Here is a 57,425-nt window from a genome sequence, read left to right on the forward strand (position 1 = left end):
GATCAGCTCGAGCTCGGAGCGGGAAATGCGCGGATGATCGCGCGGCTCGTCGGTCGTCGTCGTCACCCAGGCGACGAGCCATAGCAGCCCGAGCAGCATGATGCCGACGAAGGCCCAGCGCCAGCCGAACCGCACGGCAAGATAGCCGACCACGGGCCCTGCGAGCGCGCCGCCCAACGGCGTTCCGGAACTGATAACACCGATCGCACTGGCGACTTCGCGCTTCGGGAACCAGTTGTTGACCATTTTGCTGTTCGACGAGCTGAACGGCCCTTCACCCATGCCGAACAGCACGCGTAGCACGATCAGCGAAGCGATGCCGGTCGCCAGTGCCGTCGCACCGCAGAAAATCGACCAGATCGCCATGGCGGCGCCGAATACGCGCTTGGCCCCGAAGCGGTCCGATAGCACTCCGCCGACAAAGTTGAAAACGGCGTAGCCAACGAAGAAGCTGCTGAACACGACGCCGAGCTGCGCATGCGTGAAGTGCAGGTCTTGCTGGATCAACGGCGCCGCGATCGAGAGCGCTGCGCGATCCAGGTAGTTGACGAGGCCTGCCAGAAAAAACAAGGCGACGATGTACCATCGCTGGCTCTTGAACATGATTGCGTCTCCTTAGCGCGTCAGCGCTGACTTTCATCGATGCAAAGCTGTCGCGCCTCTTCGCGGGCGTATTCGACAAACGTGAAAATGCAAATGCAGCGAACCGGCACGAAGCGCCCGTTCGAATAGCGGCCACTCAATCGAACTGCAGATGAACCTTCATCGATTGGGACCGGTCGTACGCCACCTCGAATGCATGATTGGCCTGCGATAGCGCGAACGAATGTGTCATCAGCGGCCTCAAATCGAGCTTGCCTTGCGCGATCTCGTGCGCCGCAATCGCGTATTCGTCGGCAAAGCGGAACGAGCCCGTGTAGCGAATCTCTTTGGACATGACGAGGTTCGCCGCGACCGGCGACTGCCCGGCGGGCAGATTGCCCACCTGAACGACGGTGCCGCCCGCGCGCACGGCGCGCAGCGCCGTATCGAGCCCGGCGGGACTGCCGGACGCCTCGATGACGACGTCGAACGTGCCGCGCGCCTCGGCCCAGCGCGATACCACTTCCGCATCGCCTGCATCGACGGTTTCATCGGCGCCCATTGCGCGCGCGATATCGAGGGCCCGCTTCGAAAGATCCATCGCCACGAGCCGATGCGCGCCGGCACGGCTCGCCGTAGCCAGCAACAGACAACCGATAGGACCGCATCCGACGACGAGCACCTGCGCGCCGACGAGCGAGCCGGCGCGGCGAATCGCATGCAGCGCCACCGCGAGCGGTTCGGCCATCGATGCCTGCGCGAAATCGAGCGTCTCGGGTACCGCCACGCATTGATGCGCGGCAACGACGATGTACTGCCTGAACATGCCCTGGCTATGCGGGAACGTCGAGGCGCTGCCCATGAAGCGCATATCGAGGCAGTGGTTCGGCATGCCTGCCACGCAATATCGGCAGCGCCCGCAGGTCAGACCCGGATTGACCGCGACGCGCCGACCCACCGCGACACCGGCAGCCGCGCTCGATTCCGGCACCCCCGGGCCAAGCGCGTCGATTTCGCCCGACACCTCGTGCCCGAGGATGAACGGCTCTCGAACGGCGAAGTCGCCGCTCTTTCCTTTGAAGTAGTAGGACAGGTCCGAGCCGCAGATGCCGCCCGCGCGTACCCGCACGCGAACCTGCCCCGGCCCCGGTTCGGGACGTTCGATGTCATCGACGCGAATGAGCTTCGGCTCGTGAAGCACGGCTGCCAGCATTGAGGACTCCTTACCAGTTCCAGAGAGTGCCGTCTTCGAGTCGCGCGACGGGAAGATAGGCCGGGTCGTAGGGATAGCGCGCGGCCAATGCCTCGTCGATATCGACGCCATGCCCGGGCGCCTCGCCCGGGTGCATCATGCCGCGTTCGAACCGCCACGCATGTGGGAAGACTTCGAGCGCGGCTTGCGGAAAACCCATGTATTCCTGTACGCCGAAGTTCGGCACCCACAGGTCGAAATGCAACGCGGCGCCCATGCAGACTGGCGACAGATCGGACGGGCCGTGACAGCCGGTACGCACCTGATAAAGCGAGGCAAAGTCCGCCACGCGGCGCAGATGCGTGATGCCGCCCGCATGCGTCAACGTCGCACGGATATAGTCGATCAACTGCTCTTCGATGAGCTGCTTGCAGTCCCAGATGCTGTTGAATACCTCGCCTACGGCAATGGGCGTGACGGTGTGCTGGCGAATCAACCGAAAGCCGGCCTGGTTTTCGGCTGGAGTCGGATCCTCGAGCCAGAAAAGCCGGTAGGGTTCGACGGCCTTACCGAGGCGCGCCGCTTCAATGGGGGTCAGGCGATGATGAACGTCGTGCAGCAAATGCGTTTCGAATCCGAAGCGCGCGCGCACGGCCTCGAAAAGCTTCGGCACAAAATCCAGATATTTCTCCGAAGACCAGCTGTGCTCTTGTACGACACCTTTGGTGGCCGGCTCGTAGACGCCCCCGCCTTTCGCCACGCCGTAGACCGAGCGCATATTCGGCACACCGCATTGCACACGAACCGCCTTGTAGCCCGCCTCGATATGCTCGGCGTATCGGTCGAGCGCCTCGGAAATATCGCTGCCGGTCGCGTGCCCGTACACCGTGACGGCTTCACGCGAAGCGCCGCCAAGCAACCGGTAAAGCGGCAGCCCCGACACCTTGCCGAGTATGTCCCACAGCGCCACATCGACGGCTGCGATCGCCGTCATCGTCACCGGGCCGCGCCGCCAATACGCACCCTTGTAGAGGAACTGCCAGATGTCTTCGATACGACCGGGATCGCGGCCGATGAGCGCCGGGCAGACGTGTTCCTTCAGATACGACGCCACCGCCAACTCCCGGCCGTTGAGCGTCGCATCGCCGATGCCATGAACGCCCTCGTCCGTGACGATCTTCAATGTGACGAAGTTCCGGCCGGGACAGGTGACGATGACATCCGCGCGAACGATTTTCATGGGAGGAGTCCTTGCATCTGCTTCGAGGTCGACTCATGCTACCATACAAGTATGTTTGATTGACTCCAAGGGATAACCCGGACATTCGCCCTATGACCCCTGCTCCTCGTCTGACTCGTCACGCGCTGCCCAAGCTGACAGCGCACTTGCTATCGCCGGGCTGGCGCGAGCCCGATATCGGTATCGTGCATTTGGGCATCGGCAACTTTCATCGTGCCCATCAGGCGCTCTATACGGAGCAGGCCGTTGCGGCAGCAGGTGGAGACTGGGGCATTTGCGGCGTCACATTGAAAGCGGATACGGGCAAACGCGATGCGCTCGCCGCGCAGCACGGGCTCTATAGCATCGTCGAGCGCGGTCGCGATGGAGAACGCGTCACGGTTGCGCGCATCGTTCGCGAAGTGCTCGCGCTGCCCGACGATCGCGCGCCGCTATTCGAGCGGCTCGCCGATCCCCGTGTGCGCATCGTGTCGCTGACGGTGACCGAAAAAGGTTACTGCCGGGACCCTGAAACGGGCGATGTCGATCCGGGGCACCCTGACATTGCCCATGACTTGGCGCACCCGGACGCGCCGTCGACGGTTCCCGGCATACTCGTGGCCGCGCTGCGCCGCCGCATGGCCGATCCGTTCACGGTGCTGTGTTGCGACAACCTCGCGCACAACGGCGCAGCGACGCGCCAAGTCGTCGCCTCCTACGCCCGCGCACTGGATCCGTCGATGGCGGACTGGATCGTCGAAAACGTAGCGTTTCCCTCGACGATGGTCGACCGGATCGTACCGGCAACGACCGAGGCGGATCGCGAATCGGCATCGGCGGCGCTCGGCTATACGGATCTGATGCCGGTGCCTTGCGAGCCGTTTCGGCAATGGGTGGTCGAAGACCGTTTCCCGGGGGGGCGCCCCGCATGGGAGAAAGCGGGCGTACAAATGGTGGAGGACGTGACGCCGTTCGAGCTCGCGAAGCTGCGCATGCTCAACGGCACGCATTCGACGATCGCCTATCTCTCGATGCTCGCGGGCATCGAAACGGTCGATGCCGCGATCGGCGAGAAACCGATACGCCAATTGATCCACGCCATGATGACCGAGGAAATCGCGCCGACGCTGAGCGGTGCGCCGTCGCTCGATCTGCACGCTTATCGCGACGCATTGCTTCAACGTTATGCGAACCCGGCTCTCAAGCACCGCTGCGCACAGATCGCGATGGACGGCAGCCAGAAGATCCCGCCCCGCCTGCTTGGGCCCATCGCCGAGCGCCTGGCCGCCGGCCAACCGTTCCCGCGGCTCGCGCTTGCCGTTGCGGCATGGATGCGGTTCCTGCGGGGCCGAGCCGACGATGGCGCGCCGTATGAGATCAGCGATCCGCTCGCCGCCCGGCTGACGCACGCCGCACTGGCCGCGGCAGATACCCCCGAGGCGCTCGCCGACGGCTTGCTCGGCATCCGAGAGGTGTTTCCCGAAGCGCTCGCAGGCAACCGCGTCTTGCGGGATGCGCTAGTTCGAGCGCTGTCGGTCCTTCGCGAAGGCGCACGCCACGCGATTCAGGCCTCGGCGTGAACGCCGGTGTCCACGCCTCTGGACGCAGACATCGGTTCGGCTCGACAACGTGGCCGTCGAGCACGCGCAACAAGCCGTCAATCGATTTGCGCAGCGGCTTCCTCGATGACGCTGGCATCCGACGGGCGCACGACGCGCGCGACCTCCGCACCGTCACGCAGGAAAATCAGCGTGGGCCAGAGCTTCACCTTGAATGAACGGCCGAGCGGCCGGCCCGGGCCGTCCTCGATCTTCAAATGGCGCACCTGCGCGCGCGGTCGGAGCGACTGGGCAATCAGCGGCTGCGCCCGCTCGCAGTAGCCGCACCAGTCCGTGCCGAATTCCAGGACGGTCGGACCGACGAAAGCGTCGACTTCGTCGCGCGTCGGCGGCGTTTTCGAATAGGCAGTATCGCGACTCATGACCATTCCCCGTTACCGATGAAGGCTCAATGATGCGCGCGTGCCGCGCGCGTGTGCGCGGCCTTTTTCGCCGCAGCTTTGCGGCCAGCCGCGCCCTTGGTGGCGGCGGCCTTCTTGGCCGCAGCCGAACGCACGGCCGCACCCTTGGTATGGGACGCCTTCTTGGCCGCGGCGGATCGGCTCGCCGCCGGGCGCTTCGCCGCTGCGGACTTGGCCTGCGCCGAAAGTGCACCGCGCGATGCGCTCTTTTTACCCTCGTGTTTGAGCACGGCCGTCGTCGTGCGGGAACGCTTGGCAGTAGTCTCCTTGCTGGCCGACTTGCGCGCCGCGGCCGGGATTTGCCCCGCCTCGCGGTCCTTCTCGGCCTTCTTGCGCGTAGACTCGCTGGTCGCCCCCTTCTTCGGCGGCTTCAAGTCCACGCCCGCCCTGCGGGCCTTCGACAGTCCAATCGCCACCGCTTGCTTCGTCGACTTCACGCCATGCTTGCCGGCGCGCACATGATCGATCTCTTCCTTCACGAATTCGCCGGCCTGCGTGCTCGGCGCTTTGCCCGCACGCTTGTCGGCACGGGCACGCGAGAGGGTTTTCTTCTCAGGCATGGCAGTTCTCCCATGGATAGGTTGGGTTGCTTACTGCCGCGCAAGACCTGTGCCTCACTTCCCGGAAGTCGTCGCTGCGGCCCCCCGCGCTCGACCCGCAAGCGCACGATGGTACCCGCGATGCCGTCGGCCAGGTGGCCGTGACGCCGATCGCCTCACGGCACCGCCGTTGCGCGCCGAAGATCGATCCATGCCACTTGCGGATAGGCCCGCGCCGCATAGTCTCGCAGCATCGCGGGCACGATACGCGCAGGAACGAAAAGGCTTTGCCGCAACGACAACGAAAGCGCCACTGCAGTCTCGTCCGTCGCGGCGGGCGCCGCCTCCCCGGTCAGCACGACGGCGCGCACCGAGGTCGGCCGCCCCGGACGCAACCACGGCGACACCATGCCGGGCGCCATCCCGAACTCGATCAAAGGATCGCAGCCGGGCGGATTGATATGCAGCCGTTTGACGCTGGCACGAGCGAGCCCCAACCGTTCGGCCACCTCGCGCATGAGATCCCGGCTCAGCAATGGATCGCCGATGGCTGTGCACAGCAGCGTCGCCTCGCCCAAGCGCACCGTCACGGTCTTTTGCACTTGGGCCGGCGCGACGATGCGCTGCTTTTGCGCCGCACTGAATGACGGAGAATGGGACCGAACGAGAGGCTCGACGCCGTAGCGAAGACAAAGCTCGAACATGAGCGCCACGCTTAGTCCGGGCAGCGCCGTGTCATCGAATCCCGACACGAACGCCGTACCGTCGCGCGGGCTCACGCCCGTGGGTTCGGGCGTGCCTGGTCGAAAGCCCGGGGACGCTGAAAAGCACAATGGAAGATCCAGACCGCTCGTCATGAAGCCCTCGTGCAATAGCAGGTTCGAACGCTTGCTCGGGGTCCGGCCTGACAATGTCGACCGCGTAACGATGCGGCCCGAACCGCGGCCTGGACGCCCGGAAACGATACCGGCGGCACCGTGGGCCAAACGCGTCGAAAATCGCGAAAACGTACATGTCGCGAGAGGAGGACTACGGCTTCATGTAGCGGCCGGCGCCCAACGCGCGCCGATGCTGCAAGGGTCTATTCACTCCCCCTAGAATGGAGGCTTCTTATCGAAGCATTCCACCTGTTCGTCGAAAGGGCCGAAAGGATACTGACATGCGACTGCTGCGCCTCGTCCCGATGCTGCTGACAGCCCTCATCGCTTCGCCGGTGTTGGCGAAAATGGTCGTCAAACCCGTCGAATGGACGCTCGACGGTACGACGTTCGATAGCCGGCTCGTCTATGACGACGAATCGACGGCCAGGCGCCCGGGCCTCGTCATGGTGCCCAATTGGTTCGGGCTCAACGATATCGCCATCGAAAAGGCCAAGAAGATCGCCGGCAAGGACTACGTCATTCTGCTCACCGACATGTACGGCAAGGGAACACGCCCGAAAGGGGACGAAGAGGCCAAGACAGCAGTCACGCCGCTCTACAAGGACCGGGCCATGATGCGCAAACGCGTCTACAAAGCATTCGAACAGCTCGAGGCCGCCGCGGCCGGGGCTCCGATCGATCGCGCACGCCTCGCCGCCATCGGCTTTTGCTTCGGCGGCGCGGTCGTGCTCGATCTCGCGCGCAGCGGCGCCCCCGCGAAGGCCGTGGTCGCGTTTCATGGCGATCTGAGCACCGACAACCCGGCCCTCGCCCGAAACATCAAGGCACGCGTGCTCGCCATGAACGGAGCCGATGATGCGTTCACCATGCCGGACGCCCCCAAATTCGTCGAAGCGATGAAGCAAAGCCCGGCCGATTGGCAGTTTGTCGAGATCGGCCATGCCGTTCACTGCTTTACCGAAACCGAGGCAACGAGCCCTACGGGAATGTGCCGCTATGACGCGAAAGTCGCGGCACGGTCCTATGCGATGATGCGCGAATGGCTCGCGCAGAGCTTCGCCTCGAACTGAGCGCGCGGACTCAGCCTGCGAAGCACTCGAGCGCTTCGTCGTACCGCTCGATAGATCGAGGCGGGGCTCGCATTCCCTACCCGGTCACCGCCTCGCTTACCCACCTCGCCGCCCCATTCGCAAATTCGCGATAGCAGGAGCGGATTCTGCGGAAACGGACGATTTCCCGCGTCCGAACCACGCCGTTTATGCGATTTGCACGAATTTGTGACCTCACGCCTGAACGCGATGCCAGAAAATCCCTACACCATGCGCAACCTATCCTTACTCGACAATCCGCCTGCGCCTATCGAACAACCGAGCGCATACGCGTAGCATGGTTCTCGAGCGGCAAAATCGATTTCTGTCGATGGCGCCGCCCGCGCGGGGCCACTCCGCGCGCCGCACTACCACTCGAACGGAAATGGGAGCCACGACATGAACACGTCCTACGCCAGCAGCAGCTACGACGCTTGGGAATTGCCGCCCGAGGAGCGCGAACTGCGCCAGTGGATCACCGACTGGTATCAATCGGCAGTGAAAAGCGGCTATGTGGAACCCCCCTATGAGCTCGACAACGAGATGGCCGAACGTCTGGAAGGATTCTTTCGCTTTGGCCTGACCCCTGCGGAAGGCGCAAACGTGGTCTTTGGCACGCTACATTGACAGGAGAATCGGCCGGGGGCGAGCGTTCACCGCGGCGAGCCCCGGCCCCCGCCCCGCTTTTTGCGATAAGCGGGGTCTACGTGTTTTCACCTACGCATGCCCGCTTGCCGCAATCCGCTATAAAGATTGGCGCCTCGCCTGCCGATAGCCAGATACGCCCTTTCGGCGAACGGCGAACGGCCGCTAATGACGCGTGCCGACCGGTTTCGATTCGTATCGGGAGCTAGGCCCCGCCCGCCACGCTCACGCGTGGCCGGCATGACGCGTCATGAAAGACAAACTACATTCCCGGATGCCAATGGGCCGGCGCTTCAATATCGGCGTCGCCTGCGCACTCGTGCCCGTTCTCTTGCTGTCCTATTTGCTGCTCAAGCATGAATGGATGGCATTTGAAGACGCGGACGCGGCGGTGCATCGTTTTCAGTCGTTCGACGCCACGCTGATCGCAATGGAGAAGATCTCCGCCGAGCGCGGTCCGATGAACGGCGTGCTCGGCGAAGATCTGCCCATCCCAGCTACACGCGCGGTTTTGCTCAAGCGTGCGCGCATCGAAAGCGACGAGCGGCTCAATCGCCTGCTCGATACGCTGAGCCCGGACCAGTGCGCCACCTGCTCGGACGATTACGCGATCGTACGTCGGCTGAGAGGCGAGCTGTCGGCAGCACGCGTTCAGGTGGATCGCCTTGCGGCCATGCCGCGGGCGGCGCGCGACGACCGCGCGCTGGAGAACGCCCTTCATCGCATGTTCTCGATCGTCGACGGCTTCGGTCCCGTGACGGTCTCACAGACCTCGGCGGTTGCGCGCGGCGATCCCAACACCTTCAATTGCCTCATCATCGCGCGGCTGGCCGCCGACCTACGCGAACATGCGGGCCGGCTCGGCTCGCGCTTCACGAGCGCGCTGGCCATGCGGCGTCAGTTGACGATCGAGGAAAAGCTCGCGATCGCGCAAACGCACGGCCGCATCGATCAGGTACGCGCGCTCATCGATGCGCGCATGGTCGAGCATCCGTTGCTGAGCGCGGAAGCATTCGCCGCCGTCAACACCCGGTATTTCGGCGACGGCTTGCGCTATGTCGCCTCCGTTCAGGCGCTTGCCGATCGCCCGATCGGTGCGGGCATCTCCACGGGCCGCTTCGCCGAGGAGTATGTACCCACGATGAGACCGATCGTCGGGTTTCGCGACGCAGTCCTCGAGAAGGCGGCATCGGAAGTACAGCGCAACCGCCACGCCGCGCTGGTGGCCGCGGTTACCACGGCCGGCGGCGAAGCGCTGTTGCTGATTGCGCTCGGCTTGCTCATCGTCGGCTTCAGGCGTGACGTGGTCAGCCCTTTTGCAGAGGCCACCGCGGCCATCCAGGCCATCGCGGCGGGAAATTTCGATCATCCGGTACCGTGTTCGTTCAGCCGGGACGATATCCGCGTGATGTTCGATGCGCTGCGCGTCCTGAAAGAGAACGGTATCGAACGTGCCCGGCTCGAAACGGACCGCGCACGGCTGATCGACGAGTTGGCGACGATGGCCGAGACCGACCCGCTCACGCGGCTTTTGAACCGGCGCGCCTTCGAAGGGCGTGCCGGCGCGTTATGCCGGCAGCCCTACGATCCTTCGTCGCGCATCGCGCTGATCATGTTCGATATCGACTACTTCAAGCGCGTCAACGACACCTACGGTCATGTCGTCGGCGACGAAGCGCTGCGCAGGGTCGCCCAACTCTGCCAGAGTCACTTCGCGCGTTCGGATATCGTCGCGCGCATCGGCGGCGAGGAGTTTGCCGCGATGACGCGCGTGCCGAGCGCCGAGGCCGCCCGCCAGATTGCCGAACGCATGCGGCAGGCTATCGCCCGGGCCGCCGTGGATACCGATTCAGGTACGTCCTGTCAACTGACCGCGAGCTTCGGCATTGCCGTCGCCACGGGAGCGGCCACTGAGCTCGAGGGGCTCCTCAAGCACGCCGATCAGATGCTCTACGAGGCGAAGGTGGCCGGGCGCAACCGGGTCATGGTGCAGCGTGGCGCAGAGGCCGGCGACACTGCCAAGGCAGCGGCGGGTTGACGATCGAATGCCGGCCTTGCGGCCCTACGCGCGTGGCAACTCGATCCGCAAAAGCGGCTCGCCGATGACGGTACCGTTCGGCCCCATTTCGTAGATCGACACGTACTTGACCGTGCCCCCGCCCTCCTCCGGCGGGGGCAGCTTCACACGCCGCAGATGATGCTCCGCCGCCCGGGTATTCGACGGCGGTTCCCACAGCTTGCCGTACGTCGAATGTGGATTGAAGCGGCTCCCGCTGTTGGCCGGCATGCCAATGCCGCCTTCGTTCACGTCCGGAATTTCCGCGAACCCCACGTAATAGAGATTGAACAGCACATCGAGATTGCCTGCCGCGAATTGCGCATCGATGAACGCATCGTCGATGATGCGCCCAGGCGGAGTGGTGACGAACATGACGGCAAAGTCCTTGAGCCCGACGATAAATGGGTTGGCGGCGGCGACCCACTGCCGGCGTTCAGCCTTGGTTGCGCCATAGAAGATTTCCACCATGCCCTCTTCATTGATACGGTGCTGCACGCCCCGTGCGACGAACTCAGTAATGCCCGCGCGCCGAACGATGTCCTTGCATCGGGCCAGCACCTCATCGCGGCGATCCATATCGATAGGAATCTGGTGAGCCGTTTGATGGGCTCCATTGCCATGGCCGACGACGAACTGCGAACGATTCTCGAGCCGGGCACTACACTCCTTCACGTAGGCGTCCGACTCGTCATCGAAATCGAGGCTGACGTTCAGGACTCCATAGCGAACATCGAGACTCTCGTTGAGGCCGGACGATTCGGCCAGCTCAGCTAAAGTGGCATAACGACCACGCGCGATGGCCTGACCGCACTCTTTTCCAACCTCGTTTGCATAGGCTTCGGCAAAACCTTGCATCGCTTCGGGCGATACATGCGATTGCGCGAACAAGCTACGTACGACTTCCGAGGCGCGCGGGGCGCTGCCGATATCTTGAAGGAACTTCCGCTGGCTGCGAGTGGCTTGGGTTAGGCCATCGTACGAAAAGGCGATCGCCCCGGGGGGCCTCCGCACAGGAAGGGGAACGCCTCCAGTAGCAGTCCCCCTGGGCGCCGGAGCCAGCTCGGCGAATCGGCCGGGCGACCGGGGCGATGGCCGAAGCGGCAGCGTCGCGTCCTGCTGGGACCCACCGGGGCTATCGTCGTTTGGGCGGTGCGGCCCGCCTGGCGGACGTACACCGTCGGAAGCCGAAACCATGAAAACCTCCAGGCATCGTCAGCGGTATTGTGCGAGCCCGTACGATGCCCGATGCCGTCGGCGCGGATCGGTACGAAGACGAACCGCGATCCACACAGACGAACTTCATCGTCCGCGTCCCGCAGGCGCCTCGACCCATTCACGCGAATCGCATCGCCACAGCCCGGAAAACGGCCCCTCCGCGCGGGCCAGCCTGCCCGGCGCACCGCGTTCGACAATGCTGCCGGCGTCCATGACGAGGACTTCGTCGACGAGCTCGGTCAGCGCCGACAGCCGGTGCGTGATCAACAGCACGCTGCGTCCTTGCATCACGGCCATGACGGTATGCAGCAGTGCCTGCTCCGTGATGCTGTCGAGCCCTTCCGTCGGTTCGTCGAGAACGAGAATCGGCGCGTCGAGCAACAGCGCGCGCGCAATCGCCAGACGACGTGCCTGCCCACCGGACAACCGTGCGCCTGCCTCGCCAATCTGCGTGTCGTAGCCTTGCGGCAGGTCCGTGATGAAATCGTGCAGCTGCGCGCTGCGGCATGCCGCCTCCAACGCCGCTTGATCGGCGTCGGGCCGCGCGATCAGCAGGTTGTCGCGAATGGTTGCGTTGAATAGATAAGTGTCTTGCGAGACGACGGCAATGCGTGCGCGCACGGATTCGCCCGCGCACTCGCGCAACTCGCGATCGCCAAGCCGGATGCTACCGGCCTGATAGTCCCAAAAGCGTAGCAGCACGTTGACCAGGCTCGATTTTCCCGCGCCGCTTGCGCCGACCACCGCGAGGCGACCGCACTCGGGCAACTCGAACGACACATTGCGCAACGCCCAATCGTCGCCTTCCCGATATCGCATGAAGACGCCGTCGAACGCGAGCGCCGCGCCGCGCGGCAGGTGCGGCTCGGCGGGGTCGGCCACGGCAGGCGCCGCATCGACGAGCGCAAAAATGCGCCGGGCGGCCGCGAGACTCTGGCCGAGCATCTGCATGGCGAGCGGCAACGGCATCGCCGCTTCGAAGGCGGCCAATACAAGCAGCGCCAACATCGCGAGATCGGCGGGCGGCAAGGCGCCGCGACTCACCGACGGAACGACGAGCACGAGCGTCGCCCACATCGCCAACGATGCGGCTACGATGAGCGTCGCTTGCGAAAGTGCATCGAGCCGGTTCACGGCGGCCTGCCTGGTGACGAGTTCCGCCGATAGCGCGTCGATGCGCTGCGCATAGCATGCCTCACCGCCGTAGACACGCAGTTCGGCCAAACCCTGCATGGTGTCGACGACCGCCTCGCGCATTTGCGCGCGCAGCGTCACGCATGCACGCGAAGGCTCGTTCGCGCGGGCGAGCAGACAGGCCGGCAGCACCACGCCGGCAAGCAGCAGGCAAACGAACAGCACGAGTGCCGCCGGCAGGCTGAAAACAGCCGTGGCGGCGATCAGGATCGATGCACCGACGGCGCCTACGATAATCGGCAGCAGAACCCGCAGATAAACGTGATCGAGACTATCGATATCGGACTGAATGCGGCTCAGGAGATCGGCGCTGCGCAGATCGACCAGGCGCGCCGGCGCAAGAGGCTCGATACGCGAGTAGAACCAGACGCGCAGCTGGGCCAGCAGCCGCAAAGTCGCATCGTGGGTGACGAGCCGTTCGATGTAACGGCCAAGCGTACGAACGATCGCGCAGGCGCGGATCGCCGCCGCGGGGGTGAAGTAGTCGAAAGCCGTCCGCGCGATACCCGCGAGCGCCATCGAGGCGATGAACCAACCCGAGAGCGCCATGAGGGTGACATTGGCAAGCAGTGTCGCGAGCGAGACGGCTGCACCGAGCGCCATCCGCTTCCAGTACGGACGAAACAGCAGAACGAGGCGGATGAAATCGGCGCGAGCCTCGTGTGCAAGACGCACGCGGGAATGCTTCAGCCGATCGGGTCCCGGCGAGGCGCTCACGATAAAGCTCCGCAAACCGCATCTGCATGCGCATCGTGCGTGTCGTAGGCTCGCACCAGGCGGCGATAAAGGCCGTCGCGGGACATCAATTCACGATGCGATCCGCTCTCGAGCGCGCGTCCGCGATCGATGACGACGATATGCGTCGCCAGTTGCGCAGTGGCCGGCCGGTGAGCTGCGAGCAGCACCGTCCGGCCACGCGCGAGCCGACCGATTGCCCCATGAATGCGTCGCTGCGTACGCGCATCGAGATGGGCGGTCGGCTCGTCGAGCAGTACGACGGGCGCATCCTTGAGAAAGGCCCGGGCGAGTGCAAGGCGTTGAATTTGACCGCCGGACAGGCCCACGCCACGCTCGCCGACAGGCGTGTCGTACCCGGCGGGTAATGCTTCGATGAATTCGTGCGCGTCCGCGAGTTCGGCGGCCTCGCGCACGCGCGCGAGCGAGGCGCCAGGCGAAGCGAGCCGCAGGTTGTCGAGCACCGTGCCCGCGAAGAGGTGTGCGCGCTGCGGCACCCATGCCACGTTCGCGAGCCAGCTCGCTTCGTCGATGGCCGACAGGTCCATTTCGTCGATCGAAATCGAACCGCTTTGCGGCAACGCGAAACCGAGCAGCAAATTGAGGACCGTGCTTTTACCCGCTCCGCTCGGGCCGACCAACGCCGTGACTTCGCCGGGCTGGGCAACGAAGCTGAGCGCATCGAGCGCGATGCGGCCTTCGGCATGCGCGAACGACACGCGCTCGAAACGAATGCGGTGAGGCTGCGCAGCTTGCAGCGTCGCACGCGCAGGGGGACGCTCAGGTAACGGTGCGCTCAGGATGTCGACGATGCGCTCCGCGGCCGCAATGGCCTCCATGCGCGCATGATAGTGCGTGCCGAGCGTACGCAACGGCAGATAAAACTCGGGGGCGAGCAACAATACGAAGAACACGGGCTGGAATTGCACCTTCGCATAGAGCAGATTGAAGCCGATCAGCACGGCGACGATCGCAATGCTGACCGTCGACAGAAATTCGAGCGCCACCGAGGACAAAAACGCGACTCGCAAGACCTGCATCGTACTGAGCCGATACGACTCGGACACGCGAGCGACGATTTCCGCTTCACGTCGACTGGCGTTGAAACGCTTGAGCGTCGCAAGGCCCGCGAGCGTGTCGAGCAGGCGTGCACTCAAGCGCGCGAGCAGGCGCCACTGGCGCTGGTTCGCGGCCACCGCATCCTTGCCGAGCATCACCATGAAAAGCGGGATGAGCGGAGCGGTCAAGACGAGCACGAGACCCGATACCCAGTCGAGCGGAAATATCACGACGACGAGCGCGAGCGGCAAAAGCGCGCTCAATGCGCGCTGCGGAAGCCAGCGTGCATAGTAGCCCTCGAGCGCTTCCACCCCTGTCACCAGATGGCTCGATAACGCACCGCTCGACTCGTTCGCGAGCCATGAGGGACCGAGCGCCTGAATCTTGCGAATGAGCTCCCCGCGCAACGCGGTGCGCACGGTCGCCGCGCCAGCGAACGCATATCGCTGCGCCGCTTGTACGGCGACGAAGCGCAAGCCGATCGCCGGCAGTATCGCCGCCAGCGCCGGCCATACTGTCGCGAGCGCGGCGCCGCGGAGGATGACGGCGTCGACGATCCACGCCAACAACGCCGCCTGAGCGATCACGGCGAATCCCGCCGTCAGTCCCATTGCGACGGCCATCCTGAGCGGCGCACGAATGCCATCCGCGCGCCGCGCAAGCCATGCATCCAACGTCTTTTTCAACTGAGAATCGGGGCTCATGCTCTTGAAGCTCGAACATATAAAAACGTCGCGGCACGATGTCGCACCCATGCGAAGAACGATGCAATCGAACCGGTATGCACCTTAACAGAACCGCGCTCGCGCGAGACGATGCTCGGTGCGCCGAGGCGCGCTGAGGCCCATGATTGCGTGGATCTTGCGACGGTATGCCGCAAGAAATCGAGCGGCGCTTAATTAAAATCAACGACAGTCGAACGTGTTGCGTTCGCGCGTTCGTGCCCAGTCTTTGCCGACACACGATTCGCACCATTCGCACGATTCGGCAACGCCTATTACCGGAGCTTCACATGATCAGCAATACCGTGGTCGAGCTCTCGCGGCTCCAGTTCGCCGCGACCGCGCTCTATCACTTTCTGTTCGTCCCGCTCACCTTGGGGCTGTCGTTTCTTCTGGCGGTCATGGAGACCGTCTATGTCATCACCGGAAAACCGATCTATCGCGATATCACGCAGTTCTGGGGCAAGCTCTTTCTGATCAATTTCGCGCTCGGCGTGGCGACCGGTCTCACGATGGAGTTCGAGTTCGGCACCAACTGGTCGTTCTACTCGGGCTTCGTTGGCGATATCTTCGGCGCGCCGCTCGCCATCGAAGGACTGATGGCGTTCTTCATGGAATCGACGTTCGTCGGCCTCATGGCCTTCGGCTGGGAGCGGCTTTCGAAAGGCAAGCATCTCGCCGTCACCTATCTCGTCGCACTCGGCTCGAATCTCTCGGCGCTCTGGATCCTGGTGGCCAACGGTTTCATGCAAAACCCCCAAGGGGCCGCCTTCAATCCCGTGACGATGCGCATGGAACTGCAAAGCTTCAGCGCATTGATTTTCAGCGAAGATGCGCAAACCAAGTTCGTCCATACGAGCATTGCCGGCTATGTAACCGCCGCCATCTTCGTGACGGGTATCAGCGCCTACTACATGCTGCGCGGCCGGCACATGGAACTCGCCAAGCGCTCGTTTCGGATGGCCAGTCTGTTCGGTGTGCTTTCGGTAGCCGGCGTCATCACGCTCGGCGATGCGCTGGGCTTCGTGGGCGGCCATGCGCAGCCATCGAAGCTGGCGGCGATGGAAGCGCTCTGGCAGACCGAGCCCGCACCGGCGCCTTTCAACGTCGCGGCATGGCCGCTCAACAGCGAGCGCCGCAACGCCTGGAGTCTGCAGATCCCTTACGTGCTCACGCCGCTTCTCACGCACACGTTCGATACGACGGTGCCGGGCGTGGACCGCATCGAAGCCGATGCGGTGAAACGGATCAGAAACGGCATTCCGGCTGTCGCCGCACTGAAGGTGTTGAGCGCCGATCCGACGAACGCCGCGGCGCTCGCGCAGTTCGAGGCACACAAGGCCGATCTCGGCTATGGGTTTCTCGTGAAGCGCTATGCGGCTGGCCAGGACGTCGAGCGAGCGACCGAAGCCGATATCGTGAAGGCCTCGAAAGACACGGTGCCAAACGTATTCCTGATGTTCTGGACGTTTCGCGTCATGGTGGCCTGCGGTCTTGCGATGCTGGCCTACTTCGTGATCGCCGTCATCTTGTCGTTGCGCGGGGATGTGCATCGCCGGCGCCGGTTTCTCAAGCTCGCGCCATGGATGATCCCGGTTCCGTTCATCGCGTGCGAAACCGGCTGGATCACCGCCGAGGTCGGACGCCAGCCGTGGTCGGTCTATGGGGTGTTACCCACCTGGATGTCGGCGTCCAGTCACAGCGTCGGATACATGATCTTTTCGCTCGCCGGCTTCTTGCTGCTCTATTCGATATTCATCGTCATCGAGGCGTTCCTGATGGTGAGAGCGATCCGCCAAGGGCCTGACGCGCCACACGGCAGCGACACCGCACCCGCCATCACGGAGCCGGCGACGGCTCGAACCGGCGCGACCGCTGCGCCGGCACTGTAAAAAAGGACTGCGAGATGGAACTCTATCTTGTCTTCAAGGTGCTCTGGTGGCTCGTGCTCGGCGTACTGCTGATGGGGCTCGGCATCATGGTGGGCATGGACATGGGCGTCGGCGCGCTGTTGCGCTATGTCGGGCGCACCGACACTGAACGGCGCATCGCGCTCAATATCATTGCGCCGCACTGGGATGGCAACCAGGTCTGGTTCATTCTCGGCGGCGGAGCGGTTTTCGCCGCATTCCCGCTGCTCTATGCGACTGCGTTCTCGGGCCTTTACATCGTCATGCTGTTGCTGCTCTGGACGATGATCCTGCGGCCGCTCGGCTTCGAGTACCGCAGCAAACTGCCTTCCGCGGCCTGGCGCAACATGTGGGACTGGGCGCTCGTCGTGAGTGGCACGGTGCCGATGATCGTCTACGGCGCTGGTGTCGGCAATATGCTGCGGGGCGTGCCCTTTCATTTCGACTGGGATCTCACGTCGCATTACACCGGCAGCTTCGTCTCGCTGCTGAATCCGTTCGCGGTGATGTGCGGCATTCTTTCGCTCTCGCTTGCCGTCTATATGGGCGGCGCGATGCTCACAGGACGCTCGGAGCCCGGGCCGCTGCAAGTACGTGCGCGCCGCGCGGCCACGGTCGGCATTGCGATCGCATTCACGCTGTTCACGATCGGCGGATGGTGGACGATTCATCTGAACGGCTATCGGCTCGTACAGGCGCCGGCGCCCGGCTTGGCGCAAACCCCGCTGCAACAAACCGCGGTCCTCGTCAGCGCGGGCTGGTTCGATAACTACCGCGCCGTCCCGGCGCTTTGGTTCGTACCGGCACTCGCATACTTCGGCATGACGCTGGGCTTTTTCGCGCTGCGCGCGCACCGCGCGACACTCGCCTGGTGGTGCGGCGCGCTCGCATGGATCGGCGTCATCGGCACGGTCGGCGTCAGCATGTTTCCGTTCCTCATGCCGTCATCGAGCCACCCGTCGCAAAGCCTCACGGTATGGAACTCGGTGTCGAGCCGACATACGCTGATCTGGATGGCGGGCTGGGCCGCTATTTTCGTCCCGGCCATTCTCGCCTATACCAGTTGGGCTTTTTACATCATGCGCGGCAAGGTCAAGGCAGAACGTGTCGAAGCCGATCCGCACGCTTATTAATGGGGTAATCATGAAGACGTTTTTGCAATTCGCCGTGATGCTGGCCGCTGTCGTCGCGGCGATCGTAATCGGTGTCATCGTGGGCAATTATGGCGCGTGGTACTTCTCGTGGATCGTCGGCACGATCATGATCGTGCTCTTCGCCGCCGCGGGCGGTGTATTGCTCGATACGCAGGAGTACGAACGATCGGCAGCCCACCGCTGATCTAGGCTTCGTAAAGTTCGAGCGGCAACCCGTCTGGGTCGCTGAAGAACACGAAGCGCTTGCCGGTCAGCTCGTCGAGCCTGACCGGCTCCACCGCTACACCCGCCGCGGTGAGCGACGAGACGCACGCATCGAGATCGTCCGTCGCAAACGCGAGATGGCGCAATCCCCGCGCCTCAGGATACGACGGCCTCGGCGGAGCGTCTGGAAACGAAAACAATTCGATCTGACCATGCTCGCCAACCGCGAGATCGAGTTTCCACGAACGGCGTTCCGCTCGCCACGTTTCGCGAATGACGCGCAAACCCAACGTCTGCGCGTAAAAGCGCTTCGAACGCTCATAGTCCGAGCAAATAATCGCAACGTGGTGAATGCGGGAAAGGGGCGGTGCAGCGGACGTCATCGCATCTCCTATGACACCGATGTTTATACACCGTCCGCGCGATACGCTCAATGCCCATTGATCGGCTGACTGCGCAACTTAGCGAATAAAAACTTACTAAAACGCATCGCGAGCATTCCGCGGTCGTAGCGCCATGACGTCGTTCGCCATGGCATCGACCGTTTCCTGTCACGACCATGACATAGACATTCTGCGAAATAGCGTTAATTCGATTGCATGAAACGTACAAACTTTTCGAATATTCGCTACAAAGAAAATTTATGGATCAGATATTTCGTTTTCTCTCGCAGATTGCAATTCGCCCTTTATCCGATGAGCGTGTGTACGCTCGTTTTTTGACCGATCGCGACTTACCCGCACTCCTGGAGTTGGAGCTGGAAAAGTGGACCGATGTGCAGGCGGCGTCGCGCGCACGACTCCAGGCGCGAATCGACGCGCATCCCGATCTGGCCGTCGGCGCCTTTTGCTCGCGATCCGGCCGACTACTCGCCTCGCTGTTCATGCGGCCCGTCGCCGACGACTTCCATCGCTGCGTCACGACCTGGGAAGACTGCACGTTACTGCCGTCCCCTGCCACAAGCACGACGCTTTTCGGCATCAGCCTCACGAGCCGCGATCAAGCCGGTGTGAAAGCATTGCTGAAATTTTTTTGGCCCTACGCGCTCAAGCGCGGCTGGCGGTACCTCTATCTCGGCTCTCCTGTGCCCGGTTTGCGCGACTGGATGGCGGCTCATCCCGAAGGGCGCGTCGAAGACTACGTCCATGCCCGGCGCCGCGGCCTGCCCCTCGATCCGCAGTTGCGCTACTACGCCTCGCGTGGCTTCGACAGAATCGTGTCGATCAAGCGGGACTATTTCCCGCATGAGCGCTCGCTCGATTACGGGGTCCTCCTGCGAGGAACGGTTCCTTTGTCGATACTGCGCCCAGTTTGGTCTGCGCTTGCGCTGCCTACGATACAACGCATCGCCCACCCGCTCGCCGCATTGCTATGACTCGATCCACCGCGAACTCCACGATCGGACGCGTCCAGCCGCGCGTGTACAGCGATTGGCCCAGCGTATTGTTTTTGTCGTCCGTTCTCATCAATACAATTCTGATTTCGATCTGCACCAACCCGAGGTTTCTCGCGCCGCTGATGCTGCTTCAAGCGCTCCTTCTTACCGGATGTCAAGAAGCCAAGCATCTGTGCGCGCATGGGACGTTCATCGGTAATCGCAATGTGAGCGATGCGATTGGCACCGCTTGCGCGGCACTCGTCGGACAGAACTTTTTTGCTTTCCGTTACTTTCATCTCGCACACCATCCCGTGCCCTGCACCGAGGCGGATCCCGAAGGGCCGCTCTATGCTCGAAGCTGGCACACGCGCTGGATCTGGCTGTTGGCCCCGCTCGAGGTGCCCTGGGTCGCCTGGCATCTGACTCGAATCGGATGGTCGATGGTGCCGCGGGCCAAACGCGCCCGGCGCAACGCAGCCTTGGTCTGGCTGATCGTATTTGCACTATCGATTGCCGTCGGGCTGCTCCACGCGCCACGCACGGTCGCTGTCGCTTATCTGATTCCGCTCGCACTGTCGTCATGGTTCGATTTCATCTTGACGCAGGCCGAGCACTATGGCGTGGCGATTGCTCCCGCCTCGTGTCGGCGCCCGCAGGGCTCGGTCGCGAACGACATCGCGCTTCCGTTCGGCCTCGGCTGGGTCTTGCTGCACCGTTCGCTGCACCGGATGCACCACTGCGAACCTGCCTTGCGATGGTTCGAACTGGCGCGTCGAATCGAAACGGATCCCTCCGCCGCGCCAATCGGCTATATCGCGTTCGTGCGCCGTTGGCTGACGAACGGCCCGAGGTTGTGGCTGACGGATCGAGGCTCGCGCGCGAACGCGAACGCGAAGGTGGCGATTCGCGCACAATCGGAGCGCCGGGCATGACGTCGATTCACACTGCTCCCGCCCACCGTGCCAAACCGCTGTTTTGGAACGGCACGCTCGTGCGCAGCCGGTTCTTCGATGCGCTTTCGTTGATCCTCCCCGCCGGCGAGGCGTTTCTTATCGACACGCTCGAAGCATGGCGTACTCGTTGTTCCGCGCCTATCGACACCAAGCTGCGCAGCGAAGTCGAGCGTTTCGTTCGCGAAGAGCGCGTGCATCGGCAAGCGCATGTACGTTATAACGATGCGCTGATTGCGGGCCTGCCAGACGCGCGAGCCGTCGCCGATCGGGCAAACCGCGTGACGGCTGAGCTCGAGCAGCTCGATTTTCCGATGAAGATAGCGCTCGTCGCCGCTTTCGAGCACTTGACCGCCGTACTCTCGGAAGAGGTCGTCTCTCACGGCACCTTGCTGATCGATGGGCAATCGCACGCAACGAGGCTCTGGCGCTGGCATGCGCGCGAGGAACTCGGGCATCGCGATGTGGCTATCGATGTCGCGGCGCGCGCGGGACTGCGCCGAGGGACGCTGAGATTGGCCTTGCTCCTCGCTACCGGATATCTTCTCGTCGACCAGTTGCGCTACACGTTCGCGTTGTGCCGCTGCGATATCCGCTCGGGTGCGCTGAGCCGGCGCGCCGCATCGATCGATGCCGCCCGGTTCGTGTTCGGCAGCATGCCCTCGCTCGTCCGCATGGCGCGGGGTTGGTGGCGCTATTTCCGCGCACCGTTGAACGTCGCACGCTGAACATCGATTTCGCTGTCGGGCACGACGTTTCGCCGCGGCTACCGGAATTGCAACAACACTTTCCTAGCATCGGTTGCGAATCCTCCCGCCGGCATCGCCCACCATGAAATCCGCCTTGAGCCGCATTCTCCCGTTAGCCACGTCTCCAACTGCCTCTCCCGCGGCGGAGGTCCGGCCACCGCAAGCCGGTGCTCCAGAGCCGGAAAGACCGGCCGCGCGCTCGGCGCGAGGCAGCGTACGGGGCCGCCTCGCACAATTGTTCGACATGAAAAAGGTTCCGTTCGAACCGGCTGTCAGCGTCGAGCGCTGGGACGAGACGACGACGCTTGGCATCTGCGAGCGCTGGGCCGAAGCGCAGCGCAAGCAGCCGTCGATCGTCGGACTGGCTCGCTTGACGGCCTTGAACTTCGAGCGCGCACGGCCGGATTCGATCCCCGCGGAGATGAGAGATCGGCGCTTGTTGCCGGAGGGATCGAAGGACGAGGACTATTACCGCGAGATGATTGCGACGTTCCTTCAAACGGTAGGGCTCGACGATTCCGACGCGGTCATCGACAGCTTCAAGAAGACCGGTACGGGTGCGTTGCATCGTCAGCACCTGACCGTCTCCTCGACCGTCAACGGGGCGGTAAGCGCCGCGCAGTTGGCGGCGTCCGCCCATCTGCCGGCGAAGACGGCACTATCCGGCGTGCAATTGCTGTTGACGTTGCTTTCGACGCAGTTGGCATTCGATTCGGCCAACATCCGGTTCCGGAATTCGGGTACCGAGGAAATCATGCCGCTTGGCAAGGCCGACGCGACGCCGAGCGCGAAGACAGGTCCGAACGTCATGCGCGCATCGGCACGCCTCGCGTTGGAACTGCGCAAAATCGGCAACGCAGTACGGAAAATGGAGCGTGCGCAAGCCGATCTCGACGACGCACGTACCCGGCTGGCGAATCCGAATGCCACGCCGCAAGAGCGCGAGCAAGCCGATCGGGACATGCGCGCCGCCGGCACCGCGCTCAGCGTCGCTTATGCGCGGTTTTGCATGCGCATGGAGCTGAAATCCGATTACAAAACCGCGGCCGAAAGCGCAAAGATCGAGTATCACGGTAACAAGCGTGCATTCGGCGTCAGTGTCGCGTCCGGAGCGGCGACCTATACGGCGACGCTGCTCGGCATCCTCACGCCCGTCGTCATCTCGTCGTTTGCCGCCACCGCCGGCGCGACGGCGGGCGCTGTCGCGCTCGTGGCCGCGCTTTATGTCGGCTACCAACTCGGCTCGGGTCCAAGCAAGGACGGCGAAGCCAAAGCGAAACGCGCGATCGTGGCGCTTGCCAAGTCGACGGACCTGCTTGCCGGCAACGCCGCCAAGCAGCAAACCGAACGCGCCGAAGCCTATCGCACCTATATCGCCGAAAAACGTGTCACGAACAATCCCCAGGTGCGCAAGCAGGCCAAGGCCAAACTTATCGCCACACTTGAAGAGATCGCGCGGCGCGATTCGACGAAAAACGATCTCGACCCGGTCAAGAACTGGACCGACTACGCGACACTACGTCGCGAGATCGCGAATGCGGGCACGGACGAAACCGCCGTGAAAGCGCTCGAAAACGCGTTCGCTCAAACACACGCGAGTCAATTCAAAACGTCGACCGTATCGGATGCGTGGAAAACGCCCGATCGCATGCGCTTCGACAGCATGGGACGGCTGTTGTTGGGCCGCGTGAGCGAGTCGATCGCGTCGCTGCATGATTTCAACACCGACGCGCAACGGACCGGCGCCCGCGACTCGCGGCGCAGGACCTCGGCGCGCAAGACATTGCATGCCGGCCGTCGCGCCGAGGTCAAGGCCTGCCTGCGTGACTGGATTCATTTCGAACTCGCGCAGTCGCGGATGAAAGCAGCCGTTGCCGAGACCGATCCGGTTCAGCAGCACAACACCCTACGAGCGGCAGCGCAGGCGCTCGCAGCCATCGAAAACGCCGATGCCCGCGCGCTGTTCAGCACCGACGCGCGCAAGCAGGTCGATGCGACGAAGCTCGCCAAATCAATGGCGATCGGCGAGCGCGAACGCTATACGGTGACGAACGCCGGACCGGCCGCCTTGGCCGCCGCGGTCAATATCTCCGGCTCGGCGGCGAGCCTCGGGCTCAATATTCACAAGGCCGAGTTGGCCAGTCACGGGGTTCGTCAAAAGCCGGCGTTCGGCGATCAGAACGACGCGCGTCTAGTGGCGCAAGGCACCGCGCCCGTTACCGCGCCCTATTCCGCGGGTGAACGCGCGCGGTTCCAGAAGACCAGCATGGCCAAGCTCGTCAAGACGCTCGCAAGAGACGGCGAACCCGTCGTGACGAAGCTCGACTTGCCGGCCACGAATGCCATGCTCGTCGATCTAGGCGATCGACACAGCGACGCGTCGCTCGATCGGTTGCTCGCGAGCATCGAGGCAGCGCGGGACATCCCCGACGAAATCACGGTTTCGGTCGGCGGGGCGAAGCTCAGCTCGGGCAAGCTGAGCGGCACGACCTCGTATTACAACTGGCGCTATCGACACGCACCGCTTGCGACCCAGGCAAAGTTCAGAACGCGTCAAATGGCGATGCTCGCCGATAGTCTTGCTATCTCCGTCGCCACGCCCATCGCTCAGGCAGTGGCACAAGTTCCATTATCGAAAACGCGCAAGGCGGCCGATCTCGGCAAAAGCCTGAGCCCCGGCGTACGCGAACGGCTGACGAGCCTCGCGATCCAGCCGCCGCCATCCGAGGCGCTGCCCCCGCCGGACGTGCGGCACGCGAGCGAAACGGTTGTGGAACGAGTCGAATCGGAGATGCCGCCCCCAGCGAACGACTTCATCGCTTCGGCCGGCGCGGATGCGCACGGGCTGGCAGGCTCGTTCGATGCGCAGGCCGCCGCGCTCGCACTGCGCGCCATCCCGGAGCTCGGCGGCAGCGCACGCGCCACGCATCCGGACATGCCCGCGGCGCGCCCGGAGAACGTGTTCGTGCCTCGTCCCGAGCAGGCAGCGATACCGGTAGCCGAGCGCCATGAACCGCTCGAACTCGAACGGCAGCGCGACATGATGATGGGCACGGGGCGCGACGAGACGCTGCGATGGTTCGCGCAGCACGGGATTCACGCCGCGGAGAACAGCGGTCACGCCTCGATGGACTGCCTGATCATTTCGCTGCTTCAGCATGCGACGGGTCGCTATGATGCACAGTCAGAGCCGCTGCTCGCGGCTCAGGCATCGCGTTACCGCGAAGCGATGGCGCGCGAGTATCCGGAGATCGAACGGGGCGACCGCATGCTCTACGACGACGAGCCGGCGATTGCGGCTTTGATGCAGCGGATCAACCGAGATTACGGCGCCAGTATGAATCTGCAACTGATCATGCCCAGCATCGACGGTCCTGTTCGCTTTCAAGCGTCGCGGCTAGGAACCGATCCCGTCGGCATCGTCATGTTCGGCAATCACTTTCAGGCCGTTCATATGGCGGTCGACATCGGCGAAGAGCACATCGCCGGCGAAGACTCGGACACGTCGACATCGTCGAGCGAGCAACCGCTCGCGTCGGCATCGCTGACGCAAGCGACGTTGCTCGCGGACGCGGAACCCGTAAGCAGCCGGCTCGAAGCGTGGTTGGCCGACATGCCGACCGACCCCCGAACGATCGGCGCGCTCAGGCGGGCAGCCGCATCGACGCAACCCACACCGCGCCGCATCGGTGCCACGCAGGATTCGACGCTTCGTGCGCCGTCCCTTGACCGGCAGGATTCGTTCGCCGGAACGACGGCGGCCGTCGTCGGCGCCGATTCGCGCCGTTGGACGGTGGCCGGGCGGCGCGTCCGGTTCGATGCGAACGCCAAAACGAACGACGGCCCAACCCGGCGCGCCAGATCGAATAAACCGGGACGGGAATGAGTCAGCGTCGAGGGTGACCAGCGGCCATCGATCGACCGCCGATGCCGCAGTTACTGCGCCGCGAGCCCATGACGAATCGAATAGCGGAACAACTCCGCGTTGTTACTCACGCCGAGTTTCTGCATCAAACGCCGCTTATGCGTGCTGATCGTTTTGGCGCTCAGCGAAAAGGCCTCGGCGATCTCGTTGATGCTGCGCCCGCTCGCGAGCAGACGCAGCACCTCGAATTCCCGATCGGAAAGGATCTCGTGCGGCGGCACGTCGCTCGAATGGCGTTCGAACACGACCGCATCGACGAGCGTCGGATCGATGAAGCGCCCGCCTGTTGCAAGCTTCCGAATCGCCGCCAGCAGCACTTCGGGATCGCTATCCTTCGTGACGTAACCGCTCGCGCCCGCGCGCAAAGCCCTCGAGACGACCTGCGCTTCGTTGTGGATGCTCAGAATCAGAATCGGCATATCCGGATATTCGCCATGAACTCGGCGAATCAGGTCCACGCCGCTGATACCCGGCATCGTGATGTCGAGCATCAGCAAGTCCACCTCACGGCCTCGCAGCTTACTGAGCACGTCGGCCCCGCTCGCGGCTTCGTCGACCACCGTCACGTCTGTGGCCGTCGCCATGATCTGTTTCAAGCCGCTGCGGACTACGGCATGATCATCCGCGATCAGAATCTTGATCATCTTCTCTTCCATTCTCTACAGGAATACTGATCGACACCACTGTGCCCGAACCGGGGACGCTGTCAATCTGCAATGAAGCCCCTATCAGCCGCGCACGTTCGCTCATGCCCAGCAGTCCATAGGAATCACGCGTGCCGGCGGCGGCCGGATCGAAACCGCAGCCATTGTCGCTGACGTTCAGGACGAGCCCACGTGCGTCGCGCATCATCGTGACGTAGACGCGCGTGGCGCGCGCGTGACGCGCGATATTCGTCATCGATTCCTGGACGACCCGGAAAAGCGCCGTCGCATGCGCGTCGTCGAGCTCGGGCTCGCCGGCATTGAGGACGAGCTGGCACGGGATGCCCGTGCGCTTGCCAAAATCGTCGGCCAGCCATTCGAGCGCCGAAACGAGACCGAAATTCAACGCCGCGGGCCGCAGGTGATTCGCGACATTGCGCACCATCAGGATGGTCTGCTCGACCAGATCGCGCATGCCGTTCACCTTCTGCAGCAGATCGGGCGCCCCACTCAATCGCATTCTGAGCAATGATACGTCCATCTTCAAAGCCGTCAGCAATTGGCCGAGTTCGTCATGAATCTCGAGTGCGATCCGCTTGCGCTCTTCTTCACGTATCGCCTCCATATAGGCGCTCAGTTGACGCAACTGCTCGCGCGATTCGAGCAACGCCTGCTCGATGCGCCTGCGCTCGGTCATATCGCGTATGCCGATATACATCGCAGGCTCGTCTTGGAACGTCGCGAGCCGGGCCGTCATGGCGCCCCAGAACGTGGTGCCGTCGAGCCGGCGCAGAAGCACGTCGGTGTCGCACGACATCCCCCCGATCCTCGCACGCTCGATGATTCTGCGTCGACCGCTTTCTTCGGCATAGAGCTGGTTGCAGTCGACATGGCTCTGCTCGCTCTCGCTCACGCCCAACAATTGCCGCCACTGCTCGTTCGCATACAACACGCGCGGTTCGGCGAGCGAGCCGATGCAAAGCGGCACCGGGCTTGCCTCGACGATCTCGCGCAAGCGCGCCTCGCTGACCTTCAGCCGCGCCTGAGCACGCTTGCGCTCCTCGATTTCGGCGCGCAGATCGTCGTTTGCACGCGCGAGTTGCTCGGTACGGCGCGCCACGCGCAATTCGAGCTCGTCGCGAATGCGCGAAAGCTTGAACTCGGCTTTCTGCCTGACCCTCACTTCCTCCTGCAGTTGCCGATTCTGCCTGACGAGCGTCATCTGCATTTCGCGCATGGCCAGATGCACGTTCATTCGGGCGACGACTTCGTCGATACGCACGGGCTTCGTCACATAGTCGACACCGCCCGCCAGAAAGCCTTCGACCATATCCCCCAGGCCATCGGCGACCGTCATGAAGATGACGGGGATGTCGCGTGTGGGTGCGTCCGCCTTCAATCGCCGGCAGGTGTCGAAGCCGTTTATGCCCGGCATATTGACATCGAGCAGGATCAGCTCGGGCTGGGAGAATCGCGCGCGCTCGATCGCTTCCGCACTGTCGAGCGCGATCAGCACGCGAAAGCCGCGCTCGCCGAGCGCGTCGACCACCACGCCCAGGTTGGCGGGGTTATCGTCGACGATCAGCACGGTCGCGGTGCGCGGCTGGAGATCGGCAAACTGATTCAAGGCGCGCCTCCCGCGTGCAGATGCCGCTCGACGAACGCGAGCAGCGCCTTCGATTGATAGCCGCGCGCAAGCGCGCGCAACGCCGAAGCGAGCGGCGCGTAGCGGGTATCGCGCGCGCTCAGCGCGTCCGCCCAGCCGCGCACGGCCCGCATATCGCCCATGCGCGCAAGCTCATGCAGCTCGCGCATCGACTCCGCCGGCGGCGTCGGCAGCAGGACGGTCGCGAGTTGCCCGAGATCAACCGCGTGCCGCGCGGGCTGCGATGAATAAGTCCACTCGAGTCCCAGCAGCACCGCCATTTCCGCCTGCAATCGTTCGAAGTCGACCGGCTTCGGTAAAAACGCATTGGCACCGGCCGCGAGCGTTTTTTCGACATCCGCGGCCGAGGAGCTGGCCGAGAGCGCCACGATCGGCACACTGCGGTATTCCCGCAATGCGCGCACGCGCTCGATGAATTCGAGCCCACTCATGCCAGGCATCACGATATCGGTCAATACCAGTGAAACGGGGCTGCCGCGCCCTTTCGATTGCATCAGCGCGGCGAGGCCGTCGGCGGCCCTCTCGAGGGCGATCACCTCGAAGCCGAGACTGCCGAGCAGATCGGATACGATCGCGCGGTTGACTGCGATATCGTCGAGCACGAGCACGGTGCGGCGCGCCCCGGTATAGCCGGTTGCGACCCGCTCGATCTCGCACGCGATCGCGTGCGTACCCGCCTGGATCGCGGCAGGCAGCTCGAAGCGGAAGACACTGCCCCGACCGAGTTCGCTCTCGGCGACGATCTCGCCGCCCATCGCGCGTACGAACTGCTGGCTGATCGCGAGCCCGAGCCCCATGCCGCCATCGCGGCCGCTCTTGTGCCGCCCTTGCTCGAACGGCAGGAAAATGCGCTCCAGCTCGTCGGCGCCGACGCCACAACCCGTGTCGCGCACCTCGAAGCTGGCCCCACCCGCGGTGCCGCGCCGCACGCGCAGCTCGACCGTCCCATGCGCGGTGAACTTGACCGCGTTCGTCAACAGGTTCAACAGCACCTGCCGCAGACGGCGCTCGTCAGCGCGCACACCGAAGGGCACATCGGGCTCGATGTGGCAGACGAATCGGAGCCCCTTGTCGGCCGCCTTGACCACGATCACTTCCCTGATCGCGCTGACAGCCGCCACCAACGGAACGTCGGCGACTTCCACACGCATGCGGCCCGCTTCGATCATCGCGAAGTCGAGCACATCGTGAATCAATGCCAGCAATTGCTCGCCGCAACGCTGAATGACGCCGACGGCCTCGCGTTGCGTCACGCCGAGCGAGCCGTCGCGGCGAAGAATCTGCGCGTAGCCGAGAATGCCGTTCAGCGGCGTGCGCAGTTCGTGACTCATGCTGGCGAGAAACGCGCTCTTGGCGCTGTTCGCAGCTTCGGCCGCGTGCCTTGCCTCGCGCTCGGCCGCGGCGTCGCGCTCGTCGAGATACGCGCCGTAGACCCGCAGCGCCATGGCATTGATGGCCAGTACGACGCGGTCGAGTTCGTCCGGTACCGTGCGCTTGCCACGCTCGAGTATCAACGGCACCGGCAGCTCACGATAATCGTAGCGGGCAACGGCCCGGGCGATCGCCGCCAGATGTCGCGTCACGAGGCGGTTGAGCAGCCACGTGATGAAAAGCGCGACGAGAAACGTACTGGCCGCCTGGTTCACGAGAATCAGCGCCGCCGTTCGCGCGAGCGAACGATAAAGGCCAGCGAGCGTCGCCTCGACATGCAGCGTGCCGATCTGCCGTTGCGCCCCATCCTGCCCCCTGCGCAAGATCGGATAGTCCCGCGCAAGCGTCGCCGCCGCGCCGACGGAATGGCCGGCCGACACGATCAACGGATCGGCCCCGGCCTCGCGCACCTGGACCGCACTGATGTCGTCGAGCCTAAGCATGCCCTCGAGTTCGAGGTTCAGTTGCGACCGGTCGAGTCGCCACAACGCTTCTGCGAGACTGTCGCGATAGATGCGGTCCGCCTCGGAGAGGCGGCCTTGCACGCGCTCGACACCGAGCCGGTAATCGCGGCAAAGCTGCGCGGCGGTCAGCGCGAGCGTGACGACGCAACTGAACACGAATACGATGACGAACAACCGCACGACGACACTGCCGCGCACGCGATCGAGGGGGCGCCACCCGAGAATTGACGCGTTGAGATTCATATCGACTTCAGAAAAACCCTGCTTTCATGCCAGCGGCGGCTCAGTTAACCATCCAGTATTCGCCCGGAATCTCGCGGTCCGCGTCCGACAAATACCGATTGTCGAGATGGATGACTGTACGGCGGGCGAGTTCGGCGCGCTCCAGCGCGGATCGGATTTCGGGCTGCGAATCGAACAGCCGTTTGTATGAACCATCGCGATAGGCCGCGCGCAAGCCCGTCTCGATCGTGCTGGCGAGCGCATCGTCGTGCTTGCTCGTATAGAAAATGAAATCCGAGCGATAAGCGAGCAACAGATGACGTTCGACGACGAGATCGGGATTGGCTGCCCCACGTGCCGCCAATTCGGTCCACGCTTCGACGACACCGCGCGGGAAATAATCGATGCGGCCCGCCTCCGTCATCGGAAACAGCGAATCGTAGGTCGACGTTTCGATATTCAAGCCGGCATCGCGCAGAATGCCCGTATCGACCCACCCGAAGCCCTGCCCGCCCGTCAACGTCTTTAGTTGAGCGAGCGAATCGATCTTGTCGAACTCGGCCTGGCGGTCCTTGCGAATCAGCAGGACACGATAGCCGATCAAGCCGCGATAGATCGGTATGCGCACCGGTCGCAGCATCGCTTCGTCGCTCGCCGACATGCTGACCCACGCCAGATTGATCGAGCGCCCCGCCGCCAGCTCGCGCAATGCCCGCTCGCGCTGCATCACGTCGATCGAGGGGCGAATCGTGTAATCGGCATGCGCCTCGCGCATCGCAAGATCGAGCACGGCTTTCGCGAACAGCGCGCGCGGATCGTCGATGACCGTGAGACGCGGATAGACGATGTCGAAGTGCTCGGCGCGCGCAAGGGGCGCGAACAAAGCGGGCAGCACGAGCGCCGCCGCAGTGACGACAGCGCGACACGAAAGCCGCGTGCCCGGCGTCGCCTCGGCATGGCGCCGTAGGCGCGAGAGAAGCGTCTTGGCAGTCCTCAGCGGCACAGCGAGACTTTCCGTTCAATATGTGGGACAGATGGAGCGCGCTGGCGACCGTCAGCGGGCCAGAGGCCATGCCGGCATGGGCCGCACGACGCTGAGCATCGCACGATTGCCGGGAGTTTGGAAGCAGCCCAAACCCGGTCCCTATTGTAAACGTCCCGCCGCATCGCAACCGATTCATCGGTCTGACGAAACGCCCGCTCGTCACTGAGCGTTGCGCACTCCGTCGACGGGCTCGACGAAACGCACGCCGCGCGCCGCGCGCAATGCCGCGATGTCCTTTTCGATGTCGTGGCCTTGGCCGAGCGTGCCCAGCGAGTAGACGCCATCCTCGTTCGGGCCGCCGACGATCTGCAGATCGCGGGGCACGAGCAGCGCCTGGAGTTCGCCGACGCTCATCGATGCGTCGACGACGAGCCGGATCGATGCCTGTGGCAACGTGGCATCGGGCGATGACAGCGTGCGGTAGGCGGCGCTCTGATGGGAGACGCCAAGCGCGAGGAACCCGCCCGCTTCGAGCAGCACCATGGCGGCCAGACCGCAGGCAACCCAGGCCCAGCGGCTGCGGGCCGCGCCGCCGGCCGCGGCGGCAACATGGCGGACAGCGGGCTCGTCCCGCGCCTCGACTTTTCGCATCAACCGGTCGAGCCCGCGCTCGACGGGCAGCTCGACACCGCCGCCCGCATTCATGCCCGCATGCACACGCCGTTGACGAACGAGTTCCTCGCGACAATGGACACACTCGCGCAGATGTTCGTCGACCTCGCGTCGAACGGACTCGGAAGCGGTGCCGTTGACGACCCAGGGCAGCAAGTCCCACACGCGCAGGTGAGTACGCTCGCAACCGTCGTCGGTCGATGTATTTTTCACTGGTCTTCCTCGGCAAAACCGGCCAACGCCGGCATGACATTGCGCAACTTCACACGGGCATGAAACATCCGGGCCTTCACCGTACTGACTGGCGAGCCCGTCATATCGGCGATCTCATCGAGCGAATATCCCATCACGTAAGCCATTTCCATCACGAGGCGCTGCTCGGGCGTGAGCCTCGTCAAACCCTTGTTGAGCCAGTCGATCAACTCGTGATCGACACCGGGCTCGCCCGCCAGCGCATCATGCTCGCCCTCCAACGATTCGGTGGGCAGCACGCCTTGTCGCAGCGCCTTGAGCGTCACACGATAGGCAATGCCCATGAGCCAGGTCGAGACACGCGAGTGCGCCCTGAACTCGTGAGCCTTTTGCCAGACGACGAGGAACGTATCGTTGACGACCTCCTCGATCAGGTCCTCCCGCCGCGTGAAGCGCGCGAGGAAACGAACGAGCCGGCAGTGGTACTCGCGGTAGAGCAAGGCCAGCGCGGCCTTGTCGCAGGTGGCGATGCGCGCGAGCAACGCGACGTCGTCGGCGTCGTTGCTGCGCGAGGCCGCCGCCTTCGGCCGCCCGACCGAAATCTCCACGATCGGCAACATGCGGTTCAGAATCCACCCAGTTCGATATTTCACTGTAGGTACCCGCCAGCATGAAAAAGGTTGCGACGTTTCGGATATCGAAAGCCGATGCAGGCCTCACTTTGCCGTCAACGCTCACAGGATTCAGATCGGGAAAGACGGATTCATCTGTAGGGATTTCCTGATCGAGACTCCCCAGGGGCCGCTGGAATCCTTTACGGCCAGCCGTTTCGCGGGGTAAGGAGTTCGGCACGCACACTTTGGAGAGCCGCACAACGGGCATGAACCTGACGCATCCGAGTTCCCGACAGCCGGCACTAACGGACAACAAGACTTCATTCATGAAGCCGGGCGCGACGGGAGCGCGTCCTACTTGGAGGTGACACCGCAACAACAAGCGAGCGTCTTATAAACGAAACATCTGTCATGAGAGAGCAGTATGTTCACCGTCCGGTCGAACTATGCCGATGCCGCAGGGCGCAGTGGCGGCGCCGTTATTACACGAAACGCTTCGTCGACGAAGCGCGCTGAAAGGAGGATAAAGTGCGATTCGCTCTTGTAACCGAGGACCCCCAGCTCACGGCCAGCCTGGCCGACTGTTTCGCCGACGAGGCGATTGCCGTCGAGCCGTTCAGCGCCGAGCTGCCGCTCTTTCGCGCAATGCGCACGACGGCATTCGACGCCGTGCTGATCGATGCGAAGAACAACTCTATGCTCGTCAATTCGCTGCTGTCCTGGCGCAACTGCAATGCCGACTTGTGCACGCCGGTCATCGTGCTGACACCATTCTCCAACTGGTCGGCGATGCTGCGATGGATCAATGCCGGCGCAACCGACGTCGCCAGCCGTTTCGATCTCGAGCAAGTGCGGCTGCGTGTGCACGTGGCCCTGAGCCGCCGGACTCAGGAACGCGTCGACGACGTGATTTCCGTGGGGCCCTATACGTTGCGTCGCGACGTCGGCACGCTCACGATCGATGGCGAAGATATTCCGCTGACGCCGCGCGAGTTCGCCATGGCCTGGCTCTTCTTTTCGAGCCCCGGCAAGTTTCTGAGCCGTGCGCAGATTGCAAGCAGCGTCTGGGGTGCCTGTGAGGACGTCGCGGGTCGTTCGATCGAACAGCACGTCTACAAACTGCGCAGGAAACTGAGGCTCTCGGGCTGCACGGGTGCCAACCTGAAGACGGTCTACGCGCTCGGCTACAAGCTCGATCTCTCGGCGTCCGACGCGCCGGACGAGGAGCCGATACCCACGCATTCCGATGGCAAAACCCCCGCTTCCGGCTCATCGGAACTGCCTGGCCGCCGTCTGCTCTCGGCCATGAAAGTGGCCGAGTTCTAAGAGCACGGCTTTCCGCCTTTTTTCCTTCCGCTGCTCGTTACCGCATCGATCGTCGATACCGACGATCGATGTCGTGCATCGGCGCTTGCCGGCATGCTTCATCGCTGCGCTCGTACCGAATCTCGTTCGTTCGATTCGTTTCGCCGAGGTCCAGTGGAGTTCGCCGCTATCCGCAAGCGGACGGCCGGCAGCCGGGTATCGTCGATTCCGAGCGATGCGCCGTGCCCTCGTGTTCCGAGCCGGAACCCGGGCGGGCGCTTCGTCGCGCGGCGAAACACCCCTCGCATTGCCGGCAGGCAGTGCGCATTCACCATTCATGACCACGAGGTGACTCATGAGCGTATCGATCGACAATTCATTCGGCTCGGGCATCAATTCACTCGACTTCGCCAGCCCGATGGGCTCGGGCGGCAACAAGGTTCAGCAACTCGAACAAATCCTGGCGGAAGTGCTGCAGATGATCGAGGACCTGCTGCAGCAGGCCATTCAAAAGCAGAACGCGCAAACCGGCATGGATACGAAGGGCGGCGGCGGCAACTCGTCACCCGATGCGGGCGGCGGTGGCGCACCGACCGGCGCGGGCGGCCCCTCGGGCGCCGGCGGCGGAGCACCGGGCGGAGGCGGACCCTCGGGCGCAGGCGGCCCCTCCGATGCGGGCGGCCCGTCGAATGCGGCGAACGGTGACCCGTCGACGTCGCTCGACTCGATGCTTCAGCAGATTCTCTCGATGCTGCAACAGCTCCAATCGCAGAACGGCCAGTCGGGCAACGGTCAGAACAACGACCAGATGATGCAGATCCTCGGCGAAATCCTGAGCATGCTGAAACAGATGATCGATGGAGCCGGCGGCGCAGGTGGCGGTGGCGGTGGCGGTGGCGGTGCTGGCGGCGCTGGCGGTGGTAGCGGCGCGGGCGGCGCGGGCGGCGCGGGCGGCGGCGATGCCGGCGGCCCGTCGGGCGCGGGCGGTCCTTCCGGTGCCGGCGGTCCTTCCGACGCAGGCGGCCCCTCCGGTGCCGGCGGACCCTCGGACGCAGGCGGGGGCAACCAGCCGCAATCGATCGAGTCGATGCTTGCCGAAATCACCCAGATGCTCCAGCAACTGCAATCGCAAGGCGGTCAATCGGGCGGAAACGGAAACGGAAACGGGAACGGCGACGGGACGAACCAGGAGCTCCAAATGCTCGGCGAAATCACCCAGATGCTGCAGCAGATCATGCAGCAGCAAAAGGCGTCGGGCGCGAGCGGCATCTGATCCCTCGTAGAAGAGGCCGGCGCAACGCCGGCTTTTCACATTTCACAGGCACCGTTCGGAAGGATTTGCCATGAGCATTTTTTCGAAGATCAAGCACGGCTTCGAGCATCTGGGGCACGACATCGCGCACGTCGCGAAAGACGTCGGCCACGGGCTCGAAACAGCGGGTAAGGACATCGCCAAAGTCGGCGAAGGCGTGGTCAAGGGCGTGGAGGACGTGGGCAAGGCCATCGGCAAAGACGTCGCGCATGTCGCCGAGCACACCCTGCAGGCAGCGGACGACATGATTCACGGCCACATTCAAAAGGCCTTGAATCAAGCGATGCAGGCCACGCAGGACCTCGCCAAGACCGCTTACGACGCCGGGACGGCCGGCGAACAGGCCACCGTCGATTCGCTCGCTCACATGCACCTGAGCAAGAAGATGGACCGCGCGATGGGCAAGGCCGAAAAAGGCATGCAGAAAGTGGGCGAAGGTATCAAGACCGGCGTCGGGATGGTCGGCCAGCAACTGGGGAAAGATGTCAGCACGGTCGGCAAGGACCTCGCGAAGACCGGCGGCGACGTCATTCACGGGCATTGGCAGAAGGCGCTCGACGACACAGTCAAGACCGCGCAGGACGGCTTCAACACAGTGGCCGACGCCAGTACCGCTGTGGGCCAGGCCACTGTCGATTCGCTCGCCAACATGCATTTGAGCAAGGGCATGGACCATGCGATGGGCAAGGTCGAGAAAGGCTACGACACCATCAAGAACGATGTGAAATCGAGCGTCGATCAAGTCGGTGCCGAGGTGGTCAACGGTACCGAAGGCATGATCAAGGATACCGTCCAGGCTGGCAAGGATGCGGTGCATGGTCATTGGGGCGCCGCGTTCGGGGACCTCGGCAAGGCGGGCATGGATGCGATGGAAGTCGCCTCCGATCTGACGCCCGAAGGCGCGATGGCCGCCGTCGGCACGCAAGTGCTGATCAACGCGCACGTCGGCAGCCAACAGCTCGACGAGGCTATCGGCGGTGCGCTGCATGGCAATGTCGCGCAAACGGTGAAAGGTGTCGTCAAGAACGTCTCCGAAATGGAGATCGGCAACCAGGTGCAGGACAAGCTCGGCTCGCTGGAGTCGAAGGTCATGTCCGAAGGCGCTTCGGGCTCGGGCTCGGGGTCGGCCTATGCCGGCGTCGCGGCGGGCGCAGCACTCGGCATCGCCGGCAGCGGCGGATTCTCGGTGGGCGGCAAACGCTCGCATACTTCATTCGAAGGCGGCGCGGGCGCGGGCGGATCGTCCAAAATGAAATTCAGCGAACGTCTGAGCGCGATGACGGGCCGCGGCGGCGGCGGTTCCACGCAACGCGGCGAAGGCGCTGCCGGGGGACGTGAAACCAAGGAGGAAAAAGAGCAGCGTCGTGCCGACAACGCGCAGAACGCTTCCAGCAACACGGCCAATCAGGCCAACGGCGGCCCGGCCGGCCCGGCCGGCGACAACGGCCAGGAAATGCTCGAGATGTTCCTGCTGCAGGCCGGCATGACGCGGCGCGACGATGCGAAGAAGCGTCGGGCGATGCTGACCGGCGACGCATGAGCGGCGCTCGTTAGCCCTCCCCGCTTCGAGCAGTGCAAAGGACCGGCCCGCCGGTCCTTTTTTGTCGATGGCGTTTCGCCGCTGCAACGACAAAGGGACCGGCTCACTGCCCGGCCCCTCTGCTGACTTGCGTTTGCCTGCCAGCGATGCTGTCTTATCTCGTCGGCAGTCCTAAAGGTGGGCCGGGCCGCCACGAAGGTGTCGTCGGCTGACCGACGGAAGTCGTCGGCTGACCGACCGAAGTCATGGGCTGGCCGACGGAAGCCGTCGGCTCGCATCCCGCGTCGCACGGCGCCGCATCGTCGGGCGAGGCCGATACGACGCGCGGCGTGAGCAGGAACAGCCGTTGAAACTTCTGCCCCTGATGATGCTTGAAGCGAAAGAGGCTCCCGATCACGGGAATCTTCGATAGCACGGGCACACCCGATTCGCTGCGATCGTCCTGGTCGACGGTATAGCCGGCGATGAGCAGGCTTTGCCCCTGATCGATCAACGCCTGCGTATCGATCGTGCTCTTGCTCACGACAGGTAGATTCCCCACGCTCTGCCCTGTCAGATTGCCGTCTTCGATGTGCACGTCGAGCCGGATCTGCGGTTTGCCCTGATCCGAGACGATGCTCGGCAGCACCCGCAGCGCCACGCCAGCCGATACGCTGAAGAGACTCCCCGATTCGAAGCCTTGGACCGGCACGTAAAACGTCTGCTTGTTGTCCATGATCGCCTCCATATTGTCGAGCGTGGCCACCTTCGGGCTGGCTGTGATATGGGCGTTGTCCGTTTGCTCCAGCGCGCTGATGCGGCTCAGCAGATACCGGCCGGTACCGCCGATGACGGCCGTCAACACGCCGCCTACCGGCGTCGCGGCCACCGCTGCGCCCGTGGCGGCCGTGGACAGCGACCCGATCGTGCCGGGACTGCCCGCCGCGGGGAATCCTTGCGGATTGACCGAAGCCGGGAAACCGGCCTGCGTGTTCTGCCCGTTGCCGGTCTCGATGTCCACATGACCCGAGTGCAAGCGCCAATCGACTCCGAGTTCCTTCAACCCCGTCTCGGTGATCTCGATGATGCTCGCGTCGATTTCGAGCACGCCAGGCCGGCGATCGAGCGAAGTGATGAGCTTTTCGAGCGCCGGCATCGCATCGGCGCGAGCGCGCACCAGAACCGCGTTGTTGCGTGCATCGGCCCGGATGATCGGTTCGTCGGAATGACCCGCGCTCGACGACGAATCGGCAGTCGTCGGACCGGGATCGTTGGGAAGCGGAGATACGACGGTGTTCGCGTCGGTACCGCGCATGTTAGCGGGCAGCGGCGGGTTGATCGCCGGGCGAGCCGAGCCGTTGCCGCCGAACATGTTGGCCATGGGAGGGAACGAACGGTCGCCCGCGCCGTAGCCAGGGTTCGGGTTGGCGCCAGAGCCACCGATATCACGTAGCCGATAGGCATCGTCTCCAGGCGCCGCCGTGGTGTCGGCGGCTCGCGCACCGGGGCTGTCCGGATAGAGACTGCGCAAGGTCGACGCTACACCGGCCACGACGACAGGCTGCCCGTTGATCGTCAACGTGCGATCGGTGGCCCAGGCATAGTGCAGTCGGAACGAGCGCACTTCCGGCGCATCGCTGCGCGCAACGTCATGATCGATCAGACGGGCAACATCGGTCACGAGCTCGACGAGGCGCGGCGGCCCCGAAACAACGGCCGTGCGCATCGCATCGTCGTAGAGCACGGGAAAGCGCGGATCGGTGATACCGAGTCTCGACAACGCGCCGCGCAGATCGCTCGTCGTCGCGTGGACGAGCCCGATCGTGGCGCTGCGCGCTTCGTTCGGTCCCGAGACGCGCAACACCGAGCCGTCGTAGTACCAGACAAAGCCGAACGAATCGGACAATCGGTCGAGAAAGCGCTGCGGCGTCTCGTCGAACCGCCCCGTGACGACGCCGTCCACGTGCGGGGAAATCCAGGTCATGACGTTCTCGCTCGCGCCGAGATCGCGCAGTACCTCCTTGATGTCCTTGTGGTCGGCCACGTACTGGAAATGGTTCGACTTCCAAGGGATCGCTCTTGCCGATGCGTCAGGGCTGGCAACCCCCGCGCCGATCAGCATCGCGAAGACGAGCGCTTTCAGGCGCAGCTTGCGTCCGGGCATGTTCATCGTTTTTGCGTTCCAGGCGGATAAGGGCTTCAGCGCGTATGGGTGACGATCGTCTCGGAAGGCGACTCGTTGAAGTGCCTGCGATAACCCTTCGCCAGCGTCGAGCGGCTCTTGAGGCCCCAGCGCGCTGCCGTGTCGTAGATCGACGGTGCCGGACCGTTTTCATCGAGCAGCGCTTCGCGAATGCCTTCCATGCGCAGCGACCGGATCAGCCCGCACGGGGTCACGCCGAGCGCGCGTTTGAACACGAGCTGAATCGTGCGCATCGTGACGTTCATCTCCGCTGCGACCTCGCGCGTGGTCAGATCCTCGCGGTCGATGTTTTCGATGATGTATCGATAGGCGCGCCGATATTTGGCGGGCAGCCGAGCGGAGACGTCGTCGTTGATCGTGGCGGCCGCGGCGCGCGGACGTGCCGTCGTCGCGCTGCGCACGGTTGCGGCTTCGTTGCGCAGGCAACGCAGCGCTTCGGTCGTGTATTGCGAGTAGAACTTCAGCGCACGTACGAAATCGCCGCGTTGCGTGGCGACTTTCGCCATGCAGTAGAGGTAGTCGAAGTCGCGCCGCGGCTGGTCGCCAATTGCCGGCAGGTTGTCCATGATTTGCGCGGCGATGTCGTCGAGGCCGCCCGCCAATGCCGCCAGCGCTGTGTCGAGACATCCACGGAAGGTCAGCTGAGCATTCGTCACGCCCCGATTCAAGCGCGCATTGAGCAACGATGCCGGTGTGCCGCGGTCTCCCTGCGCGAGGCGCTCCATGCAGTGAAGCTCCTCCAGGCGCAGCGACAACAGCGCGGGGCTGGCCGCCACGACGCAGGCCGGCTCGATCTGCGCACGGCCTCCCGCCGCCAGCGACACGGTCGTCAATGCCGATTGCCAGAAGGCATTGTCGTCGAGCGCGCGCGAAGCGCGGATCTTCAAGCGTACATCGAACTCCCGGCAAAGGAGCTCGACGATCAGGCGAAAGCGTGGCTCATCGAGATGGTCGGCAATTTCGGCGGCCTCGAGCAGCGCATCGTCGGCGGCCTGCTGCTGCGCCAGTTGATGATGCGAGAGCGCCATGCCGATGTGGGCCTCGATACGCTGTTCGGCATGCGCGTCGGCCTCCGAAGCCATACGGGCGAAGCTGCGCTGCGCGACACTCAGGCGGCCGTGTAGCAGCGAGAGCCAACCCGTGTTTCGGCAAGATTGCACGCGCAGCTGATCGTCGTTTTTCCAAACCATCTTTTGCGCGCGGCGGTAATAGTCTTCGGCTTCCTCCCAATTGCCCAGCACAAGCGATACGTCGGCCAATGCCGTCAGTTCCTCATTGCTGCGGCTACGCGCCTGGGAATGCACGCGCTCGCTCAAATCGGCCGCGTCGTCCACCGCGCAATAGGCGCGCGCGAAGTCCCCATCGAGGGTGGCGGCGCAATAGCGGGGCAGACTCTTGCGAAATTTCAACGCGGACAACAATGCCAGATAGACGGTCGGATACATTGCTCGACACTCGCTGTGTTCGCCCGACTTTCCACGGCCAATCGGGCGTAAGGCCGCGCATCGCATCGCTCGCGAAACCGTTGAATCGATGCAGTGCTGACACTGATATTAGCGAGAGCTGTTCCGCGCAATCTCAACAATCTCAGCGCAGTACACAACAATTCTCAATCAGAAAAAACAATCCCTCGCATAAGAAATTCGGATGTTTTAGATCGCGATACTCAACGCGCCCCATGCCCCGCATCCGGCGCCGCGAGCGCGGCCGCTTCGCGCCCAAACTCGTCGAGTCGCAGCGAACCCAATACTTGCTGCGCGAAGACTCCCACCAGGAAAATCAGCATCAACAAACCGATCGCACCGCGCATCGGTTGGCTCAGCGCCGAGGGCTCGAGCTTTTCCGCCGCACGCGCCAGCAGACCGATCGAAAGATCGACCAATATCAGCGCGAGCATGATGGGCATGCCGAGTTTGACGGTGGCGGCCATGATCGAATCGGTGCGCGCGATGATGAAGCTTTGTGCGACATCGGTCATCGAAGGCGTCAGCGAAACGAGCGGCCACCATTTGAACGATTCGAACATCGCGCCCAGCAAGAATGTCATCCCGCCGCCCACATAGAACAGCGCAACGGCCATTTGCAAAAGCGTATTCGAGACGGGCGTACTCTGATCGCCGCGCAGCGGGTTGTTCATCTGGACGCTGTTGTAGCCGGCCAGGTCGTCGATCAGCGTGCCGACGCACTGCGCGATGAAGAACACCGTCGAGGCGGCATAGCCCAGCACCGCGCCCAGAAACATTTCCTTCAGCGAGATCATCAGCAGCTGCGCGGAATTGACCGTATCGAAATAGTGTTCGGGTTGCGCGGCGGCTACGAAAAACGCCAGCACATAGATGATGCCGTTGCGTGCGGTACCGGGCAGCATGTCGCCGCTCGTGGGCGGAAAGATCTGAAACGCCACCGCGATTCGGGCAGCGCTGATCGCCAGCGTCATGAAAAAACCTTCGTATTCGCCGAACAAATCGGCAAGCGCACGCCCTACGTGCAATCCATCGACCATCCTAGGCTCCTCGGTGCATACGGGCGGCCGCGGTTTCGCCCGCTTCTTCGTCGTTGCGTTCCTCGATACGGCGTTCGGCCGCCGCAATCGCCTGCTTCAGTTGCTCGCGTGCGGCCTCGAGCGACGCATCCGCACGCCGCACGGCAATGCCGAGCTGCTCGACGGCTTGCTGCTGCGCCTCGGCTGCTTCGATCGCGCGCGTGAGCGCGGTGCGCGCCTCGTCCACCGCCTGTCCAAGCGGCTCGCGATAGCGGTCGTGATCGAGATAGGCCAGCGGCGACAATCCGTCAGGACTGCCGAGTAACTGAGCAATTCGTTCTTCGTGCGCGAGCCGTCTCGACTGCGCTCCTTCGAACACCTCGTTGGCCTGCTCCGTGGCTTCGATGAGCTCCGCGTGATGGCGGCGCGCATCGGCCAGCTGTTGCTCGAGCCTTTCCTTGGCGCGGGTCTTCGAGGCCACCACGATTTTCCAGACATGCAAGGCGGCCTGGGTCATGATCGGCGCATGTGGGCGTCCTACGTCTGCCCGAAGCTGCTGAGCAGATCGCGGGTCTCGTTCAGATCGGCCAGTTCGTCCGTGCGCTGACGCACGAACCCTTCGATGTCGTCGTGCATGGCGATGGCCTCGTCGGCGAGCGGATCGCTGCCGCTCTTATACTCGCCGATCTGCAGCAGCATCTCGATCTCGTCGTACTTGGCCATCAGACGACGCACGCGCGACGCTCCCGCGCAATGCTCGGGCGAAGCGATTTGCGGCATCACGCGGCTCAGGCTGCCCAACACGTCGATCGCGGGGTAGCGATTGCGCGCGGCGATCTTGCGCGAGAGGATCAAATGTCCGTCCAGAATGCCCCGCACTTCCTCGCTGACTGGATCGCCCCCCTCCTCGTCGTCGGCCAGCACGGTATAGAGCGCCGTGATCGAGCCCTCCCGTCCCATCCCCGCGCGTTCGAGCAAGCGCGGCAGTTCGGCGAATACCGAGGGAGGAAACCCGCGCCGCGTCGGCGGCTCGCCCGCGGACAGACCGATCTCGCGCTGCGCGCGCGCAAATCGCGTGAGCGAATCCATCATCAGCAAGACGCGCTGCCCGCGGTCGCGAAAGTATTCGGCGATGGCCGTGCCGACATGGGCGGCCTTCGCGCGCTCGATCGACGATCGATCCGACGTGGCGCACACCACGACGCTGCGAGCCATTCCCTCCTCGCCGAGGATCAACTCGATGAACTCGCGTACTTCCCGCCCCCGCTCGCCGATCAGTACGATTACGTTGACGTCGCAATCGGTACCGCGTGCGAGCATGCCGAGCAACGTACTCTTGCCGACGCCGGCCGCCGCGAAGATGCCCATGCGCTGTCCTTCGCCGAGTGCCATGAGCCCGTCGATGACCCGCACGCCGGTGCCGAGTTGCGTCTCGATCATGCGCCGCTCGAGCGGATCGGGCGCCGGAGCATATACGGGCACGCGGCACTGCGCGAGCACAGGCCCGAGCCCGTCCGCCGGTTCGCCGAGCCCGTCGAGCACGCGCCCGAGCAAGGCGGGCCCGACGGGGACCGACAGCGGCTCGCCACGGCCCGTCACGCGCGTGCTGCGCGAAACGCCCGTCATACTGTCGAACGGTGCAAGCAACGCATGTTGCCGTCCGATACCGACGACTTCCGCCCGCTGCATCAATGTGCCGTCGGGCCGCCAGAGTTCGCACAATTCGCCGAGCTGGGCATCGATCCCTCCCACCTTGATCAACGTGCCCACGGCCTCCAGTACTTTGCCGTACCGTTCGAACGAAGCGCTCGCGCCAAGCGCCGTCTCGAGGCGATCAGCGAGGCGGGCGATCGTACTCATATCCTCGCCCCGTTGGCGTCGAGGCCCTCGAACCGGTCGTGGCGGTTCGCACGCGCCGCGTCGTCGCGCGATTCGCGCGAGCCCGGGGCGTCATGGACGTCACGAGTCCCGTCGGGAGAATCGAACTGCCAGTCGTCATCGAGCGCGCCGCCGGTCGGCGGCGCTTTTGCGGCGGTCAAGGCGGCACCGTTGGCCAGCGCGCGTTCGAGACTTGCCAGTTGCGCGCGCAGACTCGACTCGACGACGCCATAGTCCCATTCGCAGACACAGGTGCCCTCGTCCATGTCGTCGTCGACGATGACCTCGAGATTGAGCGGCGGCGACGCGTCGCTGGCAAGCTCGCCGAATAGCCGCTTCGCGCTCTCGGCATCGGCAGGCGCAACGCTCACCGTCAGATGGGTCGCGTCGTCGATCGATCGCGCCACGGCAAGCGCGACGCGCCGCATCAACGCGTCGCGGTCGGTCTCGGCGACCACTTGTTCGACCGCTTTCATTACGAGGCGCGCGAGGCGATCGGACGACGACTGGAGCTCCTCGTGCTCGCTACGTGCGCGCGCCGCGAGCCGCGCGTGCGCCTCGGCGAGTGCACGTCGATGGCCGGCCGCGTAGCCGAGCCGGGAGCTGTTGTCGAACTTGCGTCGCGCCGCCTCGACGAAGGCGTCGGCTTCGCGACGGGCCGCTTCGATGAGCTCGCGTGCATGTTCTGTAGCCTCGCGCATCGTCGCATGCACGACTTCGTCGAGTGCTCCGAGCGCGTCGCTCAATTCGGTCACGCGTGCAAGCTCCTCCGCGCGCACGACATCGGTATCGAAGGCGAGCACTTTCGGTTGTGCTTTCAACCAAATAACCATTGAAACTCCGGGAACAAATCGCCTGCCATGGAAAAGAATCGGCTCGTGTCGCTCTCGCCCGCGAGCGGCGTCGCAACACTGGCCCGGCTCGCCATGCCCGCCCTGGCTGCCCGGTCGGCGCCGGGGCGCAGCATCCTTTGCCAGCGCTCGCCTCCCGCGACGCAGGCGAGGCTCAACTCGACGATATTGCCGAGCGTTGCGTTGCCACACGCCCCGTCGCCCGAGATCATTTGCCAGCCGTGATCTGCCAGGGTGTCGGGCGCCAGATCGTCCGGCAACGGCTCGGCGCTCGCCATCGCCGCTGGGCGATCCTGCAGCTGTGCAAGTGCTTCATCGCCGAGCGCAACCGCTAGCGCGCGCCGCCGATCGCGGTCGATGCAACGGCGAATGCCGTCCTGGCAACGGATCAGCGCGCGTGCCGCCAGTACACGGCGCAGCGCTGCCGGCGCCAGAATCGCGATCCGATTGCCCGGATGCAGGAACGCGTCGAGCGGCACGGGCTCGGAAAACCAAAGGCGCCGGCAGGCCGCGATCCTCAGCGCCAGTGCGCGCGTCTCCGATGTCCGCGGCTGACTCGCGCCGTCGGAGGCCGACGTTTGTGCGAGCGCTGACGTCAATTCCAGCACCCTCGCCTCGAAGCCGGCCAGCATGCGGATGAGCGGATGATCGGCACTGCTCATGATGCGGCCGCGGGCTTCCGGGCCTTGCCCTTGATGCGCTGAAGCCAGCGCGCGGGCGCCCCGTTTTTCAGTGCTTTCGGCAGAAAGAACGCGCCGAAAGCAAGCGCACTCGCGAGCGCACCGAGCACGACCGCCCCGACGGTCCAGACGACAGGCAGTCCGCCCGCCGCCGCGCTTGTGCCCGGCGAGCCGCTCGATTGCGGCTCGGCGGCCTGCACCAGCGTGACACTGACGTTGTCGTAGGACAGTCCCTCGACGCTGTGAACGACCAGATTCTTGATGCTCGGCACGAGCGCCTGAACATCGGTACCGGATCGATACTTGATGAATACAGCGGCCGACGAAGGCTTCACGGTACTGGACAGCGGATCGTTATTCGGCAGGACGATCTGCACCTGCGCGAACGCCACACCGTCGACGCGCGAGAGCGTCTCCGACAGTTGCTGCGACACGCCGTAAATGAAGCGCACGCGCTCTTCGGTCGGCGTGGAAATCAGCCCGTCCTTCTTGAACAGGTCGCCGAGCGACGTGTATTTCTGATGCGGCAAACCGTGTGCTCGCAGCACCTCGGTCGAACGCGCGAAGTCCGCGCCATCGACCGATACCGTCCAGCTCTTGCCCCCATCGGGCGACGATTTGCTCGCATCGATACCGGCCTCGATCAACACGCGCATCAAATCGTTGGCGTCCGGCTCGGACAGCTGCGCATACAACTGCTTGCTGCAACCTGCCAACAATGCTGCAGCCAGCGTGGCAATCGCCAGTGCGCGCACTAGAGTTGGAACACGGCGCATCGCGCTCTCCCGTCATTGGTTCTTCATCAGTGTTTGCACAGTGCTCTTGCCGCCTTGCGCGACCGCCGTCCCTGTGTAGATCTTCACCATCTGCTCGGTGATTTCGTGCTGAATCTGAAGCGATTGGGCCTCGACCTGTTGCATCGACATCGAGCCGCTCGACGCCTCGAACGCGTCGATCTTTTCCGTCAAGGCACCGAACGCCTCGTCTTGCGCGGTGACGGCCTCGGATACCATCGACGGGCCTTGCATGTGCGCGCCCTGCTCGGGCACGAGCCGCGCCTGCGCGAGCGCTTCGCGAAAGCGGTCTCCGAGGCCGGCCGGGGCCTGGGCGCCCATCGCGGCTTGCGCGGCGCCGGCCACGCCACCGGCAGGCTCGGCAAACGAAACGGACGGCGGCGGGGCAATGGCTGCTATTGCGGACGTCATGGGCTGTCTCCTCAGGCGCGCATGTAGCTGAACGACATCGCTTGCCGAAGCAGATCGGCCGCCTCGGTTTTGCCTGCCGTCTGCGTATCGTCGCGTTCGGTTTTCTCGCGCTTGCCCATCAGCAGGTTCATGAGGCCGACCGATTCGGCGTCCTCGTCGCGCGTGAGCACCTGGTTGGCATAGATCCGCCAGCCCGAATCGCCGAGCGACGAGAGGCACACCGCCAACAGCGCCGTGACGTAGGGACCGAACGGCGGCTGCAGCTCGCGGCCTTCGAGCTGCCGCAGCAGTTGCGCCGCGTCTTCCATACGATTGCGCCGAATCAGGAGCCATGCATCGTACGCATTGAGCTCCACGAAATTCGGACGCATCAGGTGTAGCGCCGCCAGCAGGCGGTCCGCCTCGTCCAAGTGCCCCTTGCGCGCCGCCCAGGTCAACAATTCCACCAGTGCGGACACCAGGCGATTGCTGCATGTCGTGAGATTCATCGTTACACCTCGCGAAGTTCAGATTCGTCAATCAAGGCGACAGCCGTGCCGCCCTCATCGGAAGCTGCGCCGCCGACGTCCGTAACGTATCCGGGCCGAACCGGCGTCCTCGACTCGGACGGCGAATTCCGTGGCCCGCCAGCGAACCCGGACCGCGCCGGCGGTACGGCCCGCATGGATTTCGCCGGCCGACGCGCGGTTTCGTCGCAGGTGTCGCCGCCCGAACGCACGCTACGCGAGACTTGCGAGCATTCCCACTCACCGCGCGCATACGGAGCGTCAGCCGATGTCCGACGAGAAAACCGAAGAGCCGACAGACAAGAAGCTTCGGGACGCGCGTCGCGATGGCGAAACGGTCAAGAGCGCCGATCTGTCGTTTTCGATGCTGTTGATCGCTGCAGCGCTTGGGCTGTCGTTGGCGGGACCGCTCATGGGCCAACACCTGCGGGCCCTCCTTGGCTTCGCGCTCGATATGCGGTTCGCGAGCGGCACGGATGCGGATTTGCGGCGAGCCATGGGTCGCATCGGCATCGAGGCGCTGCTGCTGTCGATCCCGGTATGGGTCGCCATGGTGGTCGCGGTGGTCGCCGTCGCGTCGCAGGTGGGCTTTGCGATCTCGTTCAAACCGCTCGAGCCGAAGTTCAATGCGATCAACCCGGCCTCGGGCCTGAAGCGGATGTTTTCGCTGCGTTCATTCATCGATCTCGCGAAGATGCTCGTCAAGGCGGTCGTGCTGGCCGCGGCGCTCTACAAGACGATGATGGGGCTCGTGCCGCTGATCGTCGGCGTGGCCTATGAACCCGTGCTCGACCTCATCGAAATCTCGTGGTCGGCCCTATGCCGGCTGTTCGCGGTGGGCGGCGTGCTCTATCTCGTGCTCGGGGTAGCCGATTACGGGATTCAAAAGTGGCTCTTCATTCGCGATCACCGCATGAGCAAGGAAGAGGTCAAGCGCGAGCACAAGGATTCGGAAGGCGACCCGCATTTGAAGGGTAAGCGCAAGCAGGTGGCCAAGGAAATCGTCGAAGGCAATCCCGAGAAGGCCGTGGCCGGCGCACAGGCCGTCATCGTGAACCCCACGCACTACGCCGTCGCCGTGCGTTACATGCCCTCGGAGTACGACCTGCCGCGCATCGTCGCGAAAGGCGTCGACGCGGATGCGCTCGAGATTCGGCGGATGGCCGAACGCCACGGCGTGCCGATCGTCGGCAATCCGCCGCTCGCCCGGGCGCTGTATCTGGTGCCGCTCGACGATGCGATTCCCGAATCGTGCTTCAAGGCCGTTGCCGCGGTACTGGCCTGGGTCGAAGACATGGCTGCGGCAAGGCGCGGCGATGCACCGAACGCACCGCCGGACGCGCCGAATCCGCAAGCTCAACCCCATCGAGGCTTACCGTCATGACCAAGAACGCCACCATGTCGAGCGTGTCGCAATACAGCGGGGAGGTCGGCATCGCCGGCGTCATCGTCGCTGTCGTCGCGCTGATGATCCTGCCTCTGCCGACGTTTCTCATCGATACGCTGCTCGGGATAAACATTACGACGAGCGTCGTGTTGCTGATGGTGACGATGTACATCCCGAAGGCGACATCGCTGTCGGCCTTTCCGTCGCTGCTGCTGTTCACGACGCTCTTTCGCCTGTCGCTGAACATCGCCTCGACGAAGTCGATTCTGCTGAATGCCGAGGCCGGTCACATCATCGAAAGCTTCGGCGAGCTCGTCGTCGGGGGCAATCTCGTCGTGGGTCTCGTCGTCTTTCTCATCATTACGACGGTGCAGTTCATCGTGATCGCGAAAGGCTCGGAGCGGGTCGCGGAAGTCGGCGCACGCTTCACGCTCGACGGCATGCCGGGCAAGCAGATGAGCATCGACGCCGACGTGCGGGCCGGCAACCTGAGCGCGGAGCAGGCGCAAAAACGCCGCGCGCTCCTCGCGATCGAAAGCCAGCTCCATGGGGGGATGGACGGCGCGATGAAGTTCGTCAAGGGCGATGCGATCGCGGGTCTCGTGATCACGATGGTCAATATTCTCGCGGGCATCGTCATTGGCGTCAGCTATCACGGCATGTCGGCCGGCGAAGCGGCGAACCGCTTTTCCGTGCTGTCGATCGGCGATGCGATGGTCTCGCAGATCCCGTCGTTGCTCATTTCGGTCGCGGCGGGCGTGCTCATCACCCGGGTGGCCGACGAAGACAGCAAGCCGCGCTCGCTCGGCGCGGAGATTCTCGAGCAGCTTTCGGGCAATGCGCGCGCCCTGTTCAGCGCCGCGGCGCTGCTATGCGGTTTTGCGCTCGTGCCGGGCTTTCCGTCGATGCTGTTCGTCGTGCTCGCGGGTGCGCTGACGGCTGCCGCGTTCGCGCTGCGTCGTAAGCAGCGCAAGGACAACGAGCCGGCCGGCCCCGAGCTGCCCGCGCTCACGCGCGAAGGATCGAAGGAAAACGCGCCCACGATCTCGGCGAAAGCACCGGCGTTCGCGGTTCCGTTGGCGATTCGATTCTCGCCGAAACTCGCTGCCCTCATCGATGCGGCCAAGCTCGACGAAGCGTTCGAACAGGGGCGCCGCGCATTGACCGCGGACCTCGGCCTGCCGTTTCCGCGCACGGCGCTCTGGGTGGACGACGCCTTGCCCGATCACTGCTATCAGCTGCTCGTGCAGGACGTGCCCTCGGTTCCGCTCGACCTTCCGCCGAATCTGAGCGTGGTCCGCAGCGTACCCGATGCGTTGCGCGACGCGTTCGAAGCGCGCCGCGATGTCGCCGGGCTCGACGAGAGCTATTGGATCGACACTGCCCGCTTGCCCGCTGAGTTGAGCCGCGACGTGGTGAGCCGCGAAGCGTTGATTGCCGGTCATGCCGTGGCACGCCTCGGCTCCGACGCCAAGCTCTTCATCGGCCTGCAGGAAACGCAGTGGCTGCTCGAGCGCGCAGGCACCGACTATCCGGGCCTCGTGGCCGAAGTGCAAAAGGCGCTGCCGGCTCAGCGGATCGCCGAGGTCCTGCGCCGCATGCTCGAAGAGCAGGTGCCGATTCGCAACATGCGCGCGATCCTCGAAAGCCTCGTCATCTGGGGCCCCAAGGAAAAGGACCTGCTGATGGTGACCGAATACGTACGCGGCGATCTGGGCCGCTTCATCGCCCACCGGGCGACGGGCGGTACCGGTGAATTGCCCGCGATCGTACTGGACCCGGAAGTCGAGCAGACGATACGCCAGGCCATCAAACCGACACCGGCCGGCAACTTTCTCGCCCTCGAGCCTGCCATCGTCGATACGCTGCTGCGCAATCTCGAAGGCATCTGTGGCGCCGAACCCGTCAAGCATCTGGCCGTCATCGCCGCGATGGACATTCGCCGTTACGTGCGGCGGATGATCGAGCAGCGGCTGCCCTGGTTGCACGTCTACTCGTTCCAAGAGCTCGGATCGGACGCGCATCTGACGCCGGTCGGCCGGCTGACTTTCTGACGCGGGAGCTGCCATGAGCGAACGCGTACGCCAACCCCAGGATATTCGCATCGTACCCGCGGGTGCGGCCGCCGGTAGTGCGAGCTCGCCACGCTCGCCGTCCTCGAGCGCGACCGCGGTACAGATCTTCCGTCTACTGGCAAGCCAGGCGCAAGGACAACCGCTATCGGCGAACGCAGCGGCCGGCGATGATGCCGCAGTCGATGAACCCGAGGCTCGAGCATCGTCTTCGACCGATCAGGGACCGGCCACCCTCGTATCCGCCGAGCCGCACGAACAGCAACCGCCGTCCGTTCCGGCTTCGGCCCCCCACGACCCGCCGAAACAGGACACGTCGCGCAACGTCGCCGTATCGGGCTTGCGATCCACGGCTCAGCGCGAAGCGCAAAAACCGGAACCGCCCGAACACGATGCTGCGCTCGGCAAGCAGATCGTACACGCGTGTGCCACGGCCGCGCATGGCGAGCTCTTCACCCGCGAGTTGGCCGATCGCATCGCGCGCTTTTGCTCGATGTCGGGTGCGTCGGACGACGCTTCGTGGGCCGTCACGCTGCCCATGAATCCCGCGGTCCTGCCCGATACGCTGTTGCATCTGCAACTTTCGCCGTCGTCCATCGGTATTCGCTTTGAAACGTCGAGTGCGCGCTCGACGCAATTAATCTCAGACAACGCCGACGCCTTGCGCATCCGATTGAGCGACGCCCTGGGCCGCCACATCGACGTCGAGCTCGCCGCGTGACATACGCCCGAAACGCACCTGCGCCACGAGGATATCCAGCAGACCATGAACGACGCCCTGCCGACATTGCTCGAAGGCAAGCTGCCCCGCTACACGAGCGCGCTCGCTCAGCTGACTCGCGCGCTCGCGCTCAGGCATTCGGCGCATCCGGCGGCTCACCTTGGGCTGCGCGTACGCGGGTTCGAAGCGAGTGCGTTCGAGGCGCCGCTGACGCTCACGCTCGATAGCACGCATGGGCCGATTTCGGTCGTCGCCGACGCCGCCGAACATTCCGCACTCCTCAGCATTGCGCTCGACAGCGAACCCAAGCGAGCGAGCGCACTGGCCAATATGTGGCTCTCCGAGTGGCTCGCACGCCTCGATGCCGGCGACGGCATCACGCCGTCGATCAAATCCATCTCGTTGGGCGCGCATGCCGCCGACGTGCATGGGCTTCAGCTCTCGGTCGATGCGGGAGGCGGCCACGTCAAGCTCGCCGTCGTCGACCTCCCCGCTGCTCTTGCGGACGATTACGAACGCACTTGGGCGCGCCCGTGCGCACAGGTGCCGCACGATGCCGTGAACGACATCGTGGTGCCGGCAGCCATTCGGCTGCGCAGCCGCCTGTGCTCGCCGGCGACGCTCGCGTCGCTGCGACGCCATGACGTGCTGCTCGGCTGGCAGCCGGGCCAGCCCTACACCGAAGGCGGCGCCATAGAACAAGCCTCGCTACGCGTGGGCGCCCCACGCGGCCGCCAATTGCGGGCCGACGTGCGCGTCGATCCGTATACCGTTACTCTGGAGACCCCCGTGACCCTTGCCACCGCCGCCCAACCCGACGATTTCGATCCGCTCGCGGGCGCATCGATCGATCCATCGAACGAGCCGCTCGTCCCGGTTGGATCGATCGAGCTCCCGGTTCATGTCGAGCTGCTCAGCGTCAATCTGAGCGTGGCCCAACTCGGTTCGCTGCAGCCCGGCTACGTGCTCGATCTTCCGCTGCCGCTCGCCGATGCCGCGGTCCGACTCGTTTCGTACGGTCAGACGCTCGCGTTCGGCAAGCTCGTCGCGGTCGGCGAAAACCTCGGCGTGCAGATCAACCGCATGGCGGCCAGCGATGAACGGCAATCTTGACGTCGCCTCGCTGCTCGTCGCGCTGCTCGCCTTCGGCCTGCTGCCGTTCGCTGCAATGGTGGTCACGTCGTATACGAAGATCGTCGTGGTGCTCGGTTTGCTGCGCAACGCGCTCGGCGTACAGCAAGTGCCGCCGAGCACCGTGCTCAACGGCATCGCCATGATCGTGACCTGCTTCATCATGGCGCCAGTCGGCATGGAGGCCGTGCATCGCGCCCAGATTTCGAGCGATCAGACGACGACGAGCCAGGTCATGCCGATCTTCGATGCTGCGCGCGAGCCGTTTCGCCAATTCCTGCTCAAACATACCGATGAACGCGAGAAGGCGTTCTTCATGCGCTCGGCGCAGCAGATTTGGCCGGCGGACAAGGTCGCGAGTCTCAAGCCCGACGATCTCGTCGTACTGGCTCCGGCGTTCACGCTGACCGAGCTGACCTCGGCATTCAAGATCGGTTTCCTGCTCTACCTCGCGTTCGTCGTCATCGATCTGATCGTGGCGAACCTTCTGATGGCACTCGGGCTGTCGCAAGTGACGCCGACCAACGTGGCGATTCCGTTCAAGCTGCTGCTGTTCGTGTCGATGGATGGATGGTCGACGCTGATTCACGGTCTCATCTCGACGTACAAGTGAAGGAGTGAAGCATGGATGCCGACGCAATCACGCGCCTGACCACCGATGCGCTGACGTTGTGCTTGCTCGTCTCGCTGCCCGCCGTCGGGGTGGCGGCCGTCGCGGGCCTGATCATCGCGTTCTTGCAGGCGGTGACCTCGCTGCAAGACTCCACGATCTCGCATGGCTTCAAATTTCTGATCGTCACCGTGGTCATCATCGTGGCTGCACCCTGGGGCGCGTCGGCCGTCATGCACTTCGCGCAATCCGTCATGCGGAGCGTCTTCCCATGAGCATACATATCCGAGGCATCGGCCCGATCCCGGCGCCCGCCGATGACGGCGCATCGTCGCAAAGCCCGCAGGGACCGTTTGGCCCGCAGGGTCATCATCACCACAAGCACCACGTTCATCAAGCACAGAAAAACGGCCCTCGCTCGCGGTCCAAGCGTAAGCGCGGCGCCGATTCTCAGGATGGCATCGACGAATCGGGTGCCAGCGAAGAGTTGCTGATGATGCTCACCGAGCATCTGCAAAAAGAGGCGGATCTCGTCATGCGCGTCGCCGAGCGACACGGAGGCGAGCGTGGCGGATCGGATGCCGATACACGCGAGGGCGGTGACGAAACCGGGGGCGCCGCGTCCGCCCCGCACAAACGCACGGGTTCCGGCAAGCGTTTCTTTCGCACCACGGACCATCCCGAGCAGGCAATCGCGGCTTTCGATGCCGCGGAGTCGGCACTGCTCGAAGCACGGCGCGCGCAAGGCGAGGCCCGCCCCGCGATGAGCTCGACTTATCGCGTACTCGCCGTGATGCGCGACTTTCTGGCCGTACCCGGCACCGCCGCACGCGCCTCGGCCACGCTGGCGCTGATCAGGGAGCGGCTCGTCGCGGCTGTGGGCACCCCGACGAAACGGGCGCCTGAGCAACAGGAGTCTATCAATCTGCTATTGCCGCTGATGCTGCTCAGTCTCGAACGCGCGCGCACCGATACGGAGCGCGCGCTGGCGGTCGCGAAGATCAGCTCGCTGATCGAGCGGCGCAGATCCTACGTTTGAACGTATACGCGCGACGCGCAACGCAACAAAAAGGAGTTCGTTCATGACCAAGGAAATTCGTCTGCTCACCGGGCGCCACGCAGGCGCCCGCATAAAGTTGATCTCAACGCACACAGGCATCGGCAACGATGGCGAAGCGGAAATTCAGATCAGCGATTGGGATCAGCCCACCATGCAATTGAGCCAACACGACGACGCAAGCCTCACGATCGCCGACGCGGACGGTCACGGCGAGCCCATCGTACTCGAGGATTTCAAGCCGCACCGCTTCGGCAACGTCGTGCTCTGCGCCGGAGACGCCGACGCGCCGTGGCCCAGCGACATCGAGTTGCTCGAGACGCTGCTGGCGCCCGCTGTCGCGCCCGTGGAGGAACCCGAACCCGTTCACGTCGACGAGGTCGTGCCCGCCGCACCGCCTGCCTCGCCGAAGAATCGCAAGACGCTGCATGCCCTGGGTATCGCGGGCGTCGCGGTTCTCGCGATCGGCGGCGCCGGCATCGCATTGCCTGCCGTGCTCCACCCTCGCACCGGCGCCTTGGCGGGCCTGGGCGGGCCGACCGAGCCGCAACGCGGCATGGCACCGCAGGCCGGTCTCGAACAGCTTCAGCGTGCGCTGGATCGTCTCCACCAGCCCGACGTCGCCGTCACGCAGCAAGGCGGGCGCTTCGATGTCGTCGGCGTGGTACCCGACACTGGAAGCGAGGCACTCGTGCGCACGACGCTCGAAACGATGGCACCGGGCCGCATCGTATGGCACCTCGGCTGTGTCGATCAGATCGAGCGCGACCTGCAGGAGTCGCTGCACGACCCCGCTTTGCAAGTGCATTACCTGGGCCACCGCGAATTCGGCGTGTCCGGTGTGGCGAAAGACACGCGCGCAGTGCGGACGACGCTCGCACAACTGAGCGCCGACCTGCAGCCGATGGTCACGCGCGTGGCACAGGAGCTCACGCCCGATGACCGCATGGCGATGCCGAGCTCGGTCGAATCGCTGCTCGCCGTCGACGATCTCCAATACGTCGAGGCCGGCGACGGCACGAAGCAATTCATCGATTCACGCGCAGCCGCGCATCCACTGAACTGAGGACGATCATGTATGACACCGTGACCCCCGAGATGATCGACGCAATCGACAGCGTGAAGACGCTGGCTGACCAGCCCCCGCAACAGCGGCAAAAGCTCGGCGAAGCGGCGCGCGGGCTAGAACGCCTCGCGACCGAAATCGCGTCGCAAGCGCTCAAGCTGTCAGATCCGATGCTTCGGCAATCCGCGACGACCGTCGCGGACGGCCTGAATGCCGCGGCGCAATTGTGCCGCAACACGATCGAATCTCCATCGTGACCCTCCAGGCCCGTACCGCATTGCTTCAGTCGTTCCCCGTACGAAAGTACGAATCCGCAGTATCCGCGTCCATCCGGTCGCGGCAACACCATCGCCCTGTAATGGGTTTTCTTGATCGTTAGGAGTGCTTAAAATGGCTATCAATACGTCTGCTTTCTCGTCCGGCGCAACGGTTGGTCAAAACGCTTCGACCATCGCCGAAATGTCGGCCAGCACGGCCAGCTCGATCGCGTTGCAAGATGCGGCGACGCAAATGGAAAACGCGCTCAACAACGACGCGGCCAAGGATCAGCTCGAAGAAGCCGGTCCCAAGAACGCGAAAAGCCTGACGCAAGGTTAAGCGTAATCCGAGGTGCGCCTTCGTGCCGCGCGGGGCGCACCCCTTTTTCGTTCCGAAGACTCCTTCTCATGAGCCTCGAACGCCGAAATCAGTTGATCCGCGAGTTATGCGATTTACGCGGCATCGGCGATGCCGATCGCGCCATCGAGCGCGGCGTGATCAGCATCGACGATTTCGACATCGCCATTGACTTCTATGAGGAAGACCCGGCTGCCATCTACGTGAATTTTCAATTCGGCATCGTCTCGGGTGGACGCACGTTGCGTGTATTCCGCCTGCTGCTCGAAGCGAATCTTTCCGTCTATGCGCAGGACCAGGCCCAGCTCGGCGTGGAAGCCGAGACGGGCGGCGTCATCCTCGTCGTCCGCGGGGTGCTCGAAGCGAATTCGGATGGGCAATGGCTCGTCGAGATGATCGAACATTATGTCGAGCATGGCCGTTATTGGCGGGAAAACATCCTGCTTTCCGATGACGAAATGTTTCGCCATCTCGCGGACGGGAATTATCTCTGGATTAGAGCCTGATTGAAACTGAATGCCAATCATATGAATAGACGTTTAAGACAGTTCGCCGACGCCCCATAAAATTCGTTTCAATTAAGGTTGAAATTCGGCAGCAGCAGCAAAATATCTCCTGACGCCGAAGCTAATCGAGTGTTTCGAGAAAACGATGCGTTAAAGCGTGAAAGCGGTACTTATAATCAAGCCAATTGAATGAATCGTTGTAACCGCGTCCACCAGGCCGCGGCATTACTCTGGCCCGTCATGGGCCCAACCTTGATGATTGGGAGTACTACAAATGGCAATCAATACGTCCGCTTTCTCGTCCGGCGCAACGGTTGGTCAAAACGCTTCGACCATCGCTGAAATGTCGGCCAGCACGGCCAGCTCGATCGCGCTGCAAGACGCGGCGACGCAAATGGAAAACGCGCTCAACAACGACGCGGCCAAGGATCAGCTCGAAGAAGCCGGTCCGAAGAACGCGAAGAGCCTGACGCAAGGTTAAGCGTTTATTCGGGTGCGTCCTCGCGCCGCGCGGGGCGCACCCACCGAGTCTATCCATGACCAAAGTCACCTCCGGAAACCGTACCGGCGATTTGCCGGTCGAGCGATCCGGCCGCGATACGAAGAAGACTGTCGCAGCCCTCCTCGTCCGCAGGCCCCACGCGCGACGCCAATCTCCAATCGCTGAACCGGCGTTCGGCAGTGAGCGCGGAGCCCAACCCGGAAGGCGCTCGCCGCCGTCGCGCACGCTTGCCCCAAACGGGCGACGCGGCGCCCGCCGAGGAGCGCGCTCAGCCGGATCAGGCCGCACCGAACGCGGCAGGCGGAAATTGGATGCGGCATCTCTGGAAGGCCTATGTCGGCGCACTGGCCGTCGGCGCGGGCTACGGTGTGTATCAAGGGAGTCGGCAAGCGTCGTCAGGCTCGGAATCGCCCCCGGGCACTAGCGCCAATCGTCCGCCGGCGTCAGCGCCGAACGTTCCCAGTCCCCGAATCGATCTACCCACAGTCTATCAAGCTCGCGAGAATGTACTGCAGCGGTTCGGCACCCATATTCCGGCCGATAGCGATTGCCATTCGATCGAACCGCAACTGCATCAGTTGCCGTTCGGCATGCCAGGCGTAACCGATTTGCAGTATGTACCGGGGCTGCTCGGCAACGCAAAAGTCGTCGGCATGCATTTGGACAAGACGTTGCCGCGGGAACTCGCCACGCATATCACACAGCACGAATACATTCACTGCTATAACAGCCCCGAATTTCAGGAGTTGCTTCTGCGCAGCGGCACACCGTCGATTTCGGAAGGGCTTGCCCAGCACTTCACGGAGAAATTCCCGGACGGGACGCGCTATCGTGGCACCGTGCTCGACAATGGATCGGCGGCCGCGCGGCTCGCCAACGGCAAGTCGGGCGTCGAGCTTGCGGCGGAACTCGAGCTCACAGTGGGTAAGGACACCCTCGAGCGCGCCTACTTCGGCGGGGAACCCGAGGCCATTGCGAAGGTTGCCGATGCGATCTACGGCCTCTGGCCGAAGGCGCCGACACCGAATGCCTGGCTTCATACCTCGCGTTGGCGCGGCGCTGGCCAGCAAGCGCTGGCCGAATCGTTCGTCGGCGCGACTCTGCTTCATACGGGATCGTTGCCCAGCGAGGAGCTCGGCCAAAGCTATCCGATACGCTTCGCGCTACCCGTGGGCAGCTTCGCGGAAATCTCCGCCGAGCAAGCGGCCGCGCTGCGCGCGCAGGCTTCGAAGGTGCGCAAGGCGCTCGGCCCGAATGCGTTCGATCGCGCGTTTTGCGCGACCAATCCGGCCAAGCAACAGAAAGCCATGAATAAGCTCGCCGACGAACTGCAGAGTCTTTGGCGGCCCGTCCTTTAAAGCCGATGTGTGACCTGGCCCGCTCTCCTGGGCCCGTTCCTCGCTCTCGCGTCGAATAGCTCCTTGCGTGCTGCAGGTGCGCTTGCACGTCACCTCGGGGAGTTCACGCTCGATCGGCCTGCGGGGTGCGCCGCGAGAGCCATCGAGTC

General features: G+C 63.9%; 53 protein-coding genes (1 of these 53 only partly in view). 27 read left to right on the plus strand and 26 right to left on the minus strand.

The window, feature by feature from the left end:
• The 3 genes from GWC77_RS07195 to manD all read right to left on the minus strand — a co-directional run.
• Window positions 1-603, minus strand: partial view of an MFS transporter gene (locus tag GWC77_RS07195; RefSeq protein ID WP_173256212.1) — the 5' end (the start) only. It extends 693 nt beyond the left edge of the window; only the first 603 of its 1,296 coding nucleotides appear in the window; its start codon is at window positions 601-603; the stop codon falls past the left edge of the window.
• Window positions 604-739: 136 nt separating this feature from the next.
• Complete coding sequence (locus GWC77_RS07200) at window positions 740-1,795, minus strand: L-idonate 5-dehydrogenase (RefSeq protein WP_173256213.1); 1,056 nt, start codon at window positions 1,793-1,795, stop codon at window positions 740-742.
• A 10-nt stretch (window positions 1,796-1,805) separates the two neighbouring features.
• A complete protein-coding gene (gene manD / locus GWC77_RS07205) occupies window positions 1,806-3,014 on the minus strand; it encodes a D-mannonate dehydratase ManD (RefSeq protein WP_173256214.1) in 1,209 nt (402 codons plus the stop codon).
• Window positions 3,015-3,106: 92 nt separating this feature from the next.
• On the opposite strand from manD, the gene GWC77_RS07210 reads away from it, so the two are divergent.
• A complete protein-coding gene (locus tag GWC77_RS07210) occupies window positions 3,107-4,573 on the plus strand; it encodes a mannitol dehydrogenase family protein (RefSeq protein WP_173256215.1) in 1,467 nt (488 codons plus the stop codon).
• 77 nt (window positions 4,574-4,650) lie between these two features.
• Here the strand turns inward: GWC77_RS07210 and GWC77_RS07215 are convergent, their stop codons facing one another.
• The 3 genes from GWC77_RS07215 to GWC77_RS07225 form a co-directional block, all read right to left on the minus strand.
• Entirely contained in the window at window positions 4,651-4,974 is a 324-nt protein-coding gene (locus tag GWC77_RS07215; RefSeq protein WP_173256216.1) for a thioredoxin family protein, read from the minus strand.
• A 26-nt stretch (window positions 4,975-5,000) separates the two neighbouring features.
• Complete coding sequence (locus GWC77_RS07220) at window positions 5,001-5,573, minus strand: DUF6496 domain-containing protein (RefSeq protein ID WP_173256217.1); 573 nt, start codon at window positions 5,571-5,573, stop codon at window positions 5,001-5,003.
• A 155-nt stretch (window positions 5,574-5,728) separates the two neighbouring features.
• Window positions 5,729-6,409 (minus strand): hypothetical protein, encoded by a 681-nt coding sequence (locus GWC77_RS07225; RefSeq protein ID WP_173256218.1) that lies wholly within the window; start codon window positions 6,407-6,409, stop codon window positions 5,729-5,731.
• A gap of 302 nt (window positions 6,410-6,711) precedes the next feature.
• Between GWC77_RS07225 and GWC77_RS07230 the strand changes: the two genes are divergently transcribed.
• The 3 genes from GWC77_RS07230 (at window position 6,712) to GWC77_RS07240 (ending at window position 10,204) form a co-directional block, all read left to right on the plus strand.
• Window positions 6,712-7,503: a dienelactone hydrolase family protein gene (locus GWC77_RS07230; protein ID WP_173256219.1), complete on the plus strand. Its 792-nt coding sequence runs from the start codon at window positions 6,712-6,714 to the stop codon at window positions 7,501-7,503.
• Window positions 7,504-7,920: 417 nt separating this feature from the next.
• A complete protein-coding gene (locus tag GWC77_RS07235; protein ID WP_173256220.1) occupies window positions 7,921-8,148 on the plus strand; it encodes a hypothetical protein in 228 nt (75 codons plus the stop codon).
• Between the two features lie 268 nt (window positions 8,149-8,416).
• The gene (locus tag GWC77_RS07240; protein WP_254366856.1) at window positions 8,417-10,204 is read left to right on the plus strand and encodes a diguanylate cyclase; all 1,788 of its coding nucleotides are present in this window, start codon (window positions 8,417-8,419) and stop codon (window positions 10,202-10,204) included.
• Window positions 10,205-10,228: 24 nt separating this feature from the next.
• On the opposite strand, the gene GWC77_RS07245 is transcribed toward GWC77_RS07240, so the two are convergent.
• The 3 genes from GWC77_RS07245 to cydD form a co-directional block, all read right to left on the minus strand.
• A complete protein-coding gene (locus GWC77_RS07245) occupies window positions 10,229-11,113 on the minus strand; it encodes a hypothetical protein (protein ID WP_173256221.1) in 885 nt (294 codons plus the stop codon).
• Window positions 11,114-11,524: 411 nt separating this feature from the next.
• Window positions 11,525-13,351: a thiol reductant ABC exporter subunit CydC gene (gene cydC / locus GWC77_RS07250; protein WP_367949010.1), complete on the minus strand. Its 1,827-nt coding sequence runs from the start codon at window positions 13,349-13,351 to the stop codon at window positions 11,525-11,527.
• The gene (gene cydD / locus GWC77_RS07255; RefSeq protein ID WP_173256222.1) at window positions 13,348-15,132 is read right to left on the minus strand and encodes a thiol reductant ABC exporter subunit CydD; all 1,785 of its coding nucleotides are present in this window, start codon (window positions 15,130-15,132) and stop codon (window positions 13,348-13,350) included. The genes cydC and cydD overlap by 4 nt, the downstream gene beginning before the upstream one ends.
• A 308-nt stretch (window positions 15,133-15,440) precedes the next feature.
• Between cydD and GWC77_RS07260 the strand changes: the two genes are divergently transcribed.
• Genes GWC77_RS07260 through GWC77_RS07270 form a run of 3 tightly spaced genes read left to right on the plus strand, consistent with a single transcriptional unit; the run spans window position 15,441 to window position 18,398 of the window.
• Window positions 15,441-17,042, plus strand: coding sequence for a cytochrome ubiquinol oxidase subunit I (locus GWC77_RS07260; protein WP_173256223.1), 1,602 nt, complete (start codon window positions 15,441-15,443; stop codon window positions 17,040-17,042).
• 14 nt (window positions 17,043-17,056) lie between these two features.
• The gene (gene cydB, locus GWC77_RS07265; RefSeq protein WP_173256224.1) at window positions 17,057-18,193 is read left to right on the plus strand and encodes a cytochrome d ubiquinol oxidase subunit II; all 1,137 of its coding nucleotides are present in this window, start codon (window positions 17,057-17,059) and stop codon (window positions 18,191-18,193) included.
• Window positions 18,194-18,203: 10 nt separating this feature from the next.
• Entirely contained in the window at window positions 18,204-18,398 is a 195-nt protein-coding gene (locus tag GWC77_RS07270; protein ID WP_173256225.1) for a hypothetical protein, read from the plus strand.
• Window position 18,399: 1 nt separating this feature from the next.
• On the opposite strand, the gene GWC77_RS07275 is transcribed toward GWC77_RS07270, so the two are convergent.
• Window positions 18,400-18,801 carry a VOC family protein gene (locus GWC77_RS07275; protein WP_173256226.1) on the minus strand — a complete coding sequence of 134 codons (402 nt, stop codon included), beginning with the start codon at window positions 18,799-18,801 and terminating at the stop codon, window positions 18,400-18,402.
• A 320-nt stretch (window positions 18,802-19,121) separates the two neighbouring features.
• Between GWC77_RS07275 and GWC77_RS07280 the strand changes: the two genes are divergently transcribed.
• The 4 genes from GWC77_RS07280 to GWC77_RS07295 all read left to right on the plus strand — a co-directional run bounded on the left by GWC77_RS07280 (window position 19,122) and on the right by GWC77_RS07295 (window position 25,381).
• Window positions 19,122-19,793, plus strand: coding sequence for a hypothetical protein (locus GWC77_RS07280; protein WP_367949011.1), 672 nt, complete (start codon window positions 19,122-19,124; stop codon window positions 19,791-19,793).
• On the plus strand, window positions 19,790-20,728 hold the full coding sequence (locus GWC77_RS07285; RefSeq protein ID WP_173256227.1) for a fatty acid desaturase: 939 nt from the start codon (window positions 19,790-19,792) through the stop codon (window positions 20,726-20,728). The genes GWC77_RS07280 and GWC77_RS07285 overlap by 4 nt, the downstream gene beginning before the upstream one ends.
• A complete protein-coding gene (locus GWC77_RS07290) occupies window positions 20,725-21,474 on the plus strand; it encodes a metal-dependent hydrolase (RefSeq protein ID WP_173256228.1) in 750 nt (249 codons plus the stop codon). Before GWC77_RS07285 ends, GWC77_RS07290 begins: the two co-directional genes overlap by 4 nt.
• Window positions 21,475-21,739: 265 nt before the next feature.
• A complete protein-coding gene (locus GWC77_RS07295) occupies window positions 21,740-25,381 on the plus strand; it encodes a type III effector protein (RefSeq protein ID WP_173256229.1) in 3,642 nt (1,213 codons plus the stop codon).
• Window positions 25,382-25,431: 50 nt separating this feature from the next.
• Here GWC77_RS07295 and GWC77_RS07300 read toward each other — a convergent pair whose 3' ends face one another.
• The 6 genes from GWC77_RS07300 to GWC77_RS07325 form a co-directional block, all read right to left on the minus strand.
• Window positions 25,432-26,064: a response regulator transcription factor gene (locus GWC77_RS07300; RefSeq protein WP_173256230.1), complete on the minus strand. Its 633-nt coding sequence runs from the start codon at window positions 26,062-26,064 to the stop codon at window positions 25,432-25,434.
• Window positions 26,039-27,691: a response regulator gene (locus GWC77_RS07305; RefSeq protein WP_173256231.1), complete on the minus strand. Its 1,653-nt coding sequence runs from the start codon at window positions 27,689-27,691 to the stop codon at window positions 26,039-26,041. The genes GWC77_RS07300 and GWC77_RS07305 overlap by 26 nt, the downstream gene beginning before the upstream one ends.
• The gene (locus tag GWC77_RS07310; protein WP_173256232.1) at window positions 27,688-29,868 is read right to left on the minus strand and encodes an ATP-binding protein; all 2,181 of its coding nucleotides are present in this window, start codon (window positions 29,866-29,868) and stop codon (window positions 27,688-27,690) included. The genes GWC77_RS07305 and GWC77_RS07310 overlap by 4 nt, the downstream gene beginning before the upstream one ends.
• A gap of 40 nt (window positions 29,869-29,908) precedes the next feature.
• Window positions 29,909-30,850 (minus strand): ABC transporter substrate-binding protein, encoded by a 942-nt coding sequence (locus GWC77_RS07315; protein WP_173256233.1) that lies wholly within the window; start codon window positions 30,848-30,850, stop codon window positions 29,909-29,911.
• 201 nt (window positions 30,851-31,051) lie between these two features.
• Window positions 31,052-31,717: a zf-HC2 domain-containing protein gene (locus GWC77_RS07320; protein ID WP_173256234.1), complete on the minus strand. Its 666-nt coding sequence runs from the start codon at window positions 31,715-31,717 to the stop codon at window positions 31,052-31,054.
• Entirely contained in the window at window positions 31,714-32,349 is a 636-nt protein-coding gene (locus GWC77_RS07325; RefSeq protein ID WP_367949012.1) for an RNA polymerase sigma factor, read from the minus strand. The genes GWC77_RS07320 and GWC77_RS07325 overlap by 4 nt, the downstream gene beginning before the upstream one ends.
• Before the next feature lie 489 nt (window positions 32,350-32,838).
• Between GWC77_RS07325 and GWC77_RS30085 the strand changes: the two genes are divergently transcribed.
• The 3 genes from GWC77_RS30085 (at window position 32,839) to GWC77_RS07340 (ending at window position 36,467) form a co-directional block, all read left to right on the plus strand.
• Window positions 32,839-33,636: a response regulator transcription factor gene (locus GWC77_RS30085; RefSeq protein ID WP_173256235.1), complete on the plus strand. Its 798-nt coding sequence runs from the start codon at window positions 32,839-32,841 to the stop codon at window positions 33,634-33,636.
• A gap of 334 nt (window positions 33,637-33,970) precedes the next feature.
• Complete coding sequence (locus GWC77_RS29125; protein ID WP_217283202.1) at window positions 33,971-34,888, plus strand: hypothetical protein; 918 nt, start codon at window positions 33,971-33,973, stop codon at window positions 34,886-34,888.
• A gap of 70 nt (window positions 34,889-34,958) precedes the next feature.
• Complete coding sequence (locus GWC77_RS07340) at window positions 34,959-36,467, plus strand: hypothetical protein (RefSeq protein WP_173256236.1); 1,509 nt, start codon at window positions 34,959-34,961, stop codon at window positions 36,465-36,467.
• 154 nt (window positions 36,468-36,621) lie between these two features.
• On the opposite strand, the gene sctC is transcribed toward GWC77_RS07340, so the two are convergent.
• From sctC to GWC77_RS07390, 10 genes are all read right to left on the minus strand, one after another.
• The gene (sctC, locus tag GWC77_RS07345; RefSeq protein ID WP_254366857.1) at window positions 36,622-38,616 is read right to left on the minus strand and encodes a type III secretion system outer membrane ring subunit SctC; all 1,995 of its coding nucleotides are present in this window, start codon (window positions 38,614-38,616) and stop codon (window positions 36,622-36,624) included.
• Window positions 38,617-38,645: 29 nt separating this feature from the next.
• Window positions 38,646-40,094 (minus strand): helix-turn-helix transcriptional regulator, encoded by a 1,449-nt coding sequence (locus GWC77_RS07350; protein ID WP_173256237.1) that lies wholly within the window; start codon window positions 40,092-40,094, stop codon window positions 38,646-38,648.
• Between the two features lie 221 nt (window positions 40,095-40,315).
• Window positions 40,316-41,152 carry a type III secretion system export apparatus subunit SctT gene (sctT, locus tag GWC77_RS07355; protein WP_173256238.1) on the minus strand — a complete coding sequence of 279 codons (837 nt, stop codon included), beginning with the start codon at window positions 41,150-41,152 and terminating at the stop codon, window positions 40,316-40,318.
• A gap of 1 nt (window position 41,153) precedes the next feature.
• Window positions 41,154-41,648 carry a hypothetical protein gene (locus GWC77_RS07360; RefSeq protein WP_173256239.1) on the minus strand — a complete coding sequence of 165 codons (495 nt, stop codon included), beginning with the start codon at window positions 41,646-41,648 and terminating at the stop codon, window positions 41,154-41,156.
• A gap of 20 nt (window positions 41,649-41,668) precedes the next feature.
• Complete coding sequence (locus GWC77_RS07365; protein WP_173256240.1) at window positions 41,669-42,991, minus strand: FliI/YscN family ATPase; 1,323 nt, start codon at window positions 42,989-42,991, stop codon at window positions 41,669-41,671.
• Window positions 42,988-43,830, minus strand: coding sequence for a type III secretion system stator protein SctL (gene sctL / locus GWC77_RS07370; RefSeq protein ID WP_173256241.1), 843 nt, complete (start codon window positions 43,828-43,830; stop codon window positions 42,988-42,990). The genes GWC77_RS07365 and sctL overlap by 4 nt, the downstream gene beginning before the upstream one ends.
• Entirely contained in the window at window positions 43,827-44,522 is a 696-nt protein-coding gene (locus GWC77_RS07375) for a type III secretion protein HrpB4 (protein ID WP_173256242.1), read from the minus strand. Before GWC77_RS07375 ends, sctL begins: the two co-directional genes overlap by 4 nt.
• Window positions 44,519-45,316, minus strand: a complete 798-nt coding sequence (gene sctJ, locus GWC77_RS07380; RefSeq protein ID WP_217283203.1) for a type III secretion system inner membrane ring lipoprotein SctJ — start codon at window positions 45,314-45,316, stop codon at window positions 44,519-44,521. Before sctJ ends, GWC77_RS07375 begins: the two co-directional genes overlap by 4 nt.
• A gap of 12 nt (window positions 45,317-45,328) precedes the next feature.
• Entirely contained in the window at window positions 45,329-45,745 is a 417-nt protein-coding gene (locus tag GWC77_RS07385) for a hypothetical protein (protein WP_173256243.1), read from the minus strand.
• Window positions 45,746-45,756: 11 nt separating this feature from the next.
• Window positions 45,757-46,233, minus strand: a complete 477-nt coding sequence (locus tag GWC77_RS07390; RefSeq protein WP_173256244.1) for an HrpB1 family type III secretion system apparatus protein — start codon at window positions 46,231-46,233, stop codon at window positions 45,757-45,759.
• A gap of 286 nt (window positions 46,234-46,519) precedes the next feature.
• Here GWC77_RS07390 and sctU point away from each other — a divergent pair, with 286 nt between their 5' ends.
• The 13 genes from sctU to GWC77_RS07455 all read left to right on the plus strand — a co-directional run bounded on the left by sctU (window position 46,520) and on the right by GWC77_RS07455 (window position 57,276).
• Window positions 46,520-47,635 (plus strand): type III secretion system export apparatus subunit SctU, encoded by a 1,116-nt coding sequence (sctU, locus tag GWC77_RS07395; protein ID WP_173256245.1) that lies wholly within the window; start codon window positions 46,520-46,522, stop codon window positions 47,633-47,635.
• On the plus strand, window positions 47,632-49,692 hold the full coding sequence (gene sctV / locus GWC77_RS07400) for a type III secretion system export apparatus subunit SctV (protein ID WP_254366858.1): 2,061 nt from the start codon (window positions 47,632-47,634) through the stop codon (window positions 49,690-49,692). The genes sctU and sctV overlap by 4 nt, the downstream gene beginning before the upstream one ends.
• Before the next feature lie 13 nt (window positions 49,693-49,705).
• Window positions 49,706-50,431, plus strand: coding sequence for a type III secretion system protein SctP (sctP, locus tag GWC77_RS07405; RefSeq protein ID WP_173256246.1), 726 nt, complete (start codon window positions 49,706-49,708; stop codon window positions 50,429-50,431).
• A 45-nt stretch (window positions 50,432-50,476) separates the two neighbouring features.
• On the plus strand, window positions 50,477-51,544 hold the full coding sequence (gene sctQ / locus GWC77_RS07410) for a type III secretion system cytoplasmic ring protein SctQ (protein WP_173256247.1): 1,068 nt from the start codon (window positions 50,477-50,479) through the stop codon (window positions 51,542-51,544).
• Window positions 51,528-52,175: a type III secretion system export apparatus subunit SctR gene (gene sctR, locus GWC77_RS07415; protein WP_173256248.1), complete on the plus strand. Its 648-nt coding sequence runs from the start codon at window positions 51,528-51,530 to the stop codon at window positions 52,173-52,175. The genes sctQ and sctR overlap by 17 nt, the downstream gene beginning before the upstream one ends.
• Window positions 52,176-52,186: 11 nt before the next feature.
• Window positions 52,187-52,447 (plus strand): type III secretion system export apparatus subunit SctS, encoded by a 261-nt coding sequence (sctS, locus tag GWC77_RS07420; protein ID WP_173256249.1) that lies wholly within the window; start codon window positions 52,187-52,189, stop codon window positions 52,445-52,447.
• Window positions 52,444-53,211, plus strand: coding sequence for a hypothetical protein (locus GWC77_RS07425; RefSeq protein WP_173256250.1), 768 nt, complete (start codon window positions 52,444-52,446; stop codon window positions 53,209-53,211). The genes sctS and GWC77_RS07425 overlap by 4 nt, the downstream gene beginning before the upstream one ends.
• A gap of 43 nt (window positions 53,212-53,254) precedes the next feature.
• The gene (hrpD5, locus tag GWC77_RS07430; RefSeq protein ID WP_173256251.1) at window positions 53,255-54,295 is read left to right on the plus strand and encodes an HrpD5 family protein; all 1,041 of its coding nucleotides are present in this window, start codon (window positions 53,255-53,257) and stop codon (window positions 54,293-54,295) included.
• Window positions 54,296-54,303: 8 nt separating this feature from the next.
• A complete protein-coding gene (locus GWC77_RS07435; RefSeq protein ID WP_173256252.1) occupies window positions 54,304-54,552 on the plus strand; it encodes a hypothetical protein in 249 nt (82 codons plus the stop codon).
• A 133-nt stretch (window positions 54,553-54,685) separates the two neighbouring features.
• Complete coding sequence (locus GWC77_RS07440) at window positions 54,686-54,892, plus strand: hypothetical protein (protein ID WP_173256253.1); 207 nt, start codon at window positions 54,686-54,688, stop codon at window positions 54,890-54,892.
• 68 nt (window positions 54,893-54,960) lie between these two features.
• Window positions 54,961-55,416, plus strand: a complete 456-nt coding sequence (locus GWC77_RS07445) for a CesT family type III secretion system chaperone (protein WP_173256254.1) — start codon at window positions 54,961-54,963, stop codon at window positions 55,414-55,416.
• A 274-nt stretch (window positions 55,417-55,690) separates the two neighbouring features.
• Window positions 55,691-55,897 carry a hypothetical protein gene (locus tag GWC77_RS07450; protein ID WP_173256253.1) on the plus strand — a complete coding sequence of 69 codons (207 nt, stop codon included), beginning with the start codon at window positions 55,691-55,693 and terminating at the stop codon, window positions 55,895-55,897.
• A 200-nt stretch (window positions 55,898-56,097) separates the two neighbouring features.
• Window positions 56,098-57,276, plus strand: coding sequence for a hypothetical protein (locus GWC77_RS07455; RefSeq protein WP_173256255.1), 1,179 nt, complete (start codon window positions 56,098-56,100; stop codon window positions 57,274-57,276).
• Window positions 57,277-57,425: the final 149 nt, after the last annotated feature.

Source organism: Paraburkholderia sp. NMBU_R16, from assembly GCF_013282575.1.
In the GTDB taxonomy this organism is placed as follows: domain Bacteria; phylum Pseudomonadota; class Gammaproteobacteria; order Burkholderiales; family Burkholderiaceae; genus Trinickia.

What these genes read in the sequence shown, in the direction of transcription:
- GWC77_RS07200 (WP_173256213.1), bottom strand. Translation starts at nt 1,795, where the DNA reads ATGCTGGCAGCCGTGCTTCACGAGCCGAAGCTCATTCGCGTCGATGAC.
- manD (WP_173256214.1), bottom strand. Translation starts at nt 3,014, where the DNA reads ATGAAAATCGTTCGCGCGGATGTCATCGTCACCTGTCCCGGCCGGAAC.
- GWC77_RS07210 (WP_173256215.1), top strand. Translation starts at nt 3,107, where the DNA reads ATGACCCCTGCTCCTCGTCTGACTCGTCACGCGCTGCCCAAGCTGACA.
- GWC77_RS07215 (WP_173256216.1), bottom strand. Translation starts at nt 4,974, where the DNA reads ATGAGTCGCGATACTGCCTATTCGAAAACGCCGCCGACGCGCGACGAA.
- GWC77_RS07220 (WP_173256217.1), bottom strand. Translation starts at nt 5,573, where the DNA reads ATGCCTGAGAAGAAAACCCTCTCGCGTGCCCGTGCCGACAAGCGTGCG.
- GWC77_RS07225 (WP_173256218.1), bottom strand. Translation starts at nt 6,409, where the DNA reads ATGACGAGCGGTCTGGATCTTCCATTGTGCTTTTCAGCGTCCCCGGGC.
- GWC77_RS07230 (WP_173256219.1), top strand. Translation starts at nt 6,712, where the DNA reads ATGCGACTGCTGCGCCTCGTCCCGATGCTGCTGACAGCCCTCATCGCT.
- GWC77_RS07235 (WP_173256220.1), top strand. Translation starts at nt 7,921, where the DNA reads ATGAACACGTCCTACGCCAGCAGCAGCTACGACGCTTGGGAATTGCCG.
- GWC77_RS07240 (WP_254366856.1), top strand. Translation starts at nt 8,417, where the DNA reads ATGAAAGACAAACTACATTCCCGGATGCCAATGGGCCGGCGCTTCAAT.
- cydD (WP_173256222.1), bottom strand. Translation starts at nt 15,132, where the DNA reads ATGAGCCCCGATTCTCAGTTGAAAAAGACGTTGGATGCATGGCTTGCG.
- GWC77_RS07260 (WP_173256223.1), top strand. Translation starts at nt 15,441, where the DNA reads ATGATCAGCAATACCGTGGTCGAGCTCTCGCGGCTCCAGTTCGCCGCG.
- cydB (WP_173256224.1), top strand. Translation starts at nt 17,057, where the DNA reads ATGGAACTCTATCTTGTCTTCAAGGTGCTCTGGTGGCTCGTGCTCGGC.
- GWC77_RS07270 (WP_173256225.1), top strand. Translation starts at nt 18,204, where the DNA reads ATGAAGACGTTTTTGCAATTCGCCGTGATGCTGGCCGCTGTCGTCGCG.
- GWC77_RS07275 (WP_173256226.1), bottom strand. Translation starts at nt 18,801, where the DNA reads ATGACGTCCGCTGCACCGCCCCTTTCCCGCATTCACCACGTTGCGATT.
- GWC77_RS07285 (WP_173256227.1), top strand. Translation starts at nt 19,790, where the DNA reads ATGACTCGATCCACCGCGAACTCCACGATCGGACGCGTCCAGCCGCGC.
- GWC77_RS07290 (WP_173256228.1), top strand. Translation starts at nt 20,725, where the DNA reads ATGACGTCGATTCACACTGCTCCCGCCCACCGTGCCAAACCGCTGTTT.
- GWC77_RS07295 (WP_173256229.1), top strand. Translation starts at nt 21,740, where the DNA reads ATGAAAAAGGTTCCGTTCGAACCGGCTGTCAGCGTCGAGCGCTGGGAC.
- GWC77_RS07300 (WP_173256230.1), bottom strand. Translation starts at nt 26,064, where the DNA reads ATGATCAAGATTCTGATCGCGGATGATCATGCCGTAGTCCGCAGCGGC.
- GWC77_RS07310 (WP_173256232.1), bottom strand. Translation starts at nt 29,868, where the DNA reads ATGAATCTCAACGCGTCAATTCTCGGGTGGCGCCCCCTCGATCGCGTG.
- GWC77_RS29125 (WP_217283202.1), top strand. Translation starts at nt 33,971, where the DNA reads ATGAGCGTATCGATCGACAATTCATTCGGCTCGGGCATCAATTCACTC.
- GWC77_RS07340 (WP_173256236.1), top strand. Translation starts at nt 34,959, where the DNA reads ATGAGCATTTTTTCGAAGATCAAGCACGGCTTCGAGCATCTGGGGCAC.
- sctC (WP_254366857.1), bottom strand. Translation starts at nt 38,616, where the DNA reads ATGAACATGCCCGGACGCAAGCTGCGCCTGAAAGCGCTCGTCTTCGCG.
- GWC77_RS07350 (WP_173256237.1), bottom strand. Translation starts at nt 40,094, where the DNA reads ATGTATCCGACCGTCTATCTGGCATTGTTGTCCGCGTTGAAATTTCGC.
- sctT (WP_173256238.1), bottom strand. Translation starts at nt 41,152, where the DNA reads ATGGTCGATGGATTGCACGTAGGGCGTGCGCTTGCCGATTTGTTCGGC.
- GWC77_RS07360 (WP_173256239.1), bottom strand. Translation starts at nt 41,648, where the DNA reads ATGACCCAGGCCGCCTTGCATGTCTGGAAAATCGTGGTGGCCTCGAAG.
- GWC77_RS07365 (WP_173256240.1), bottom strand. Translation starts at nt 42,991, where the DNA reads ATGAGTACGATCGCCCGCCTCGCTGATCGCCTCGAGACGGCGCTTGGC.
- GWC77_RS07375 (WP_173256242.1), bottom strand. Translation starts at nt 44,522, where the DNA reads ATGAGCAGTGCCGATCATCCGCTCATCCGCATGCTGGCCGGCTTCGAG.
- sctJ (WP_217283203.1), bottom strand. Translation starts at nt 45,316, where the DNA reads ATGCGCCGTGTTCCAACTCTAGTGCGCGCACTGGCGATTGCCACGCTG.
- GWC77_RS07385 (WP_173256243.1), bottom strand. Translation starts at nt 45,745, where the DNA reads ATGACGTCCGCAATAGCAGCCATTGCCCCGCCGCCGTCCGTTTCGTTT.
- GWC77_RS07390 (WP_173256244.1), bottom strand. Translation starts at nt 46,233, where the DNA reads ATGAATCTCACGACATGCAGCAATCGCCTGGTGTCCGCACTGGTGGAA.
- sctU (WP_173256245.1), top strand. Translation starts at nt 46,520, where the DNA reads ATGTCCGACGAGAAAACCGAAGAGCCGACAGACAAGAAGCTTCGGGAC.
- sctV (WP_254366858.1), top strand. Translation starts at nt 47,632, where the DNA reads ATGACCAAGAACGCCACCATGTCGAGCGTGTCGCAATACAGCGGGGAG.
- sctP (WP_173256246.1), top strand. Translation starts at nt 49,706, where the DNA reads ATGAGCGAACGCGTACGCCAACCCCAGGATATTCGCATCGTACCCGCG.
- sctQ (WP_173256247.1), top strand. Translation starts at nt 50,477, where the DNA reads ATGAACGACGCCCTGCCGACATTGCTCGAAGGCAAGCTGCCCCGCTAC.
- sctR (WP_173256248.1), top strand. Translation starts at nt 51,528, where the DNA reads ATGAACGGCAATCTTGACGTCGCCTCGCTGCTCGTCGCGCTGCTCGCC.
- sctS (WP_173256249.1), top strand. Translation starts at nt 52,187, where the DNA reads ATGGATGCCGACGCAATCACGCGCCTGACCACCGATGCGCTGACGTTG.
- GWC77_RS07425 (WP_173256250.1), top strand. Translation starts at nt 52,444, where the DNA reads ATGAGCATACATATCCGAGGCATCGGCCCGATCCCGGCGCCCGCCGAT.
- hrpD5 (WP_173256251.1), top strand. Translation starts at nt 53,255, where the DNA reads ATGACCAAGGAAATTCGTCTGCTCACCGGGCGCCACGCAGGCGCCCGC.
- GWC77_RS07435 (WP_173256252.1), top strand. Translation starts at nt 54,304, where the DNA reads ATGTATGACACCGTGACCCCCGAGATGATCGACGCAATCGACAGCGTG.
- GWC77_RS07440 (WP_173256253.1), top strand. Translation starts at nt 54,686, where the DNA reads ATGGCTATCAATACGTCTGCTTTCTCGTCCGGCGCAACGGTTGGTCAA.
- GWC77_RS07445 (WP_173256254.1), top strand. Translation starts at nt 54,961, where the DNA reads ATGAGCCTCGAACGCCGAAATCAGTTGATCCGCGAGTTATGCGATTTA.
- GWC77_RS07450 (WP_173256253.1), top strand. Translation starts at nt 55,691, where the DNA reads ATGGCAATCAATACGTCCGCTTTCTCGTCCGGCGCAACGGTTGGTCAA.